Raw genomic sequence first — 53,862 nt, 5'->3', positions numbered from 1 at the left:
CTCGGGAGCGGACCGGGCGGGGGGGGGGGGGGAGGGGCCCCCGTGCCCCCCCCCCCCCACCCCCCCCCCCTTCCCACCCCCCCCCCTCCCCCCCCCCCCCCCCCCCCCCCCCCCCCGCCCCCACCCCCCCCCCCCCCCCCCCCCCCTGCTCAGTGTCCTGCCTAGCGGTCGAGGTCGCCGCGGATGAAGGCTTCGACCTTCTCGTGGGCGATGTCGTCGGCGTACTGCTCCGGCGGCGACTTCATGAAGTAGCTGGACGCGGAGAGGATCGGACCGCCGATGCCGCGGTCCAGGGCGATCTTCGCAGCGCGGATGGCGTCGATGATGACACCGGCCGAGTTCGGGGAGTCCCAGACCTCGAGCTTGTACTCGAGGGACACAGGGGCATCGCCGAAGTTACGGCCTTCGAGGCGGACGAACGCCCACTTGCGGTCGTCGAGCCAGGCGACGTAGTCGGACGGGCCGATGTGGACGTCGTCCGCGTGCAGTTCGGCCTTGACGTTGGAGGTGACGGCCTGGGTCTTGGAGATCTTCTTGGACTCGAGGCGGTCGCGTTCGAGCATGTTCTTGAAGTCCATGTTGCCGCCGACGTTCAGCTGGTACGTGCGGTCCAGGGTGACGCCGCGGTCCTCGAAGAGCTTCGCCATGACACGGTGCGTGATCGTGGCGCCGATCTGGCTCTTGATGTCGTCGCCCACGATGGGGATCCCGGCATCGGTGAACTTGTCGGCCCACTCCTTGGTGCCGGCGATGAACACGGGCAGGGCGTTGACGAACGCGACGCCGGCGTCGATGGCACACTGCGCGTAGTACTTCGCGGCGTGCTCGGAGCCCACGGGCAGGTAGCAGACCAGGACATCGGCCTTCGAGGCCTTGAGCTGGGCGACGATGTCGACGGGTTCCTCGTCGGACTCGACGATCGTCTCGCGGTAGTACTTGCCCAGGCCGTCGAGGGTGTGACCGCGCTGGACGATCACGCCGGTGGGGGGCACGTCGGCGATCTTGATGGTGTTGTTCTCGCTGGCGCCGATGGCCTCGGCGAGGTCGTGGCCGACCTTCTTGCCGTCGACGTCGAACGCCGCCACGAACTGCACGTCCCCCACGTGGTACTTGCCGAACTCGACATGCATCAGGCCGGGAATCGTTCCCGCCGGATCCGCGTCGCGGTAGTAGTGCACTCCCTGCACCAGTGACGCGGCACAGTTGCCGACTCCAATGATTGCCACGCGAATGGGGTTCTGTCCCACAGTTCTCCTCGAAAGCCAGTTGAATATGCCCCGACCGTCATCGCTCCGGGCGCGGTCGGCAGGAAATGCCAGTCTACGTTCAGTATCCAACTCCGCCGCGTGCTCCTCCATTCCTTGCCTTCCCGGACGGGGCGCGTCAAGCTGCGTCCCGTCCGCACCGGGGTGCGCCGGCCTGCCGCTAGGCTCGGTGGATGACGTCGGGGACGGGGACACGCGGACCGTACCGCATCAGCGTCCCCACCCGTTCGGACCCCGTCCTCGGGCCACTGGTCGAGGGAGTCGGCGGGCCCCTGGGACGGCACGCCGATCCGGGCCGGATCGCTCCCCGATGGTTCACGGTCGAGCGGGTCCTCATCCTCCTCACGGTCGCCGCGGCCGTACTGGCCGTGGTGGTCAAGAACCCGTGTCGGCTCCAGGGGTGGTCCTCGCCCGACTACTTCTACCGGGCGTGCTACTCGGACTGGGCGGAGCTCTACCAGAGCCGCGGCCTCGGCGAGGGGATCCTGCCCTTCATCACACCGGGGGTGCTCTTCGAGTACCCGGTGCTGCTCGGCCTGCTGGCCTCGGGCACCGCCGTCCTCGTGGACCTCCTGGCGGGCGGCGCCGCGCCCGGCACGAAGTCGCTCCTCTACTTCGACCTGAACGCGGTGCTCCTCACCGGCATATGGATCCTGACGGTGCTCGCCACGCTCCGGCTGGCGAACCGAAGGCCGTGGGATGCCGTCGTCGTCGCGACCGCACCCGTCATCATCCTGTCCGGCACCATCAACTGGGACCTGTGGGCCGTGTTGCTCGCGACGGCCGGGATGCTGGCCTTCGCCCGAGACCGCCCGGTCCTCGCGGGCGCTCTCTGGGGCCTCGGCGCTGCCGTGAAGCTGTACCCCGTGCTGCTGCTCGGTGCCGTCCTGGTCCTCGCGCTCCGGTCGGGGCGGATCCGGCCGTTCCTCTCCGCCTCCCTGGGCGCGGTGGCGTCCTGGGCCGCGGTGAACGTGCCCTTCCTGCTCCGCGACCCGGAAGGGTGGGTGTACTTCCTGACGTTCTCGGAGTCGCGCGACGCCGGCTTCTCCTCGGGCTGGTACGTCTACAACGCCCTCGCCGATCGGGCCGGCGCGGCGACGCTGTCTCCCGCAGCCATCACGGCGGGCGCGATGATCCTCTTCGCCCTCGCCTGTGCCGGGATCGCAGTGCTCGCCCTGCGAGCCGAACGGCGCCCGCGCCTGGCTCAGCTCGCCCTGCTGGTCGTTGGCGCGTTCATCCTCTGCAACAAGGTCTACTCACCCCAGTACGCGCTCTGGCTGGTGCCCCTGATCGCCCTCGCCGTACCCCGCTGGCGCGTGGTCCTCGCCTGGCAGCTCGTCGAAGTGCTCCACTGGATCGCCGTCTGGCTGTACCTCGGGGGTCGGACGAGCGGTGGCGCCCCCGAACACAACCTCGGGCTCGGTATGTACTCCTGGGCGGTCCTCGCTCATATTCTCGCTACTGCATACGTCCTGGCTGTCGTCGTCGGGGAGATCCTGGCGCCCGAGCGGGACGTCGTGCGGCGTGTCGGCATCGACGACCCCCAGGGCGGCCCCTTCGACGGGGCCGTCGACCGCTTCGTCCTGCGATCCGGCACGGTGTCGACCGGAGCCGCCGGGCGCGGGCGCGGGCGGGCGGTCCCGGCGACACCGGTCGGGACGGCACGGAGGAACTCCGTCCCCGCTGCTCCGATAGGCTGACAGGACCGCGGGGAAGTCGTTCCCGTGCCGGCGGATCTCGGTCCCGGGCCGGCGCTGGAGCGCACATCGGCCGCCCGCGCGCCATCATCAGGACCAGTGGAAGACCATCAGTGACTGCAGCACCCCTGAACTACAGCAAGCTCGACGGGACCGCCTTCGCCGCGATCGCCGACGCCCATCCGCACGTCGTCATCCCCATCGAGCAGACGCCCGACTGGGTCGAGTTCGAACGTGCACTCGGGCGCTCGCCCCTGGGGATCTGGTCCTACCGGGACGAGGCCGGGACCCTGGTGGCGACCGCCAGCTACGTGCACATCGTGCGTCGCTTCAGGGAGTCGGTGGTGGTCGTCAACGGTCCGGTGTGGTTCGCCGAGCGGACCCCGGCCGCGGAACGGGTCCTGATGGAGACGGTGCGCCGGCAGTTCCGCGACTCCGCCGACGTCCATCCCCTGTACGTCCGCATGCAAGTGGCCACCCTGCAGGCGCCGGCCACGGGTCCCATCGAGCACGGCTGGTACGAGCGCGAGATCGTCGTGGACCTGACGCCGTCGGAAGCGGACCTGCTGAGAAGTTTCCGGCCGAATGCCCGCAACAGCATCCGTCGGGCCCAGCGCAACGGCGTCGAGGTGCGTTCCATTCCCCGAAAGGAATGGAAAGGGGTCTTCGCGGCGCAGCTGTTCCCGATCATGCAGGAGACCGCGGAGCGGGACGGGTTCCAGTCCTTCGACTCGGCCTACTACGAGACGCTGCTGACGGTCCTGGGGGACCATCTGCGGCTCCTGGTCGCCTACCGGGACGGTGCACCCCTGAGCTGGCTGATCACCACCGAGTACCGCGGATACTCCGTCTACTACTTCGCCGGAAGCACGCACGAGGCGCGCAGCACCTTCGCGCCGTACCTGCTGCTGTGGGAGGCGTTCAGGGTGCTCAGGGCCGCGGGCAACACGGCGTGCGGCCTGACGGGCATCGTGAGCGAGAACTACCCGGGCCTCGCGAACGTCACCACCTTCAAGCGGAACTTCTCCAAGAACGTCGTGGTGGTTCCCACGACCTACGACATCCCGCTGGACCCCAGAAGATATGCCGTCGTCGCGTCGCTGCTCGCCGCGCGCCGGACGGGCCCGAGTACCCTGCGGGGTGCCGTCCGGCGTGCCGCGGGCCTCGTGCGGCGGTTCCGGACGGGGCAGAACGCTCCCGGTACACCCACCGCGGAGACCTAGCGCCGGGCGGGGTGGTCCCGCACGGCAGGAGAGGAAGTGCCATGCCAGATGTCGAGGTTGTCGGTGCGGGCCCGAACGGTCTCGCGGCCGCGGTCGTCATGGCACGGGCGGGACTGTCCGTCCGGGTCCACGAAGCATCTGCGACGCTGGGGGGCGGTTCGCGTTCCATCGAGCTGATGCAGGAGGGGCACCTCCACGACTTCTGCTCGGCGGTCCACCCGATGGCACTCGCCTCCCCCTTCTTCCGCGACTTCGAGCTGAGCCGTCGCATCGGCTTCGCGGTCCCCGAGGTGTCCTTCGCCCATCCGCTCGACGGCGGCCGCGCGGGTATCGCGTACCGCAGCTTGGACAGGACGGTGGAGGGCCTCGGGGAGGACGGCGAAGCCTACCGCCGGTTGATGCAGCCCCTGAGCGAGCGCGAGCGGGCCATCCTCGCCTTCACGCTGAACCACGTGGTGCGCATCCCGAAGAGCCCCCTGGCCGCGCTGCGCTTCGGGCTCGCGACCCTCGAGCAGGGCCTGCCGTCCTGGAACCGCCGCTTCCGAACGGACGAGGCCAGGGCCCTGGTCACCGGCGTGATGGCGCATCCCGTGGGAACGCTGCCGTCGCTCGCCGGTGCGGGTGCCGGCCTGACGCTGAACCTCCTCGCCCACACGGTGGGCTGGCCCATCCCGGTCGGCGGCTCGCAGTCCATCGCGGACGCCCTCGCCCTCGATCTACGCCGCCACGGGGGTGAGGTCGTCACGGACAGCAGGATCGAGACGCTCGCCGAGGTGTCGGACGCGCGCGTGGTGCTCCTCGACGTCGCGCCGAAGACCTTCCGCGCGATGTCGCGCGGCCGGCTCCCGGCCGTGTACGAAGCCGCCCTCTCCGCCTTCACCTACGGCAACGCGGCCTGCAAGGTGGATTTCATCCTGTCCGCCCCCGTGCCGTGGACGCATCCCGAACTGCACCGCGCCGGCACCGCCCACCTCGGCGGGACCCGGGAGGAGATCGCCGCCGGGGAGAAGCAGGTCAACCAGGGCAGGCATCCCGAGCGTCCGTACGTCCTGCTGTCCCAGCCGTCGTCGTTCGATCCGACCAGGGCGCCGGAGGGCCGGCACACCCTCTGGACCTACTGCCACGTTCCACGGGGGTCCACGAGGGACATGGCGGAGGCGATCACCGCGCAGATCGAGCGGTTCGCCCCCGGGTTCCGTGACGTCGTGGTGCAGAGCCATACGACGACGGCGAGCGAGCTGGAGGTGTACAACGCCAACTACGTGGGCGGGGACTTCAGCAGCGGCGCGGTGAACCTGCGCCAGATCGTCGCCCGACCGGTACCGTCCCTCCAGCCCTGGGCGACGCCGCTCAAGGGGGTCTACCTCTGCTCGCAGTCGACCCCGCCGGGCCCGGGCGTGCACGGGATGGCGGGACTGAATGCGGCGAAGCTTGCGCTCCGGCGCGAGTTCGGGTTGCCGGTCCCCGCGTTGGGGCTGTGAGCAGGTAGCAGGCGCTCGACGGACCGGAAGTTAGGCTATGCTTACCTTGCCTCGCTGACAGGGGCTTCCCCTGCAAGAAAGCCGTTCCATGTTCGCCAACTACCTGATCGGCCTGCGTGAGGGCCTCGAAGCCGCGCTGGTCGTCGTCATCCTCGTGGCGTACCTCGTGAAGATCCAGCGCAGGGACCTGCTGCCCGGCATCTGGCTCGGGGTGGCGCTCGCGGCAGTGCTCTCGCTCGGTTTCGGGGCACTGCTCACCTACGGGACGCACGGACTCACCTTCGAGGCCCAGGAGGCGATCGGCGGCTCGCTGTCCATCGTCGCGGTCGGCCTCGTCACCTGGATGGTCTTCTGGATGGCACGGACGGCGAAGAACCTGCGCGGCGAGCTGCACGGGCAGGTGGACCGCCGTCTCGCCGCCGGGGGCACAGGCCTCGTGGTCGTCGCGTTCCTCGCCGTCGGCCGCGAAGGTCTCGAGACCGCACTGTTCCTCTGGTCCGCCGTCCAGGCGACGGGCCAGACCACGCAACCCCTCCTCGGCGCCGCGCTGGGGCTCGCCTCCGCCGTCGTCCTCGGCTGGATGTTCTACCGCGGGATGCTGCGCATCGACCTCTCGAGGTTCTTCACCTGGACCGGCGGCATGCTGATCATCGTGGCGGCCGGGGTGCTCTCCTACGGCATCCACGACCTCCAGGAGGCGGGCATCCTGCCCGGCCTCAACACCCTGCTGTTCGACGTCAGCGCAGCCGTTCCGCCGTCGAGCTGGTACGGCACGCTGCTGAAGGGCACCGTGAACTTCTCGCCGGCCACCACCTGGCTCGAGGCGATCGCCTGGCTGGCGTACACCATCCCCACCATGACCCTGTTCATCCGGCGAAGCGCGCGGCGGACGCCCGCTCCCGCCGCGACGATCCCCGTTCCCCAAGGAGCCAAGTGACCACCGCCCGCCTTTCGAAGCCTGCCGCGGCCGTCGCCGCCTGCGGCGTCCTCCTCGCGACCGCCTGCACGCCGAACGCCTCCGCCGGGACAGCCGACGGCGCGTCGGGGGGACTGAGCGTCACCAGCACCGCCGAGGACTGCTCGGTCTCGGCCGCCACCGCGGAGAGCGGTCCGCTGACCTTCAGCATCACCAATGCCGGGGACCAGGTGACCGAGTTCTACCTCCTCGCCGAGGACGGACTGCGCATCGTGTCCGAGGTCGAGAACATCGGACCGGGCATCAGCCGTGACCTGGTGGTGAACGCCAGGCCGGGCTCCTACTACACCGTCTGCAAGCCGGGCATGGTGGGCGACGGCGTGGGCCGCGCTTCGTTCACCGTGACCGACTCCGGGACCGCCGTCGAGCCGACGGGCGACGAGCAAGCGCAGATCGACGCCGCCGTGGTCAACTACAAGGCCTACGTCAAGGACCAGGTGGACCAGCTCCTGACGGGCACCGAGGACTTCGCGGCCGCCTACGTCGCAGGTGACGACGACGCGGCCCGCCGCCTCTACCCGACCACCCGGATGCACTTCGAGCGGGTGGAGCCCGTGGCCGAGAGCTTCGGCGACCTCGACCCGAAGCTCGACAACCGCGAGGCGGACCTCGCCGAGGGGGAGGAGTGGACCGGCTGGCACCGCATCGAGAAGGACCTGTGGCCGCCGGCCGACGCCGCGTACACTCCGCTGACGCAGGCGGAGCGGGAGGCCGTGGCCGCGCGACTCGTCCAGGAAACCACGACGCTGCACGCCGCCGTGCAGGAGATCGACCTGTCCCTCGACCAGCTGGCCAACGGGGCGATCGCCCTTCTCGACGAGGTGGCGAACGGGAAGGTCACGGGTGAGGAGGAGATCTGGTCCGGGACGGACCTCTGGGACTTCCAGGGCAATGTCGAGGGGGCGCGGGTCCTCGTCGACGGCCTGGAGGACCTCCTCGAGGACAAGGATCCCGAACTCGTCGCGACCCTCGGGTCGGACTTCACGGACCTCTCCGCCGAACTCGACAGGCACCGTACGAGCGTGCCCGGTGCCGCGCAGCGCGACATCGCCTACGTCTCCTACGGCGACCTGTCCCAGGCGGACGTGAAGGCGCTGTCCGATCGCGTCAACGCACTCGGGGAACCGCTCTCGCGGATCACCGCGGTGCTCCTGGGCTAGCGGCCATGGCACCGGGTACGTTCCGGATCTCACGGCGGCGGGCCCTGTCCCTCGCCGGGGCAAGCGCTGCCGCGGGTGTCGGTGCCGGCGTCGTCGCGGGCCGGGCCGTACCCGACGCCTCCGCAGGTGCCACCGATCCCGGGTCGCTGGCGTACCCGTTCCACGGCGACCACCAGGCGGGTATCACGACGCCCGCCCAGGACCGGCTGCACTTCGCGGTGTTCGACGTCGGAGACGTCTCCCGCGAGGACCTCGTCGGCCTCCTGAAGGACTGGACCACCGCTGCCGCGCGCATGAGCCAGGGCGGCAGTGCCGGGGAATTCGCGCCCGACGCCGGGCCGTACGAGGCGCCCCCCGAGGACACGGGCGAGGCGATGGACCTGGGCCCCGCCGGCCTCACCATCACGTTCGGATTCGGTCCCACCCTCTTCACCACGGCAGGGGGTGTCGATCGATTCGGCATCGCGGCGCTGCGGCCCCGCGCCCTGGCACCACTGCCCGCCTTCTCCGGCGACATGCTCGAGGAGCGCATCAGCGGAGGCGACCTCTGCATCCAGGCATGCGCCGACGATCCGCAGGTGGCCGTCCACGCCATCCGCAACCTGTCCCGGATCGCCTTCGGCCGGGCGTCGCTGCGCTACTCACAGCTGGGCTTCGGTCGTACCTCGAGCACCAGCACCACCCAGGTGACGCCCCGCAACCTCTTCGGGTTCAAGGACGGCACGGCCAACGTCAAAGCCGAGGACCGTGCAGCCGTGGACGAGCACGTATGGGTCGCGGAGGGCGACGACCAGGCGTGGATGGCGGGCGGCTCGTACCTGGTGTCACGCAAGGTGCGCATGAACGTCGAGCCGTGGGACCGTACGCGCCTCTCCGAGCAGGAGCGGTCGATCGGACGGACGAAGGGCAAGGGCGCGCCACTGTCCGGTGGTGACGAGTTCACGCCCCCCGACTTCTCCGCAGGGGGCAGCGGCGGGGAACCCCTGATCGCCGCACAGTCGCACATGCGGCTGGCGCATCCCGACACCAACGGCGGCGCCCGCATGCTGCGGCGCGGCTACAACTTCGTGGACGGCAACGACGAGCTCGGCCGCCTCGACGCGGGCCTGTTCTTCCTCTGCTTCCAGCGCGACCCCGAGCGGGCCTTCATCCCGGTGCAGACACGGCTCGCGGGGTCGGATCTGCTCAACGAGTACATCCGGCACGTGGGATCCGGCATCTTCGCGGTGCCGGGCGGGGCGTCCGAGGGCGGCTACGTGGGAGCGCGGCTCTTCGAATCGTGACCCGCCGCGCGGTCATCGCACGACGGCGGCTTAATCCTGCCGCTGCAGGACGCGGCGGGCCGCTTCGACCGCCGCGGCGCGGTGCGCGGAGAGCGGTGTCCCGGGTGCGTTCTCGTGGGCGATCAGCGGGGCCTGCACCCAGGCCTGCGCGATGCCGAAGAGGATCGGCAGGAGCTCCTCCGGCACCCAGGAGGGATCGACCTCACCGCTCTCCTGCGCCTCGCCGAGGGCCAGGAGCTTGCGGTCCGGTTCCGCGCCTCCCGGGAGGTCGTAGTCGACGCCCTCGAGCCGCGCCCAGGTCAGCATCCGGAGGATGTCCGGGTGCTCATGGGCATGGTCGAAGATCCTGCCGACGAAGGCCGGTACGTCCGCGGGGTCGAGGACCACGGCACGGTGGAATTCCGCGGCGTTCACGTCGAGGACCGCCTGGAACAGGGCTGCCTTGTCCGTGAAGTGCGCGTACAGGCGCTCCTTGCTGGCGCTGGCGGCCTTCGCGATCCGGTCGATGCGCGCTCCCGCCAGCCCGTATGCGGCGAACTCGCCCCGGGCGGCCAGGAGGATGCGTGAGCGGACGTCCGTCGTCGAGGGCATCCCACGAGTATACCCAAACGAACTAGTTCGTTTGACTCGGGTGATGCGACACCCCTACCCTCGGAACGACATCATTTCTGAGGAGAACCATGACCACCCACCCTTCGGGTCCTTCCGCCGCGCCCACCGGGGACGCTCCGGCGAAGCCCCCCGCGAACCGCTGGCTCGTGCTGGCGATCGTCGCGCTCGCCCAGCTGACCGTCGTGCTCGACGGGACCATCGTGAACATCGCCCTGCCACAGGCCCAGGCGGAACTCGGCATGTCCGACAGCGACCGCAGCTGGGTCGTCACGCTCTACGCCCTGACGTTCGGCGCGCTCCTCCTGCTGGGCGGACGCATCGCCGACTTCTGGGGCCGGAAGCGTTCGTTCCTCGTCGGCATGGGCGGCTTCGCATTCGCCTCGGCCATCGGGGGGATCGCGACCTCCGGCGAGATGCTCCTGCTGGCGCGCGGGCTGCAGGGTGTCTTCGCCGCGCTGCTGGCCCCGGCCGCGCTCGCCATCCTCTCCGTGACCTTCCCCGGCGGCAAGGACCGTGTGCGCGCCTTCGCCGTCTACGGAACGATCGCGGGCGGCGGCGCCGCCGTCGGACTCCTGCTCGGCGGCATCCTGACCGAGTACTTCAGCTGGCACTGGTGCCTGCTCGTCAACGTGCCGATCGCCGTCGTCGCGATCGCCGTGGGCCTGCCCGTCCTGCGCGAGAGCCGCGCCGAGGGAAGCACGCGCTACGACGTCCCGGGTGCCGTGCTCGTGAGCCTCGGCCTCGCGTCCGTGGTCTACGGGTTCTCGCGCGCCGAGGCCGGCTGGGCCCGCGCCGATACCCTCGGGTTCCTCGCGCTCGGCGTCGTGCTGCTGGCCCTGTTCGTCCTCGTCGAGGCACGCTCGCAGCACCCCCTGCTGCCGCTGCGCATCATCACCGATCGCGCACGGGCCGGCGCCTACCTGTCGTCCATCGCCGTCGGTGCCGCCCTGCTCGGCGCCCTGCTCTTCCTGACGCTGCACTTCCAGATCGTGCTCGGGATGAGCCCCCTGATGTCGGGGCTGGCATCCCTGCCCATGACCTTCGCCATCATCGTGTGCGCCGGTGTGGTCTCACGCCTCCTGCCCACGGTGGGCCCCCGCATCCTCATGACGGTCGGCCCCCTGATCGCCGCGGCGGGACTGCTGCTGCTCAGCCGGATCACGGTGGGCGGGTCCTATCTCCTCGAGGTGCTGCCCTCGCAGATCCTGCTGGGCATGGGGCTCGCGCTGATCTTCGTCCCGCTGCAGAACGTGGCACTGCTCGGTATCGCACCCCGCGATTCCGGAGTGGCCAGCGCGGCCGTCACGGCCACGCAGCAGATCGGTGGCTCCATCGGCACCGCGGTCTTCACGGCCCTGTACACGGTCGGTGCGGGAACCGGGACCGCGGAGGGTGCGGCCGGCGGCCTGCAGTCGCTCGTGGACGGATACTCCGTGGTGTTCCTTGCCGCGGCCGTCGCGCTCGCACTGGCCGCGCCGATCTCGTGGTTCATGATCCGGGTCGCGAGGAACGAGTTCACCACCTCGGGGGAGGCCGTGCACCTCGGGTAGGCGCCCCGGCGCCGGTCCTGCCTCCCCACCCCGCGACCACCGACGATGCGGAGCAGGGGGCGGCGGTCCGGACGGCCGGTCCCGCACCCGAAGCCAAGTATTTCGGCAGGGTATGGGTGCCCTCGGCAGAAGACGGCGGTCGGCGGTGTCCCGGCGTCCTATGCTTCTGGTTCCACGACCGAAGCGAAACGAGGGACTGAATGCGGCGCGATGATGCGCGCACGGCTGATCCGGACCGCACATCGCGCCTGCACCACAGGCACGTGCTGACCGCCGGGATGGTCCTGTTGCTGGTCGCCTACACCGCCGGCCTCCTCGTCGGGGATCCGGCGACGTTCGATCCGTTCCTCGACGGCTGGCTGTGCGTGGTCACCGAACTCGCCGCCGTCGCCCTGTGCGTCAGCGCGGCGGTACGGACGCGATGCGCGGAACCGCAGATCGTCCTGGGAGCCGGGGCGGTCATCGCCTATGCCGCGGGCGATGCCTACTACGCCGCATCCCTGGACGGGGAGACGGCGCTGAGCTACGCCTCCCTGGCCGATGTCGGCTACTTCGCCTTCTATCCGCTGATGCTCGGATCGCTGGCGGTCGTGGCGGTGCGGAAGCTGAAGGGGCTGCTCTGGCCGCTGCTGCTGGACAGCATCGTCGGGGCGCTGGGTGCGGCTTCCCTCATGGCCCTGGTGCTCGCGCCCGTCCTGCGCAACGCGACGACGGGCGGCAGCACGTTCGAGGTGGTCGTCGCCGTCGCCTATCCCCTCCTCGACCTCCTGCTGATCACGGCGGTGGGCGGCGTACTCGCGTCCCGCGGGCTCGACATCGGTCCGCGCTGGCCGTTCCTCATCGCGGGGCTGATCGTCTTCTCCGCCGCCGACGTGGCCTACGCGTTCGGCATGCAGGAATACGCCGTCGGTTCGGTGATCGACTTCGGCTGGGTCGCCGGCCTCGCAGGGATCGCCACCTGGGTGGATGGCGCCGCCGACCGGACCGCGCTACGCGACGGCAGGAGCCAGGGTGTCCCCGAGTTCGCCGCGCCCGTCGTGTCCGCGGCGTCCTCGCTCGCCGTCCTCGTGATCGGCTGCCAGTTGCGGATACCCCTGCTCTCGGTGGTCTTCGCCGCCTCGACGCTCGCCCTTGCCTCCGTTCCCCTCGCGTTCCGCAACCGCATGCTCGTCACCCTGGCCAGGACGGACGAGTTGACGGGGCTGCCCAATCGCCGGGCGCTGCTGACGGACGTCCCCGACCGGTTGGGCAGGGGGCGCACAGGAGCGCTGTTCCTGCTGGACCTCGACCGCTTCAAGCACGTGAACGATGCGCTCGGGCATGATGTCGGGGACGCGCTCCTGATCCAGGTCGGTGAGCGTTTCAGCCGCCAGCTGCGGGCGGGAGACGTCCTCGCCCGCCTGGGCGGCGACGAGTTCGCCGTGTTCCTGGACGGCGTCGGTCCGGTCGAGGCCGTCGCAGCCGCGCAGCGACTGGAAGCGGCGCTGGCAGCCCCCGTGGAGGTGGGCACGGCCGACCTGCAGGTCAGCGCAAGCATCGGTATCGCCCTGATCCCGCAGCACGGGACGGACATGGGGCTGCTCATGCGCAAGGCGGACATCGCGATGTTCCGGGCGAAGTCGGAGCGCATCGGCCACCACGTGTACGACCTGACGGACGACGACGACGGCGAACTGCGGCTGCGGACCATCCAGGAACTCCGTACCGCCCTCGCCCGGGACGAGTTCGAACTGCACTACCAGCCGAAGTTCCGCCTCGCGGACCACCGCGTGACGGGTGTCGAAGCCCTCGTCCGGTGGAACCACCCCACCCGGGGCCGGCTCCAGCCGGCCGCCTTCCTGCCCCTCGCCGAGGAGGCCGGGCTGATGCCGGCACTGACCTCGCTGGTGCTCCGGCGCGCAGTACGGAGGGCGGCCCGGTGGCGGGCCGACGGACTGGACATCGCCGTCGCCGTCAACCTGTCCGCTTCCTGCATCCTGCCGTGCCTTCCGCAGGAGATCGCCGTCCTGCTCGAGCAGTACCAGGTGCCGGCCTCGTGCATCATGCTCGAGATCACCGAGGACGTGCTCATGTCGACCCCGGCGGGAAGCGCCGGGATCCTCGCCCGCCTCCGCGCGGAGGGGATCCAGGTCTCGCTCGACGATTTCGGGACCGGGTACAGTTCGCTGGCCTACCTGCGCGATCTCCCCGTGGACGAGCTCAAGCTCGATCGCTCCTTCATCATCGCCATGCGGGACGACGAGCGCGCGAGCGCCCTCGTGGGTTCGATCATCGACCTCGCCCACAGCCTGGGCCTCAGGGTCGTCGCGGAAGGCGTCGGCGACGAGGAGACGAGGGAGGCGTTGCGGGAGCGCGGGTGCGACTTCGCGCAGGGATTCCACCTGGCCGCTCCGCTGGCGGCGGTCGAGGTCTCGCCCTGGATCGCCGGTCGGACCGTGGGGGCACGGGCATGAGGCGCGCCGCGCCGACCGGTCAGGCCAGAAAAACGGGAGCACCGGTCCGATGCGCTCGGTCGGAGTGCCAACGTCTGGCAGTGTGTAATCCATGACAACCGACCCCGATGCGCGCGTCGCGCTCATCATCGAAGACGACGCCGATGTGCGGCAACTGCTGGTCATGACGCTGGGCATGAACGGGTTCGTCACCATCGAGGCCGAGAACGGGCGCCAGGGCGTCGCCCTGGTGCGCGACCGCCAGCCGGACCTCGTGACCCTCGACCTCAATCTCCCGGACATCGACGGCGTGGAGGTGTGCCGGCAGATCCGGCCCATCACCGACGCCTACGTCATCATGATCACCGCGCGCCAGGACGAGATCGACCGCCTGATCGGCCTCGAGATCGGCGCGGACGACTTCGTCGTCAAGCCGTTCAGCCCGCGCGAGGTCGGCGCCCGCGTGAACGCCATGTTCCGACGTCCCAGGACCACCGTCCGCAGCGTGTCGCAGCCGCTGCTCGCTCCCGGCGGGCACACGGCGGAGGCTTCGCAGCCTGTTGCAGCGCCGGCGGTCGCGGCCCCCGAACCCGTCGAAGGGCTCCTGACCCACGGTCCGATCAGTATCGACACCGAGGGTCGGATCGCGATGCTCGACGGCGTCGAACTCCCACTGACGCGGATCGAGTTCGACCTCCTGGCCACGCTCGTGTCCGGGCCGCGCCGGGTATGGCAGCGGGAGACGCTGCTGTCGCGGATCTGGGGCGACGGCTGGGTCAACGACCAGCACCTCGTCGAGGTGCACATCCGGAACCTGCGGAAGAAGCTGGGGGAGGACACCAAGGCGCCCCGGTTCATCCGGACGGTGCGCGGCGTCGGCTACCGGATGATGCCGGCCAGCTCGGACTGAAATTCCGTGCCGAGGCCCTGGAGCCGCGCGAGGAGTGCGGGGTGGGTCGACGGCCGGTCGACGAGTTGGAGCCCTGCCGAGGACACGTCCTCGAGCCGGCGTGCTCCCACCATCGAGGCGCTCACCGTGAGGCTGAGGAGTGCGACGACGGCGGCGTCCGCGTCCCGCGCGGCGAACGCGGCCTGGACGGCCCCGATCCGCTGGGGGAGCATCCGACCGAATATCCCGGCGAACTGCAGCGCGCCCTCCTGGTTGGAGAGCTCCACGCCCAGGTTGTCGAGGATCCGCCGGTCGAGCACGGGAAGGTGGGACACGTCGGTCCTGTCGGTCGCGGGGCGGGAAGTGCCGGGAGCGCCGGCGGAAGCAGGGTCGGCGCCGTCCGTGGCGCCGACCGTGTCGTCGGCCCGCGTGCCCGCCGGGATGGCCGGGATGGCCGGGAGGTCGATCGTCGCCACGCCTGCTCCTCTTCCTGCCGCCGGTTCCTGCGCTCCCCCGGGTCGGTGCCCCGGGGGAAGCTACCCGCCGGCTCCGGTGGACGGCCCGGAACCGGCGGGAAGATCAGGGAGTGCTGCACTCCTGGTTCCCACTCTGGCCCGCGTCACTCAATGGCGGCGTGGCGGAAGGGCGAAAGAAAACCGAAGAAAAGGCGAAGGCTAGGGTCGCGTGTCGGCTGCGGACCCTGCCGGCCGGGTGCCGAGGAGCAGATTCGCACCCCAGCCGAGTGCGGTCAGCACGACGACGGCTGCCGCCATGACTCCGAAGTGGGCCGGTGTGTGGAGGATACCGAGGCTCACGATCAGGGTGGTCGCCCCGGCCGGTGGATGAGGGAGCCCGACCCGGGTCAGGACGAGGGTCGTCAGGGCCACGGAGACCGCCCCCGCCGCCACGTGGTAGCCGGTCACGCCGCCCACGGGCGCCGGTGGAAAGGCTCCGATGTGGAAGCCGTAGAAGCAGATGACCCCTGCGGCGAGGCCGACGCCGTGGCCCACGAGGGCGTTGACGGGCCGGGACGCGGGCTGCTCGGGTGACTCGAAGAACAGCATCACAGTCGGCCCGAGGCTCGGGAACAGCCAGGGGAGGTGGGTGAGCAGGCCCAGCAGCCCGAGGACGGACAGCGTGACCAGGCTCAGGGCCGCGGCGTACAGGCCGGCTCCCAGATCACCGCGGGCCTTCCGCAGACGGGTGAGCACCGATGTCCTGCCGCTCACCGCGCCACCAGCAGGGCCTGCGGGGCTGACTGCTTCATCCGGGTCCGGAGCCAGCGGCTCTGGAGATCGGCGTCCTGTTCGCAGCGCTCCACGATGTCGAGCAGCTGCCTGTCCCGGCTGCCTGCCGCCGCCTGGCCCACCATGGTCCACATGATGTCCAGGTGGTGGACGAGGACGTACAGGTCCTGGAGGTCGAGCAGCAGTCCCAGGGGGCCGGCACGCACCTCGACGACGCCGTCGGCCGTCACCCGGTGCTCCTCCTCGCCCTCGACGTCGGAGCCGAAGCGTCCGATCACCGGTTGCAGCCGTTCGACGTGCCGGTCGCACTGCTCGGCGAGCGTCCGCACGATGAAGTGCACATCGGGTTCGTCCGAGTGGCCCTCCGCGACCACCCTGAACGAGCGGGCCAGGATCTGCTCGGCCTCCGCCAGGAGGCCGAGGTAGACGGGCAGCTTCACGGCTGCTCCTCCCGGGAGGCCACGGCCGGGGGTGCGACGTCGGGGAAGGTCTCCGTCGCCTCTCCCGACCGACCCCCCACGGTCGGCGGGACGCCGCCGCGGGCCGGCCTGGACGCACCCGTGGTCGGTGCCGGCGCCGGACCGCTCGCGTTCCGGAGCTTCTCGACCCGTACGGCGGCGTTCTTGAAGACCGGCTGCTTGGACACGGGATCCCACTCGGTCATGGTGAGCTCGTTGGCCGCATGGCGGCCTCCCGCCGACCGCCCCCCGCCGTCGTCGTCCCAGTAGCCGTAGTGGAAGGGGGCGAAGACCGTGCCCTCACGGAGGTCGCCGATCCGCACCGGGACCTCCAGGTGGCCGCGCCTCGATCGGACGGAGACGACATCACCCTCGGCCAGGCCGAGCCGGCGCGCGTCGGGGACCGACACCTCCAGCCATGCCCCGGGCGCGGCGCGGCCCAGGGCGCGGCTGCGCCCGGTCTTGGTCCGGGTGTGGAACTGGTAGACCGTCCGCCCTGTCGTGTACCGCAGCGGGTACTCGTCATCGGGTTCCTCGTGCGGCGGGCGGTAGTCCTCGCTCTTGAGCCAGGCCTTCCCCGGTTCGACGGTCGCCCGGTACAGGACCGGGCCCGTGGCCGCGCCCGTGAGGAGATCGTGCCCGTAGGACTCGCAGTGGTCCGGGTCGGTCGGGAAGTCCCCGTCCGGATAGAGCCGGACCGTCCCGTCGGGGTGCTCGTCGTTGCAGGGCCACGGGATGCCGCTGCCCCCGCGCAACCGTCCGTAGCTGATGCCCGTGTAGTCGCAGGGCCTGCCACGGCTGCACTCCTGCCACGCCCGGAACCCGTCCTCCGGGCCCGCCCAGTCCAGCAGCGGCCTGCCGCTGCGGGTGCGGAAGTCCATCCGCCGCGAATAGTCGAGGAACACGTCGAGATCGCTCTTCGCCTCGCCGGGCGGCTCCACGGCCTTGTCCGACAGGTGCACCGTGCGGTTCACGTTCGTGAAGGTGCCGGTCTTCTCCCCCCAGGCTGCGCAGGGGAGCACCACGTCGGCGTATCGTGCGGTTTCCGTGAGGTACAGGTCCTGCACCACGAGGAACAGTCCTTCGGAGCCGAGGATCCGGCGGATCCTCCCGAGCTGCGGCATGGACACGGCGGGATTGGTCGCGGAGATCCACAGGAACTCGATGGAGCCGGCCTCCGCGTAGCGGAAGATCTGCATCGCATGGGTCGGCGGGGCCCAGTGCGGGATGATGTCGGGGTCCACGTCCCACAGGCTGGCCAGCTCCTGGACGTGCTGCGGATTCTCCCAGTTCCGGAAGCCCGGGAGGTCGCCGTCGGCCCCGCACTCGCGGTTGTTCTGCGCCGTCGGTTGCCCGTTCATCTGCAGGATCCCGCTGCCCTCCTTCCCGAGCATGCCGCGCAGCAGGTGCAGGTTGTTGACCTGGCAGGACGCGGCGGTCGCCTGTGCCGACTGGTAGAACCCCTGCAGCACGGTGGAGAGCACGCGCTCGCTGGTGCCGAAGATCTCGGCCGCCCTCCGGACGTCCTCGGCGTCGACACCGCAGGTCTCGGCGACCGCCTCGGGCGTCCACCGCTCGACCGTGGAGCGCAACCGGTCGATGTTCAGGGTGTGGTCGGCGATGTACCGCTCGTCGATCCAGCCGCGGTGGAGCAGTTCCCGCACCAGGCCGTTCATCAGGGCGAGGTTGGTGCCGGGCCGGACGGCGAGATGGACCTCGGCGACCCTGGCCACCTCCGTCCCACGGGGATCCACGCAGACGACGCGCGGCGGATTGGGCCCCGCGAGCCGGTCCAGCACCCGCATCCAGAGGACGGTCTGCGTCTCGGCCATGTTGTGCCCGAAGAGGAACATGGCGTCGCACTCGTCGATGTCGACGTAGCTGCCCGGTTGGCCGTCGGAGCCGAAGCTCTCCTTCATGGCCGTGGCCGCCGTCGCCGTGCACAGGCGCGTGTTGCCGTCCATGTGGGGCGTCCCGATACCGGCCTTGCCGATGATCCCGAGGGCGTAGTACTCCTCGAGGAACAGCTGCCCGGTGGTGTAGAAACCGTGGCTCAGAGGACCCCTGGTGGACAGCAGTTCCCTGCTCCGCCCCACGATGCGGTCCATGGCCGTGTCCCAGTCGGTCTCGACCAGTTCGCCGTCCACACGGACGAGCGGGCGGGTGAGGCGGTCCCCGTTGTCGACGCCCTGCCAGCTTCCGAAGAGGCCCTTGGGGCCGAGCCGGCCGTGGTTGACGGTGTCCACGGCACGGCCACGGACACCGACCATGCGCCCGTCCTTGACTGCGATGTCGCACCCGCAGCCGTTGCTGCACAGGACGCAGGCGGACTGGACCCAGCGGTCGACGTCGTCCTCCGCAACGCCCGGCGCGAGGGACTGGTCGACGCGCACGGGCCAGCGCTCGTCCCGGGCATAGGGGGTCCGGGTACCCCAGACGTCGGCAATGCGATCGACCACGGCGGTTCCTCTCGACGGGGTGGGGCGCGCGGTGACGCGTCCGCGTCACGCTACCGCCGCCCTCCCGCCGCCGCGAGGAGAAGTTCGTCCCGGCTGGTCCTTGCCTAGGCGAGCATCTCCCGGACCATGGGGATGACCTTGGTGCCGTAGAGCTCGATGCTGTGCATGAGCTTCTCGTGGGGCAGCGGGCCGGCGCTGTACTTCATGTCGAAGCGGTCGATCCCGAGCGTCTGCGCCGTCGTGGCGATCTTCCTCGCGACGGTCTCCGGCGAGCCGACGTAGAGCGAGCCGGAGTCCGCCTCCTGGTCGAACTCGGCGCGGGTCGTGGGGCCCCAGCCGCGCTCGCGGCCGATGCGGTCCCGCATGATCCGGTTGTCCGGCCACAGTTCCTCGCGGGCCTGCTCGTCGGAGTCGGCGATGTAGCCCGGGGAGTGGACGCCGATGGGCAGCGTGGGCTGCCCGAGCTGGGTGAGTGCCCGGTGGTACAGGTCCACGTAGGGGGCGAACCGGGCCGGGTCGCCGCCGATGATCGCGAGCATGAGCGGCATGCCGTACCGGGCCGCGCGCACCACCGATTCGGGGCTGCCGCCGACGCCGATCCAGGTCTTCAGGCGTCCGCCGTGCGTCTTCGGGTAGACCTCGTGGCCGGTGAGGCCGGGGCGGGTGCTTCCCGACCAGGTGACCGGACCCTCCTTGATCAGCTCGGAGAACAGGTCGAGCTTCTCCTCGAAGAGGCGTTCGTAGTCGGAGAGCTCGTAACCGAACAGGGGGAAGGACTCCGTGAAGGACCCGCGGCCCAGGATGACCTCGGCGCGGCCGTCGGAGGCGGCGTCGAGCGTGGCGAACCGCTGGTAGACGCGCACGGGGTCGTCCGAGCTGAGGACCGTCACGGCCGAGCCGAGACGGATGCGCTTCGTCTGCCCGGCGATCGCTGCGAGCACCGTCTCGGGGGCGGAGACGGCGAAGTCGTCGCGGTGGTGCTCGCCGACGCCGATGAAGTCGACACCGACCTCGTCGGCGAGCACCGCCTCCGCGATGACGTTCCGGATGACCTGCGGGTACGGGACGGGGTTGCCGTCCTGTCCGCGCGTGACGTCCCCGAAGGTGTCGAGTCCGAGTTCCAGTTCGCGTGCCATCGTGTTGCTCCCGTGCTCTGCGTTCAGGCCCGCCCTGGGCCTGCCAGTAGAACCGGCCACCCACCCCTGTTATTCCATGCAAACGTATGGACATTGGTGCAGGCGGATGGGAGATCGGGATTCAGTCCGCTCGATGGCCGTTCTGGCGGGCCTCCGCGGCGCGGTCGGCGCGTGCGATGCTCGCGGGGTCCGCGAGGTCCACGCCCGCGTGCGCGGCGGCGGCTCGCGCGGCAGGGCTCTTCAGGTCCGGCGCGACGAATTCCTTCGGTGTGATCCCGGCGTCCTGGGCGGCATGGTGGGCCTGCTGCCCGGCCAGGGCCGGAGCCGAGAGCTCCGCGGCCTGCACGGTCGCTGCCGTGACATCGACGCGGCTCCCGGTGAGGGCTGGACCGAGCAGGGGGACGTAGCCGGCCGCGTGGCCTGCCCGGTTGGGATGGTAGGAGTCCGACACGGGATTCGACAGGCCGTTGAGCCACTCGACGTCGTCGCACACGGCATGCCCCGTGAAGGCGGCGGTCGGGTTGCGGAAGGTGAAGCCCGCCGCTGCTGCCGCTGCCGCGGTCGTGCTGTTCAGCAGGTCCGCCGTCGCGTTCAGGCGGGCCTCCTCCTCCGGCGAGAACCAGGTCGCCGCGTTGCAGTCCTCGCCGTTGAAGATGCGCGGGTAGCCGGCGATCGTAACGGACGCCTGCGGTGCGCGGGCCCGGACCTGGCCGTACAGGGAGGCGAGGCTCGCGGGCAACCGGTTCACGATGACGGCCCGGGCGCGGTCGATCGCCGCGTTGCAGTTGCTCATCCAGGCCGGCTTGGCGCACTCGGTCAGGACTGCCACGAACGAGGCGTCGTTGCCGCCGACGCTGAGCGAGACGTACGCCGTCGCCGGCGTCAGCGCGCTGAGCTGGGTGGTGACGACATCGGGGATGGTGGCGCCGGAACAGGCGCGGAAGTCCAGCGAGTAGCCCCTGGCGCTCGCGATCAGGGACGGATACGCGTAGACCGAGCGCTGGCAGGCGGAGCCGTCCGCCAGGTAGGCCCGCGTCCCCGTCCCCGAGGAGTAGGAGTCACCGAGGGCGACGTACGACGGGCCGGCGGCCATGGCCGGAGTCGCGCCGGGCACGACGGCGGCCAGCAGGACCAGGGCCATTGCCAGCGACCGCAAGCGGGGGATCGACATCGATGCTCCAGGTGCTCAGGGGTTCTCCGCCCACGCTAACCCCGCACGGCGACAGCCGGGGAGCCAGGACGACCGGATTCCGCCCGGGACTTCCGGTCCTCCTGGCGAGGGGGTAGGGTTCGGCCTCCGCCCCGGTCGTCTTTGCCTCCGGTCCGTGCAGCGCGGTAAGCTGTGGGACGGCTCACACGCCGAGAACCCCAACTGAATACGCCCTCGATCTGCAGCGGGAGAGTTCTGCCGTTGACTCAACACCGGCAGGCGCCGTAGGAGCAAATCCTCCCCAGGAATCTCTCAGGCCCAGTACCGCTGCGGGTAGGCAACTCTGGAAAGCAGCATCGGGCCGGCCCCGGCGCTCACCGACGGTGCAAGCAGGCACGGAGCCCTGCGGAAACTCTCAGGTCCCCTACAGAGCGGGGAGGAACCCGACCAGGCACGCGCGCGCCCGCGCCCCCTTTCTGACGTACGGAGTTCCCATGACCGCCTCACCCGACCAGGCTTCCGGCACAGCATCCACCTTCGCCGACCGGCACATCGGCCCTCGTTCCTCCGACGCCGGGCACATGCTGGAGGTCCTCGGCTACCCGAGCCTCGAGAAGCTCGTGGACATGGCCGTCCCCGCGAGCATCCGCCTGGACCGTGGGCTGAACCTGCCCGCGGCCCTCAGCGAGACCGAGGTGCTGGCACAGCTGCGACGAATCGCCGGCCGTAACCGGACCGCCGTCCAGATGATCGGCCAGGGGTACTTCGATACCGTGACGCCGCCGGTGATCCGCCGCAACGTCCTCGAGTCGCCCGCCTGGTACACGGCCTACACGCCCTACCAGCCGGAGATCTCCCAGGGTCGCCTCGAGGCCCTCCTGAACTTCCAGACGATGGTCCAGGACCTCACGGCCCTCGACATCGCCAATGCCTCGCTGCTCGACGAGGCCTCCGCCGTCGCCGAGGCCGTCCTCCTGATGCGCCGCTCGGGCAAGAACAAGGGCCGCACGGTCATCGACGCCGACGCCCTGCCGCAGACCGTCGCCGTCGTGCGTGGTCGTGCCGAGGCGCTCGGCTTCGACGTCGAGGTCGCCGATCTCTCCGCGGGCCTGCCCGACGGCGACATCAACGGAGTGGTCCTCCAGCAGCCCGGCGCCTCCGGCGCACTGCGCGACCACGCGGCCGTCGTCGCCGCGGCGAAGGAACGCGGCGCACTCGTCACGGTCGCCGCCGACCTCCTGGCCCTGACGCTCATCACCGCTCCGGGTGAGCAGGGCGCGGACATCGCCGTCGGCTCCGCCCAGCGCTTCGGTGTCCCGCTCTTCTTCGGCGGCCCCCACGCCGCCTACATGGCCGTCCGCAAGGGCCTCGAGCGCATGCTGCCCGGACGCCTGGTCGGCGTCTCCAAGGACGCCGACGGCGCACCCGCCTACCGTCTCGCCCTGCAGACGCGTGAGCAGCACATCCGTCGCGAGAAGGCCACGAGCAACATCTGCACCGCCCAGGCGCTGCTGGCGATCGTGGCATCGATGTACGCCGTCTACCACGGCCCCGAGGGGCTCACGGCGATCGCGCGGACCACGCACCAGCGCGCCGCCGAGCTCGCCGATGCCCTCGCGGGGTCCGACGCCGCCGTCGTCCACGATGCCTTCTTCGACACGCTCCTGGTCCACGTGCCCGGAAAGGCCGCGGAGTACGCGGACAAGGCGGAGGCGCAGGGCTACAACCTCCGCCGCGTCGACGCCGACCACCTGGGCATCTCCTGCGACGAGACGACGACCCCCGAGCACGTCGCCGCCGTCGCCGCCGTCTTCGGCGGCTCCCACACGGGGTCGGCGTCCGCAGCGCGGATCCCCGCCGACCTGCACCGGACGTCGGACTTCATGACGCACCCCGTCTTCTCGCTGCACCGCTCCGAGACCGCGATGCTCCGGTACCTCCGCCGGCTCTCCGACAAGGACCTCGCGCTGGACCGCACCATGATCCCGCTGGGCTCCTGCACCATGAAGCTCAACGCGACGGTCGAGATGGAATCGATCTCCTGGCCGGAGTTCGCCTCGATCCACCCCTTCGCGCCCGAGAGCCAGACCGAGGGCTGGCGCGAGCTGATCACCGACCTCGAGGAGCGCCTCGCGGAGATCACCGGGTACGACCGCGTCTCGCTGCAGCCCAACGCCGGGTCGCAGGGCGAGCTCGCCGGCCTCCTCGCCATCCGTGGCTACCACCGCTCGCGCGGCGACGAGAACCGCACCGTCTGCCTCATCCCGTCCTCCGCGCACGGCACCAACGCGGCCTCCGCCGTCCTGGCGGGCATGAAGGTCGTGGTGGTCGGCACCGCGGCCAACGGCAACATCGACCACGACGACCTCCTCGCCAAGATCGAGCAGCACGCCGAGAACCTCTCGGCCATCATGATCACCTACCCCTCCACGCACGGCGTGTTCGAGGAGGACGTGCGGTGGGTCTGCGAGAAGGTGCACGGCGCGGGCGGCCAGGTGTACATCGACGGCGCCAACCTCAACGCGCTGGTGGGCCTCGCCCAGCCGGGGGAGTTCGGCGGCGACGTCTCCCACCTGAACCTGCACAAGACCTTCTGCATCCCGCACGGCGGTGGCGGACCGGGCGTCGGGCCCGTCGCCGTGGCATCGCACCTCGCGCCGTTCCTGCCCGGGGACGCGAACCGCGACATCGCGACCGACGGCGGCCCGGCGGCCGAGGGCGGCACCCCGGTGTCGGGTTCGATGTACGGCTCGGCCGGCGTCCTGCCCATCTCCTGGGCCTACGTGGCCCTGATGGGTTCCGAGGGACTGACCAGCGCGACGGCGCATGCCCTGCTCGCGGCCAACTACGTCGCCGCCCGCCTGACGGAGCACTTCCCCGTGCTCTACACGGGCGTGCAGGGCCTCGTGGCGCACGAGTGCATCCTGGACCTCCGCCCGCTGACCGCCGCGACCGGCGTCACCGCGGAGGACGTCGCCAAGCGGCTCATCGACTACGGGTTCCACGCGCCGACGCTGTCGTTCCCCGTCGCGGGGACGCTCATGGTGGAGCCGACGGAGTCCGAGGACCTCGCCGAACTGGACCGCTTCATCTCCGCCATGATCGCCATCAAGGGCGAGATCGACCGTGTGGCGGCCGGCGAGTTCAGCATCGAGGAGAGCCCCCTGCGGCAGGCCCCGCACACCGCCCAGGTGCTCATCGGTGACGAGTGGACGCAGGCCTACCCGCGCGAGCTCGCGGCCTATCCGCTCCGCTCCCTGCGGCACGACAAGTACTTCCCGCCGGTGCGCAGGATCGACGGCGCCCACGGCGACCGCAACCTCGTCTGCTCCTGCCCGCCCATCGAATCCTTCGAAGACTAGGAACCGCTGTCCATGAGCGAGCAGAGCAAGCACACAGCCCTGTACACCCAGCACGAGGCGCACGGAGCCTCGTTCACCGACTTCGGCGGGTGGCAGATGCCCCTGAAGTACCGGAGCGAACTGGAGGAGCACCACACGGTCCGCAAGGCCGCGGGCCTCTTCGACCTGTCCCACATGGGGGAGGTGCTCGTCAGCGGGCCGCAGGCCGCGGAGTTCCTCAACTACGCCCTGGTCAGCAACCTCGCGGTCCTCGCCGTGGGCAAGGCGAAGTACTCGCTGATCTGCAACGAGGCGGGCGGGGTGATCGACGACCTCATCACCTACCGGCTGACCGGGGACTCCTTCCTCGTGGTGCCGAACGCCTCCAACGCGCCCGTGGTGGCCGAGGAGCTGCGGCTGCGCGCCAAGGGGTTCGACGTCGCTGTGGAGGACCAGTCGGACACCACGGCCCTCGTCGCGGTACAGGGCCCCACGGCAGAAGCGGTCCTCCTCGATCTCGCGCGCCCCGAGGACGCCGCCGCCATCCGGGACCTGAAGTACTACGCCGTGGTGGAGCTCGAGCTGGCTGGACTCCCCGTGCTCCTGGCCCGCACGGGCTACACGGGAGAGGACGGCTTCGAGATCTTCCTCGGCGGCAACGTCGCGGTGCGGCTCTGGAACGCAGCGCTGGAGGCGGGCGGGAAGCACGGCCTGCTGCCCTGTGGCCTCGCGGCCCGTGACTCGCTGCGGCTGGAGGCCGGCATGCCGCTCTACGGTCACGAACTCGGGCTCGACACCACTCCGTTCGAGGCGGGCCTCGGACCCGTGGTCAGCACGAAGAAGCCCGACGACTTCGTGGGCCGTTCGGTGCTCGAACCGCTGAAGGCGGTCGAGCCGGCACGCCGTCTCGTCGGACTCCGGGCGGTCGGCCGCCGGTCGGCACGGGCCGGGTACGACGTCGTCGTGGACGGCGCGGCCGTCGGCACGGTGACATCGGGGCTGCCGAGTCCCACGCTCGGCTACCCCGTGGCGCTCGCCTACGTGGATGCGGCGTACGCCGCCGTCGGCACCGAGGTGCAGGTGGACCTCCGGGGGCGGCCCGAACCCTTCACCGTGATCCCCACGCCGTTCTACAAGCGGCGACCCGCCGGATTGCCGCAGTGACGATCAGCGCGTTCGACCTCTTCAAGATCGGTATCGGGCCGTCGAGTTCCCACACGGGCGGACCGATGACCGCGGCCTACCTCTTCACCGAGGTGCTGCGTGCCGACGGCCTCCTGGCCGGCGTGCAGCGTGTGCGTGTGGAACTCTTCGGGTCGCTGGGCGTCACCGGCCATGGCCACGGGACGGTCAAGGCCGTGCTGCTGGGACTCGAGGGGGACCAGCCCCATCTCGTGGACCCGACCTCGGCCGATGCCCGCGTGGCCTACATCGGCGAGTGCCGGTCGCTGAACCTCGCAGCCGAACAGCGCATCGAGTTCGATCCGGAGACGGACGTGGTGCTGCACCGCCGCCAGCGTCTCGATTACCACACCAACGGTATGCGGTTTACGGCATATACAGCGGCGGACGAAGTGATACGTACAAGGGAATACTTCTCGGTGGGCGGCGGTTTCGTGCTCGACGAGGACGAGATCGGCTCCGAGACCGTTGCCCTCAAGCCGATTCCGGTGGCCCATCCCTTCGGTACCGCCGACCAGCTGCTGGGCATCTGCCGGGCGACCGGCTGGTCCTTCTCCGACGTGGTGCTCGCCAATGAGCTGTCCTGGCGCCCGGAGCACGAGGTGCGGGCCGGGCTGCTGGAGATCTGGTCGGTCATGCAGGACACCATCCGGCGGGGGACCACCACGGGCGGCATCCTGCCCGGCGGGTTGAGCGTGCGACGCCGCGCCGAGCGTCAGCGCCAACTGCTCGAGAAGGCGGACGACCCGAACGACCGCCTCGGGACGATGGAGTGGGTGACGCTCTTCGCCCTGGCCGTCAACGAGGAGAACGCCGCAGGCGGGCGGGTGGTGACGGCGCCGACCAACGGTGCCGCCGGCATCATCCCCGCCGTCCTGAAGTACTACGTCGACTTCGTGCCGGGAGCCGACGACGACGGCGTCGTCCGCTTCCTGCTGGCAGCAACGGCGATCGGCTCGCTGTTCAAGAAGAATGCCTCGATCTCCGGCGCCGAGGTGGGGTGCCAGGGCGAGGTCGGTTCCGCCTGCGCCATGGCGGCAGGTGCGTTGGCGGAAGTGCTCGGCGGCACGCCCGAGCAGGTCGAGAACGCGGCCGAGATCGGCATCGAGCACAACCTCGGGCTGACGTGCGACCCCGTGGGCGGCCTGGTCCAGATCCCGTGCATCGAGCGGAACGCGGTCGGAGCCATGAAGGCCATCACGGCCGCTCGGATGGCTGTGCGGGGAGACGGCCGACACCACGTCTCGCTCGACGTCGCCATCAAGACCATGCGCGACACCGGCGCGGACATGATGGACAAGTACAAGGAGACCGCGCGCGGCGGACTCGCCCTCAACGTGGTGGAGTGCTGACCGTCGATGACTGACCTGCCGGTCCGCGTGGAGGTCATCCCGTCGGAAGGCATGGCCGACCGTCTCCGCGAGCACCTGCCCGCCCCCGCCGCCCTGACCGTCACGTGCCTGCCGCACCACGGCCCGCGGGAGGCCGTGGGCCTGGCGGTGGACCTCGCGCGGGCCGGCTACACCGCCATCCCGCACCTGGCCGCGCGGTCCGTGACCGGCCGGACCGAGCTGGCCGGGTACGTCGAGCGGTGCGCCGACGCGGGCATCGGTGACGTCTTCGTGATCGGCGGGGATGCCACCGCGGCCGCCGGGCCCTACGCCTGGAGCGGGGCGCTCATGGAGGACATCGCGGATCTCTCGGGCGGGGTGCTCCGGATGGGGATGGCCGTGTATCCCGAGGGACACCCGGGCGCCACGGACGAGGAACTGGTCAGGACGATGCTCGCCAAACAGCCGTTCGCGTCCTGGTGCGTCACCCAGCTCTGCTTCTCACCGGACACGCTGCGGGGTTACCCGTCGCGGTTGCGGCTCCAACAAGTGGGCCTGCCGGTGTGGGCGGGAGTGCCGGGCCCGGTGCGCATGGCACGGCTGGTGCGGCTTGCAGGCAGGATCGGGGTGGGGCAGTCCCTCGGCTTCCTCAAACGCTCCGCGGGCGCCTCGAACTCCGGGGCCGCCGTCAGGCAGTTGCTCTCGTCGGCGTCCTACGACCCGGGTCCGCTGGTGGGGGCGGTGCGTGCCTCCGGGTACGCAGGCCTGCACCTGTACAGCTTCAACGACCTCGCCGGACTCGCGCAGTCGGGGCTGGCTTCCGCCGCCGGGTGAACTCCCCGACGGCGAACTCCCCGACGGCGACCGCCTCGCCGGAGGACTCCTCCCGGTCGGTACGGAGCCGGTGGAAGCCTTCCGGACCGTGCTCGCCCCGGACTCCTGCCCGCGGGTGATCGCGGAGAGCGACCGCCCTGTCAGTCCGAGAAGTGCGTACGCGCCGGCTCGGCGGACACTCCGCCGACGATCTTGTGCGCGATCTCGCGGATCTTCAGGTTCTGGGCATTCGAGGCGCGTGTCAGGACCGCGTAGGCCTCCGTCTGGGTGCAGCGGTTCTGGCCCATGATGATCCCGATGGCGATGTCGATGGTGGTCCTCGACTCCATCGCCGCCCTGAGGCCCGAGGACGTATCGGCCTGCCGGGAGACCCGGAGTACCATCTGCAGCGCCTTCGCGGCCTGGAGGGCGAATCCCTCCGCCAGCGCCTGGGTGGTGCTGGTGAAGGTCCCCGGCTCGGCCGCGTAGAAATTCAGCGCCGCCCCGCCCTGGCCGTCGAGGACCAGGGGAACGCCCATCATGGCGAAGTACCGGTGATCGGCCACCGCCGCGAAGTAGTCGGGCCAGCGTCCGTCCGTACGGGCGTCGTCGACGATCACGGTCCTGCCCGTGCTGATGGCGTGCAGGCAGGGACCGGCGCCGAAACCGTACTGGATCTCGTCGAGCGTCCGTGCCTCCTCGCTGCTGGAGGCCACCGTCGTGGCCAGGTCCTGGTGCCGGTACGTCACTCCGCACTGCACCTCGACGGAGCGGCCGAGGATCCTCGAGGAGAGACCGGCGAGATCCTCCAGGAACTGGTCGACGGTCTCGTTGGTCAGCATGAGGTCCTGGAGTTCGGCTGCGGCCGCCTGTCGATGCTCGTCGTTCACCCGCTCATCGTACGACGGATGCTTAGATTGTCTAGGAAACCCTCCCGGAGCCCTTCTCCGGCGACCTGACGCCCCTGCCGGACGCGGCGGCGACCGCCTCCGGGTGCTACTCCTTCACCACGCGGATGGTCCCGAGGGACGCGTCCCCGGGATCGGGGAGGACCATGCCGGCGTCGACACCGCTGCGCAGGTATTTGACGGACGCCTCGTTGATGCGCTCCCCCGGCAGGAAGACGGGGACCCCCGGAGGGTAGGGCGTGGCGAGCTCGGCGACGATCCGACCCACGGATTCCTCGATCGGGATGTCCTCCACGGGGCCGAAGAAGCATCGCGCGGCAGCATGACGGTCTCCAGGTCCAGTTCGCCCTCGTCCGGGATCAGCACGGGAGGCGATGGCGGGAAGTCCGGGGCCGCGTCGATCAGCAGGCGCAGTCCGTCCATCAGCCGCTGGACGGTCGATTCGTCGTCCGCGATGGACATGGTGATCTCGAGGCGACGGTGGTCGGTGGTCCCGAAGTCGAGCCTGCAGTTCTCGCGCAGCCAGTCGTGGGCCTGGTACCCGGTGATGCCCAGACCCGAGACGTCGACGAGCACATGCTGGATGTCGAGGTCGTGGGAAGCCTCGTGGGAGGTGAGTTCCTCCTCCAGCACGTGCAGGCCGGGCAGTTCCTCGATCTGCTCGCGGACCCGCCGCGTGAGGGCCAGCGCGCGGTCGATCAGGTCATGTCCGCTCTGGACCATCTGGCGCCGCCACCCGTCCATCGTTGCGTACAGCATCACGTTCGCGCTGGTGGTGGAGAGGATGTCCGCACAGTGCTCGAGCCGGACGGGGTCCGCGAGGTCCCCCTGGAGGTGGAACACGGAGCCCTGCTCGAAGCCGATGCCCATCTTGTGCACGCTGACCACGCAGAGGTCCGCCCCGGCGGACATGGCCCAGGTGGGGGTGTCGGGATGGAACGGCAGCTGCGCACCCCACGCCTCGTCGACGATCAGGGGCTTTCCGCGGTCGTGGCAGATCCTCGCGATGGCTCCGAGGTCGGCGCAGCTCCCGTAGGGCGTGGGGCTGACGACGAGGGCGGCGGCGGCGTCGGGGTACTTCTCCCACGTCGCCTCCACCTCCTGCGGCGTGGGCGGGTGCGAGAGCTTGAGGTCGTTGTCCCAGCTCGGGCGGATCCACCGCGGCTGCAGTCCGCCCAGGACCAGGGCGGACACCACGGACTTGTGTGCGTCACGGCTCAGCAGGATCTCGCCCTCGCCGTGCGTGACGGCGAGGATAGCGGCCTTCACCGACAGGGAACTGCCGCAGGTGGAGAAGAACGTCCGGTCCGCCCCGACCGCTTCCGCCATCAGGTCCTGCGCCTGCTGCAGGTAGCCGTTGGAGGTCTTCCGGTCGTCGAGTCCGGAGCTGGCCAGCACATCGGACCGGAAGCTCTGCTCGCCGAGGACCTCCAGGACCCGGGGGTCGACGCCGCGGCCCTGGCGGTGCGCGGGCGGCGTGAAGCCGTAGCGGTCGAGCTGCTGGTGATCGGCCAGCGCTGTGAGCACGGGGGTCTGGTTCTGGTCCATCGGTTCTCCCTCCGGTACGTACTCAGCATGCTTACCGATCCAGCCTTCCAAGCGCGGCCGATGCGGGTCAAGGGCCGATCCGCCGCACCGATTCCTCCGGTCTGTGCCCTGGTGCACCCGGAGACGACAGAACGGCCGCCCCGAGGGACGACCGTTCTGTCGGACGATGCTGCGGCGCAGGCCTCAGACGACGGCGGCTGCCGGCTTCTGCCGCTGGGGAGCGAGTTCCCCGACGATGCCGCGCAGCAGGCTGCGCAGCTCGAAGGACTCCAGTCCTTCGCCGACCATCAGTGTGCGCTCGATGTCCTCGGCCTTGGCGAGGGCCTCGACGCCCTCCGGCGTGATCGTGATGCGCTGGCTGCGGCGGTCGATGCTGTCGCGGATACGGGAGATGAACCCCTGGCGCTCGAGCTTCTCGATCGTCTTGCCGATCGTCTGGGCCTGGACGTGCACCGCGAGGGCGAGCTTCGCCCCCGTCATGGTGCCCTCGCGGGCCAGGACGCCGAGGGTGGTGTAGCCGGCATGGGTGATCCCGATGTCCAGCAGCCTCTCGTTCCACGCGTGGTCGACGAGACGTGCGGCGGTCGTGAGCAGGCGGCTGGTCGACCACTCTTGCAGATCAGGCATGCGATCTTCCTTCCGGTGCTTGGAACACCCGGCCGACGCTGTCGATCAGCGCAGGCCGGGTGCCGTGTCTTTGCAGCTGATCGATGGAACGACGGACGGAACCAGCTGCAATACGTCTACTATGCGCTTCGATCTTCAAGTTTTCCCGATGGCCGGTCCGAAGCTTGGAACAAGAAAGCCGGATCGGCGGCGGCCGGCACGCTCCGGAAGGCGATGATCTCCGCTGCGACGGCCGGTGCCGCCGAATGCTGGACGACATGCGGCTGGCCGTCGATCTCCACGAGGAGACCATACCGGGCGCGTGCCGCGAGTTCCCTGCACCAGCGCCGCCGGGCGACGGGATCACGCCCGCCCCGGAGTACCAGGACCGGACACCGGACCCGCTCGACCGCGCGCTCCAGCGGGTACTCCATCATGGGCTGCAGTTGGCGCAGGTACCAGCGCACGCCCGTGCGGAGGTAATCCGTGTACACCGTCCAGTTCGCGGACGGGCTCTCCCGGAACGTGTCCCGTCCGAGCGAGACGGCCTGCTGGATCACCGTGCGGCGGTCGCGGTCGACCACCGGCCCGATCAGGACGATCCGTTCCGCGAGGTCGGGCGCCTGGAGGGCTACCTCTGTGACGAACTGCACTCCCATGGAATGCCCGATCAGGATGCACGACCGGACGTCGATGGCCGCCAGCGCCTCGATGATCAGGGCGGCGTGGTCCTCCACCCCGAGCCGGCCGCCCGGCTGCGGATCCGGTCCGTAGCCGGGGAGATCCACGGAGTGCACGACGGCGTCGGACGCCAGTTCGGCGCGGAGCCGGTCGAGGTACCGGTGGGTCATGCCCAGTCCATGGACGAGGACGTACGGCGAGTGGGACGTGGCGGACGCGTCGGTCCCCGGCGTCGTCCGAATCCGGAGGGTGAGGCCGTTCACCTGCACGGTGCGGAGGGTGGTCGGCTGCATCCCGGCAGTCTACGGGGGCGGACCGGCCGATCTTCAAGATCAGTTCAAGCCAAGTGTCCGTTCCGTGCCCTCCGGGCTCCCGATGTATGGAACTCTTGTTCCATGTCCGTTTCTCCGCCGCAGCGCACTGCGCTGGTCGTCGAGGACGATCCGGATATCCGCGAACTGCTCTCCACGACCCTGCGCATGAACGGGTTCGCGATCGTGGAGGCCGCGTCCGGGCTGGACGCCGTGGCGGCAGTGAAGGAGCACCGGCCCGACCTGATCACCCTCGACCTCAATCTGCCGGACCTCGACGGGGTGGAGGTGTGCCGCCAGTGCCGTGCCGTCAGTGACGCCTACATCGTGATGGTCACGGCCCGCCAGGACGAGATCGACCGCCTGATCGGCCTCGAGATCGGCGCCGACGACTTCATCGGCAAGCCCTTCAGCCCCCGCGAACTCTCGGCGCGGGTGTCCGCGATGTTCCGTCGTCCCCGCACGGGTACCGGGGCCGTCCCGGAACCGCCGGTGGAGGGCAACGAACTGCTCCGACACGGCGACCTGACGATGGATGCCGAGGGGCGCGTCGTCACCCTCGCCGGCCGGGAACTCGCGCTCACACGGATCGAGTTCGACCTGCTCGAGACGCTCCTCACCGGATCCCAGCGGGTCTGGACACGCGAAGCGCTGCTGAACCGGGTGTGGGGTGACGGCTGGAGCCAGGATCACCACCTCGTCGAGGTCCACATCCGCAACCTCCGGAAGAAGCTCGGCGAGGACACGAGCAATCCCCGGTTCATCCGGACCGTGCGGGGCGTGGGATACCGGATGATCCCGGGCGACCAGCGGGGCTGAGCCGACGGGTGCCCGCCCGGTCCGTGAAACACTGGAGACGTGGCTCATCTCGACGTTTCCGGCATCGACTACTTCCTCTCCGACGGCAGGCAACTGCTCAACGGAGTGGCCTTCAAGGTCGGTGACGGCCACAAGACGGCCCTGATCGGACCGAACGGGACCGGGAAGACCACCCTGCTGCGCATCATCTCCGGTGATCTCGCACCCGACGAGGGATCGGTGAGCCGCTCGGGGGCCATGGGGATCATGCGGCAGTTCGTCGGGCAGGTACGTGACGACACGACGGTCCGTGATCTGCTCGTCTCGGCCGCGCCGCCGGTGCTGGCCGCGGCAGCCGCGAGGATCGACGTGGCGGAACTCGCCATGATGGAAGCCGACGACGAGCCCACGCAGATGAAGTACGCGCAGGCCATCGCGGACTGGGGCGACGCCGGTGGATACGAGCTGGAGACCACGTGGGACGAGGTCACCATGGCCGCCCTCGGCGTCCCCTTCGACCGTGCGCAGTACCGCGCGGCGTCGTCGCTCTCCGGTGGCGAGCAGAAACGGCTGGTCCTCGAGGCGCTCTTCTCGGGCCCCGACGACCTCCTGCTCCTCGACGAGCCCGACAACTACCTCGACGTGCCGGGCAAGCGCTGGCTCGAGGCGAAGCTGCGCGAGTCGAAGAAATCCGTGCTGTTCGTCAGCCACGACCGTGAGCTGCTGGCCAACGCCGCGACACGGATCGTGACGCTCGAGCCCGGGGCCCTGGGCGCGTCGTCCTGGACCCATGGCGGTGGTTTCGAGACCTACCTGAAGGCGCGGGAGGACCGGAACGCGCGGTTCGAGGAGCTGCGCAAGCGCTGGGACGAGGAGCACCTCAAGCTCAAGGAACTCGTCAACATGTACAAGAACAAGGCGGCATTCCGCTCCGACATGGCCAACCGCTACCACGCGGCGCAGACCCGCCTCGCGAAGTTCCTCGAGGCCGGGCCGCCGGAGGCCATCCCCCTCGAGCAGAACGTCTCCATGCGCCTGCAGGGCGGCCGCACGGCCAAGCGGGCCGTCGTGGCCCAGAAGCTCGAGCTGACGGGACTGATGAAGCCCTTCAGCACGGAGATCTGGTTCGGGGACCGGGTGGGTGTGCTGGGCTCCAACGGTTCCGGCAAGTCACACTTCCTGAGGCTGCTCGCCGCCGGCGGCACCGACCCGGACAAGGAGCACCTGCCGGTGTCCGACGTCGACATCGCTTCGGTCCCCCACGAGGGCTCCGTGAAGCTCGGCGCGCGCATCCGGCCCGGCTTCTTCGCACAGACGCACTCGCGCCCCGACCTCCTCGGACGCACGCTCATCGACATCCTGCACCGCGGCGACGAGCACCGGTCCGGCCTGGGCCGCGAGGCGGCGTCCGCCGTGCTCGACCGCTACGGTCTGGCGGCCCAGGCGGAACAACCCTACGATTCCCTGTCCGGCGGTCAGCAGGCGCGCCTGCAGATCCTGCTGCTGGAGCTGTCCGGCGCCACGCTGCTGCTGCTCGACGAGCCGACGGACAACCTCGACCTCCATTCGGCGGAGGCCCTCGAGCGGGCCATCGACGCGTTCGAGGGGACCGTGATGGCCGTGACGCACGACCGCTGGTTCGCCCGCAGCTTCGACCGGTTCCTCGTCTTCGGCTCGGACGGCAAGGTGTACGAGACCAAGGAACCTGTCTGGGACGAGAGCAGGGTCGTCCGGGCGCGCTGATCCCACCTCTCCTCCACAGCTGTTCCACAGGTTTGTCCACAGGCGGTGGATGAGTCCGGACAGTTCTGCCCACGCGCTGTCCTTCGCGGGCGGCGGGTGCCATCCTCGGTAGGGTGGACGACGGCGGAGGGACGCCGGACGGTCCATACACGGGGAGAGCATGGCGAACGGGACAGGCACGGATACCGAGGCGGAGTCGATGGATCCGGTCGGGACGCAGGACGACGGCGGGGTGCCGCCTCCGCAGGACTCCCGGCAGCGCCCTGCGGGCCGGCACACCCGTGCCGATCCGCCGGACCCGGGCACCAGGAGGATCGGCACGCCGCGGCACGCCGCCGGCATCCCCTCCGGGAGCACTGCCACCGCCGCGGAGGACACTCCACGTCCTCGCCCGAACAGCCGTCGGGCCACGAGGACCGTCGTGGCAGGCGCCGCCGTCGCGACCGCACTCGTCGCGGGGGTGGTCACGGTCCACCTGGTCAACCAGTCGGTCTTCGGACCCGACAAACCGGTCGAGGCCTACCTCGACACCCTCGTCGCAGGGGATGCGGGGGCCTCCCGCGGGCTCCTCGGGACCGGCGTCCCCGGTGGACAGGACGCCCTGCTGTCCGACGCCGTCTACGGAGCGGCAGCCGGTCGACCCGACGCCTACGAGGTGCTCGACGTCGCGATCACCGACGGCAGTGCGACGGTGACCACCGAGGTGATGCAGGAGGGAACCAGCAGCACCATCGACTTCACCCTGACCCGGACCGGATCCACGGGTGTCCTCTTCGACCTGTGGCGGCTCGACGGTCCGGTGCCGGTCACGGAGGTCGGCATCGTGGTCCCGGAGGACCTGCAGTCGGTCACCGTCAACGGCGCCGAGGTGACCCTGCCGGCCGGGGACGCCGACAGGTATGCGGGCCTGCGGTCGGTCTCCCTCCCGGCACTGCCCGGGCAGTACGTCGTCTCCCCGCCGTCGCCCACCACCTACCTGTCCTACGGCGCGGAGCAGACCGTCACGGTCACGGCGGATCCTGCAGCGGCGCCCGGCGGGGTGCTCTTCGAGCCGGAGCCCACCCCCGCGGTGCAGGCCGAAGCCGCCGCCGCGGCCACGGCCGCACTGGACCGATGCATCGCCTCCACCGAGGCCTCGCCGAGCAACTGCCCGAACGCGTCCTTCCTGTTCGGTGATCCGCAGGACGTCCGTGATCCGCGCTGGACGCTGGACAAGGAGCCCACCTTCACCCTCCAGGAGTCCTATGAACCGGGCGTGTACCGGCTCCTGTCCGACGACGCCCAGGCGACGTTCTCCTACGAGCGCAACGCCGAGTTCGACCCCCGGAAGCCGGCACGCTGGGAACGCGAGGAGGACCCGCAGCCGCTCCACATCAGCGCGGCCGTGACCGTGACGGGCGAGACCCTCGCGGTGGACCTGGACTAGTGCAGCGGGGTCGCGGGAGCCGCGATTGTGGCTTCCGCCGCCGCCCGCCTACGGTTGCAGGGTGAACCCCGTCGTCCGCTCAGCCATGTTCGCCTCCTATGCCATCTTCGGACTCAACGGTCTCGTCTTCGCCAGCTGGGCCGCCCGCATCCCCTCGGCATCGGGCACGCTCGGCCTCGGTTCGGGCCAGATGGGAACCCTCCTCCTCGTGGGCGCCATCGGGTCGGTGCTGTCGCTTCCCCTGGCAGGAATCGTCGCCGCCCGCTTCGGCACGGCCAACACCGTCCGCCTGGGCGGGACCGCCGCGGCACTGGGCGCCGTCGCCGTCGCCCTCGGCCTCGCCGCGGTGTCCGTGCCCGTCGTCGCCGTCGGGCTGTTCCTCTTCGGCAGCGGAGTGGCCCTGTGGGACGTGGGGCAGAACATCGAGGGAGCCGACGTCGAGCGCCGGGTCGGGCGGACCATCATGCCGCGCTTCCATGCCGCCTTCAGCGGAGGAGCGTTCGTGGGGGCACTGGTCGGGGCAGGGCTCTCGGCGCTGGACGTGGACCTGTCGGTGCACCTCGTCGCCGTCGCCGTCCTCAGCCTCGCCGTCTCGCTGTGGATGCCGCGCCGCTTCCTGCCGGAGACCCCCGCGCAGCCGGTCGATGGGGCGGACGAGGCGACGGATGGTCGGGGCAAGGGCCTCGGAGCGTGGGGCGAGGCACGCACCCTGCTGATCGGACTCGTCGTGCTGGGTGCCGCCCTGACCGAGGGAGCTGCGAACGACTGGGTGGCGAAGGCCAGTGTCGACGGGCTGGGAACCACGGAGAGCACCGGCGCCATCATGTTCGCGGTCTTCGTCGCCGCGATGACGGCGCTGCGTTTCGTGGGCGGCGGCCTCATCGACCGCTTCGGCCGGGTACGGGTGCTGCAGGCCAGCCTCGGTTCCTCCCTCGTCGGGCTCGTGCTCTTCGTCGTCGCGCCGAACGTGCCGCTCGCCGCCGTCGGAGCGGTCCTCTGGGGCGCGGGAGCCGCGCTCGGATTCCCGATGGGCATGTCCGCGGCAGCGGACGAACCCGAGCGCGCGGCCGCCCGTGTCGCGGTCGTGTCGACCATCGGGTACACGGCCTTCCTCGCCGGTCCGCCCCTTCTCGGTTTCCTCGGCGACGTCGTGGGCATCCGCACCGCGCTCCTGGCCGTCGGGATCGCGGTCCTCGCCTCCTTCATCGTCGCGCCCACCGCCCGGGAACGTCCGGTGGAGACGAAGGAACCCTTGCGGACAGGTTCTGACCGAAGCCCCTAGGAGAGTCACGCCGCCGGCTCTACCCTTTCCTGCATGGCGATCATCGAAGCAGAAGGTCTGAAGAAGACCTATTCGTCGAAGAGCGGGCCCGTCCACGCGCTCGACGGCATGAATCTCTCCGTTCCCCAGGGAACAGTCAAGGCCCTGCTGGGCCCCAACGGTGCAGGTAAGACGACGGTGGTCAAGATCCTGACCACTCTCATCCAACCCACGGCCGGCACGGCCCACATCGACGGCATCGACGTCATGCAGGATCCGAAGGCGGCCCGCCGCATCATCGGCGTCTCCGGCCAGTACTCGGCCGTCGACGAGAACCTGACCGGCTTCGAGAACCTCGAGATGGTGGGCAGGCTCTACCACCTCGGCGCGGTGACGGCCAGGCGCCGGGCGCAGGAACTCATCGACCAGTTCGAATTGACGGAGGCCGGCAACCGCCCGGTCAAGGGGTTCTCCGGCGGCATGAGGCGCCGGATCGATCTCGCCGGGGCGCTGGTCATCAATCCGAAGATTCTGTTCCTGGACGAGCCCACCACCGGGCTGGACCCGAGGAGCCGCCTGTCGCTCTGGGGCATCATCAAGGACCTCGTGAAGGACGGCACCACGCTGCTGCTCACCACGCAGTACCTCGAAGAGGCGGACCAGCTGTCGGACGACATCGCGGTGATCGACGGCGGCAAGGCCATCGCCGAGGGCACGGCGGACCAGTTGAAGGCACAGATCGGAGGACACCGCGTGGTCGTCTCGCTGGTCGACGCCGCCCACGCGGCTGCGGCGAGGGAGATCCTCGGGCGCCACGGCTCCGGCCACCCCGCCATCGGTGATGACGGCCGCAGCATCGAGGTGGCCGTCGACGAGGGACCCCGTGCCCTCCAGTACATCCTGTCCGAGCTCGGCGAGGCCGGGATCGAACTGCACGACGCCGGCATGCGGCGTCCCAGCCTCGACGACGTCTTCCTGAAGCTCACGGGCCGACGGGCCGAGGACAACGACGAAGCAGCAGCACAGAAGGAGCCGGCAGCATGAGTGTCCTAGCACCCGAGGGCCGCCAGCCCGAGAACCAGCGCTCGCGCGTCCCGGGAGGGTCCGTTCCGGACCAGCCCTCCGAACTGGCGATGTGGTTCTCCGACGGGTGGACCGTGACCAAGCGCAACCTGACCAAACTGAAGCGCTCGCCGGACATGCTGATCTTCGCCGTCCTGCAGCCCATCATGTTCGTGCTGCTGTTCAGCCAGATCTACGGCGGGTCCATCCAGGTGGAGGGCAGCGACTACACGCAGTACCTCATGGCGGGGATCTTCGCGCAGACGGTCATCTTCGGTTCCACCTTCTCCGGCTCGGCCATGGCACAGGACCTCAAGGACGGGATCATCGACCGTTTCCGGACCCTTCCCATGAGCACCTCGGCCGTCCTCATCGGGCGGACCAACAGCGACCTCGTGCTCAACACGCTCTCCGTGGTGATCATGATGGGCACGGGCTTCCTGGTGGGGTGGCGGGTCAACACGTCCCCGTCCGAGGCGCTGGCCGGCGTGGGCCTGCTCCTGCTGTTCTCCTATGCCTTCAGCTGGGTCATGGCGCTCCTCGGGATGTCGGTGAAATCCCCGGAGGTGATCAACAATGCCTCGTTCATGATCCTGTTCCCGCTCACGTTCATCTCGAACGCGTTCGTCCAGTCGCAGACCCTGCCCAGCGCGCTCGAGACCTTCGCGAACTGGAATCCCGTGTCCGCGCTCGTGCAGGCGGTGCGTGAACTGTTCGGCAACACCGGGACCGTCCCCGTCCCGGATGCCTGGCCCATGCAGAACGCCGTGCTGACCGTGCTGATCGGCACCATCGTGATGCTGGTGGTCTTCGTGCCGCTGTGCATCCGCAAGTTCGCGTCGATCAGTAGCCGGTAGGCGGCGGGGTCGTCCGAAAGGGGTACGGCGCCCCGCTCCGTGATCATCCCTGGGGCCGGTGAATCCGCACCGGTCCCAGGCCTACTGTTGGTGGTACCGGCCCGGAGTAGCGGGACGGCCCCGAACCACCTCCAGCCAAAGGACGCCCCATGATCGAGGCCCAGGCCCTCTCGAAGCGGTACGGCGCGAAGACCGCCGTCGACGCCGTCTCCTTCACCGTGCAGCCCGGCAAGGTGACGGGCTTCCTCGGCCCGAACGGCGCCGGCAAGTCGACCACCATGCGCATGATCGTGGGCCTCGACAACCCGAGCGCCGGCCGCGTGACCGTCAACGGGCAGCCCTACGCGCAGCACCGCGCCCCGCTCCGCGAAGTGGGTGCGCTGCTCGACGCGAAGGCCGTCCACACCAAGCGCTCCGCCTACAACCACCTCCGCGCCATGGCCGCGACGCACGGCATCCCGAACAGCCGGGTCAAGGAGGTCATCGAGCTCACGGGACTCGGTCCCGTGGCCAGGAAGCGGGTGGGCGGCTTCTCCCTCGGTATGGGGCAGCGCCTCGGGATCGCGGCGGCGCTCCTCGGCGACCCCCACACGGTGATCCTCGACGAGCCCGTCAACGGACTCGACCCCGAGGGGGTCCAGTGGGTGCGCCACCTCGCGCGGGGACTAGCCTCCGAAGGCCGCACCGTCTTCCTCTCCTCACATCTCATGTCGGAGATGGCACTGACCGCCGACCACCTCATCGTCATCGGCCGTGGCCGCATCATCGCCGACGCCCCCATCCAGTCGATCATCGACGGCCAGGGCAAGGTGCGCGTGCGGGTCCGGGCCGACCGGCCGCAGGACCTGCTCGGGAGCCTCGCCGGCGAGGGAGTGTCCTCGCAGGTCCTCGAGCCGGAACTGGTCGAGATCACCGGCGTCGAACCGCGCCGCATCGCCGAGATCGCCCTCCGGGAGCGTGTCCTGGTCTACGAACTCACCCCGCTCCAGGTGTCCCTCGAGGACGCCTACATGGAGCTCACCCAGACCGAGGTCGAGTACCACTCGCACGACCTCCCGACCGCCGCCCAGGCTGCCGCACCAGTGGAAGGACGCTGACCATGGCAACGTCGACCTCACCCGCCCCCACCCAGCAGCGGCCGCGGCCGACGCGTGATGCCGGTTCGGGCGTGAACTTCGGCCGGGTCCTGAAGTCCGAATGGATCAAGGTCACCACCGTCCCCTCGACCGTCATCCTCATCGTCTCGACCGTCGTCGTGATGGTGGGGCTCGCCGCGCTCTTCGCCTGGTCCCTGTCGGTCATGGCTCAGTCCGTCGGCGATCCGAGCGTGCCGGCGGAGTTCCAGGCACCCACGGAAGGCCCGGGAAGTGCGGCGTTCGAAGCCCTGACGACACCGTCGTCGGGTCTGGTGTTCGGGCAACTGCTCATCGCGTCGCTCGCGGTGGTCCTCATCGCCTCGGAATGGACCACGGGCATGATCCGCTCGACGATGGTCGCCGTACCGAAACGCACCCCTGCCCTCCTGGCGAAGACCGCCATCGTCGCAGCCGTCGCCTTCGTCGTAGGTTTCGGCAGCGCGCTGATGTCCTACCTCGTCGCCCAGCCCATCCTCGGGGGAGAGGACCTCGACTTCGCCCTCACGGAGGACGGCGTCTTCGCCAGCGTCATCAACACCGGGACCTTCCTCGCTCTCGTGGCCGTGATCTCGATGTCGATCGGCATCCTGCTGCGCAACACGGCCGGAGGCGTGGTGACGGCGGTCGGCATCTTCTTCGTCCTGCCGATCATCGTGCAGCTCATCTCAGGGCTCGCCGACTGGATCCCGGATGCAGCGCGGTTCCTCCCCGGAGACGCGGGCACGCAGATGGTCGCCGTGACGACGGCGGAGGATGCGCTGACCCAGTGGGAGGGTGGCCTCGTCATGGGCGCCTGGGCCCTGGTGCTGCTTGTCCTGGCCCTCGTCGTCGCCAAGAAGCGGGATGTCTAGCACCCCTCATGAGCCGGCGCCATGAATGACAGGCTCTCGGTGAAGGAGACCGCGGAACGAACGGCCGCTGTCTCCTTCACCGAGCTCAACGCCCGTCGGCTCGGCCCCCTCCGGCGGTTCTTCCGCAAGCATCCGCGGGCCATGGACGCCGTCGTCGTCGTGGTGTTCCTCTTCCTCTCGTTCCCCACGGCACTGTTGCTGATCTTCGGCGACGGCAACTGGCTCGCCCTCCCCGGCGTGGTCCTCGCCGCGGGCGCGCTCGCTTTCCGCCGCGACCGTCCGATCCTCGTCCTCGCGTTCGTCTCGGTACTCGATGTGCCCGTCAGCATGCTCACCGAAGGCCAGGGCAGCAGCGGGATCGCGACGATGTTCGCGCTCTACACCGTCGCGGCGACGTATCCGCTCCGGAAGGCGCTGGTGGCGGCGTGCTCCGCGACGGTCTTCTCGGTCGGTGCCCTGTTCCTCATCCCCGTGTCGACCTTCGCCGAGGCTCCCGGCATCATCTGGCTGCTCAGCGGATTCGTGGTGATGTTCCTGGCGATCGCCGTCGGGGTGGGCATCACGGTCCGGCGCGACCGCGAGCACGAGAGCGAATTGCGCGAGTGGGCCACCCGCAACGCCGAACTGGCCTCCGCGGGCGAGCGGAACAGGATCGCGCGGGAGATGCACGACGTCGTCGCCCACTCCCTCACCGTGATGGTGGCGCTGTCGGACGGCGCCGCCGTCGTCATGAAGCGCGACCCGGACCGCGCCGTCTCCGTGCTCCGTGAACTGTCGGGCACCGGACGGACCGCCATCGCCGACATGCGGCGCGTCCTCGGGGTGCTCCGTGCCGAGGCCGCGAGCGGATCGCTCGAGCCGCTTCCCGCGTCGAGCTCCCTGGCGCAGCTGCTCGACGGGTTCCGTGCGGCGGGGCTGCCCCTCCGGGTGACCACCAGCGGTCCCCGGCTGCCCGATGATCCCGCGTTCCAGCTGACGGTGTACCGGATCCTGCAGGAGTCCCTGACCAACGTCCTGCGCTACGGCAAGGGCGTTACGCTGGTGGACATCTCGATCGCGAGGACGGGAGATGCGGTCCACCTGCGCGTAGCCGACGACGGCCGCGGTGCCATGGGGCCGGTCGTCTCCCTCGGGTCCGGGCAGGGCATCGCCGGCATGCGGGAGCGTGCCGCGATCTATGCCGGCTCGGTCGAATACGGCAGCCGCCCGTCGGGTGGCTGGATCGTCGAAGCACGACTGACAGTCCCCCACGCCGACGGCGGAGCGGGGAACCACCGGGGGAAAGAGAAAGATGACCACGCAGCACAGCACGCCGGGCACGCCCATCAGGGTTCTGCTCGCTGACGACCAGCCACTGCTGAGGATGGGTTTCCGACTGATCCTCGAAGGCGAGCCGGACCTCGAGATCGTGGGGGAGGCGTCCACGGGCACGGAGGCGGTCCGCCTCGCCGCGGAGCTGATGCCGGACGTCGTGCTGATGGATGTGCGGATGCCCCAGGGTGACGGCATCGAGGCCACCCGGCAGATCACGGCGTCGGGGTCCCGTTCGCGCATCATCATCCTGACCACGTTCGACCTGGACGAGTACGCATTCGCGGGCCTGCAGGCCGGAGCCTCGGCGTTCCTGCTGAAGGACGTGGCCCCCGAGGACCTGGTGCACGCCGTGCGGGTGGTCGCCAGCGGTGACGCCGTCGTCGCCCCCCGCGTCACGCAACGGCTGCTGGAGACCTACGTCCGGTCACTGCCGCCGGCACAGACGGCCACCAGGGTGCCGGACCGGCGGTTGACCGAGCTGACGCCACGGGAGCGCGAGGTGCTCGAGGCGATTGCAGGGGGGCTGTCCAACGCCGAGCTCGCGGCCCGGTTCTTCCTGTCCGAGGCCACCATCAAGACGCATGTGCGGCGGATCCTGACCAAGCTGGACCTGCGGGACCGCGTCCAGGCCGTGGTGTACGCGTACGAGAACGGGATCGTGGTGCCGGGACCGGCGCACTGACACCCACCGGGCCCTGCGGCCGGGCCAGGGAAGGGGTCGGGGTTCCTCGGCCAATATCGTGCAGGAGGTCGTGGGTGCCTGGTCCGAGCTGAGCATCGCAGGCAGAGAGCGAAGCGCCCCAGGAGAATCGTCTCCTGGGGCGCTTCGGTGTAGCGGTCGATCAGGCGAGGCACCCGCCCAGAGTGATCGTCCTGTCGATGCCGGCGATCCGGTCGAGGACCGCGGCGTACTGGGCCTGCAGGCCGGCCACGACGACCTTCTGGGCGGCGACCGCCTCGCGGTTGACCTTCTTGGCGCTCTCGAGCGTCCGCAGGGTCGCGGACTGGGCGACGATCTGCGCGTCGACCTTCGACAGGTCCGCCTTGGCGGTGGTGAGAGCGGCCTCCTTCTCGCTGATCTGCCGAGTGAGCGTGTTCAGCGAGGTCTGCAGTGGGGTGAGCTGGTTCTGCAGCGAGAGGATCGCGTTCTCCGCGGCCGTGATCGAGGAGTTGAGGCCGGCGAGGGTCGTTCCGAGCCTGGCGACCTCTCCGTCGAGGCGGGTGACCTCGGCGGTCTCCTTGGTCACCGCGGAGTCGGCTGCGGTGAGGGTTGCCTGCAGGCCGGCGAGAGCGTCCTCGAGGGCCTCGAGCTCAGCCTGCTTCTGCACGATCTCTGCCTTCGCCGTGGTCACGTCCCCGGTCAGGCCCGGAAGCGCGGCCTCCAGAGCCGCGAGCTCCGTCTTCTTCGCGGTGACGGCAGCGTCGGCGTCGGTCAGGGCGGTGTTCGCCGCGGCCCGGGCGGCGTTGGCGTCGGCCAGCGAGTCGGCGGCCGAGGTGACCTGCCCGTTGGCCCCGGCCAGGCTGGTCTGCAGGCCGGGCAGCTGCTGCTGGAGATTGCTGCTCTCCTGCTGCTTCGCCGACAGCGACGAGTTCAGCGTCGCGACCTGACCCTGCAGCGTGGTCAGGTCACCGTTCAGGGCGGTGATCAGCGCGGTCTTGTTCGCGGCGGCCAGCTCCGCGGCGGCGATCTCCGTCTTCTTGGCGGTGATCGCGGCGTTCAGCTCCTGCTTCTTCTTGTCCGCGTTGCCCTTGATCGCTGCGAGCTCGGCCTCGAGGGTGGCGAGCTGCGTCCGCAGCGCGGCGGCGTCGGCGACGGGCGTCGCGGAGGCGGCGGCAATCTCCTTCTGCTTCGCGGAGATCTCCGCGGTCCTGGTGGTGATGTCACCCTGCAGACCCGCGATCTCCGCCTGCAGCACCGGGAGGCCAGCCTCGATGGTGCCGATCTGCTGGGTGAGCGTCGTGACGCTCTGCTCGGCCAGGCGCAGGTTCTCCTCGGACCTGACCACCGTGGCGGTCGCCCCGGCGGCATCGGTGTCAGCAGTCCTGGCCGCGGTCTCCAGCACCGGCAGTGCGAGCCGCGCATCCGCCAGCTTCTTCTCCGCCGCATCCACCAGCGCCTGCGCCGCGTCGCCCCGGGCGACCAGAACGGCCAGCTCCTCGGTGCCCTTCTCGATCGCGGCGACCTGGCCGTCGACCGTGGTCTGCGCCGTCGTCGCCGCGGCGGTCGCGCTGTCCAGGCGGGCCCTGGCAGCGGTCAGGTCGGCCTCCTGGGCCGCCTTGTCGGCGAGAGCCCGGGTCCTGCTCGTGTCGAGGCCGGCGAGCTCGGTCCGTGCAGCGGTGAGCTGCGCCTGCAGCGGCGTGACCTGGTCCACCAGCGCCGTCTTCTGCCCCTGCAGCGCCGTCAGCTCGGTGTTCGCTGCCGCGATCGCCGCCGTCATCGTCGTCTTGTCCGCCTCCAGCCTGGTCAGCGACATCGTCACCGAGTCGATCTGCCCGACCAGTGTGGCGTACCGCGCGTCCAGTGCGGCGATCTCGGTCTCGGCTGTCGTCACCTGCGCGGTCAGGGAGTTCTGCGTGGTGACCAGCGCGGTCCGCTCGGCGGTCAGCGTCGCGATCCGCTCCGCGTTCTGCTTCACCGCGGCCTTGAGCAGATTCGGCTGCGCGTTCCCGCGGTGTGCGAGCTGGTTGGTCACACCGTTGCAGATGCCCGCTACAGGGGCGGACTCGGCCGACGCCTGCGGGGCGAGGACCAGCATGCTGGTCAGGACTCCCGGCAGGATGACGGCGCTCGCAACGCGGCGGATGAGGACTGATGTCGCGTTGATATCGCGCAAGGCTACTCCTGGAGACCTGAAGGGAACGTGGGGGTGACGTCCAGAATCTACGGAGATCGGTTGCGCGGAGACACGGTATCCAGTACCCGACCTTCCCCTCTGATACTCGTTCCCGGTCCCGTTTCCTACGTGGTACCGCGCGATCACTGCAGGAACAAGCGGTGGCCGACAGGCCACGGGCATCGCCCGGCGCAGCGATCCGCCGGGGTGCTGCGACCAGGGTCTGATTGAATCGGAGGATGAGCACTCCAGAGCACATCCAGGACCTCGGCGCCTATGTGGCGGCGTCCCCGTCGAGCTTCCACGCCGTGGCAGAGGCCGGGCGACGGCTCGCCGCCGCAGGATTCCGCCGGCAGACGGAGCAGGACGCCTGGGAGGGCGGTGCAGGTCGCTTCTACGTCATCCGGGACGGCGCGCTGATCGCATGGTCCGTCCCCGACGACGCCGGCCCCACGACGCCGTTCTCCATCCTCGGCGCCCACACCGATTCGCCGTCGTTCAAACTCAAGCCGAAGCCCACCACGGGAAGACACGGTTGGCTGCAGGCCGGGGTCGAGGTCTACGGAGGCCCGCTGCTGAACTCGTGGCTCGATCGGGAACTCGCGCTCGCGGGCCGCCTGACGCTGCACGACGGCAGCGAGCACCTGGTGTCCACCGGGCCGTTGCTGCGGTTCCCGCAACTCGCGATCCATCTGGATCGAGCCGTCAATGACGGGTTGGCGCTCGACAAGCAGCGGCACATGAACCCCGTGTGGGGCCTCGGCGACCCGGCGGAGGCCGACCTCCTCGGACTGCTCGCCGCCCGGGCGGGCATCGATCCGCACGACATCGGCGGCTTCGACGTCGTCGTCGCCGACACCCAGGAACCGCGTGTCTTCGGCGCGCAGGGGGAATTCCTCGCGTCCGGGCGACTCGACAACCTCTCGTCCGTGCATGCCGGGCTCGCGGCGCTGATCGACGCTGCCGGTGGTCCTTCCGACGGGCCCATCGCGGTCCTGGCGGCCTTCGACCACGAGGAGGTGGGCAGCGGCTCCCGCTCGGGCGCCAGCGGTCCTTTCCTCGAGGACGTCCTCCTGCGCATCTCACTCGGACTCGGGGCCGGTACGGAGGAGCGCCTGCGTGCCCTCGCGTCGTCGTTCTGTGTGTCGGCGGACGCCGGCCATGCGGTCCACCCCAACTACGCGGAGCGGCACGATCCCGCGAACCTGCCCGTGCTCAACCGGGGACCACTGCTCAAGATCAACGCCAACCAGCGGTACACCACGGATGCACCGGGCGCCGCCTACTGGGCCGCACTGTGCCGGGCGAGCGGTGTGCCCTACCAGGAGTACGTCTCCAACAACGTCATGCCGTGCGGCTCCACCATCGGTCCCCTCACAGCGACACGCCTCGGTATCCGTACGGTCGACGTCGGGACGCCACTGCTGTCCATGCACTCGGCGCGTGAACTGTGCGGCGTCGAGGATCCCGGTCACCTCGCGAAGGCCACCACGGCCTTCTTCCGCGGCGGCCTGTAGGGCTCGTGTTCGTCCGCGGAGGATCGTCCGGTAACATTGATACGTCCGTGCCACAGCCGGTCGGTGGTAAATACCGCTGACGGCGGCCGGATCAACGCTAAAGAACCTCCTGTTGCGGAAAGACCGCGACCGTTCAGCCCAGAGGAGGTGGGTTCACACATGCGTGCATATGAATTGATGGTAATCATCGACCCCGACGTCGAGGAACGCTCCATCGACCCAACACTCGAGAAGTTCCTGAATGTCGTCCGCAACGGCGGCGGCACCGTGGACAAGGTGGATATCTGGGGACGTCGGCGCCTTGCGTACGAGATCCAGAAGAAGACCGAGGGCATCTACGCCGTCGTCAACTTCACCGCGACCCCGGCCGTGGCTTCCGAGCTCGACCGCCAGCTGAGCCTCAACGAGACGATCATGCGCACCAAGATCATCCGCCCCGAGGAGCAGAAGGTTTCCGCCGAGTAGTCTCGGCAGATCCCTCATCCATCCATCCCGCTCCGGCGGGTAGGAACTCAAGGAGGCACCATGGCAGGCGAAACAGTCATCACGGTGATCGGCAACCTCACCAACGATCCCGAGCTCCGGTTCACGCCGTCGGGATCGGCGGTTGCCAACTTCACCATCGCGTCCACTCCTCGTACGTTCGATCGCCAGACCAATGACTGGAAGGACGGCGAAACGCTGTTCCTCCGAGCATCGGTATGGCGTGAAGCCGCGGAGAACGTCGCCGAGACCCTGACCAAGGGAACCCGCGTGGTTGCCCAGGGCCGACTCAAGTCACGTTCGTACGACACCAAAGAAGGCGAAAAGCGCACGGTCATGGAGCTCGAGGTGGACGAGATCGGTCCGTCCCTGCGCTATGCGTCCGCGAAGGTCACCCGTACCCAGCGCTCCGGCGGCGGGAACGGCGGCAACTCCGGTGGCGGCTTCGGCGGTAACTCCGGCGGCTCGAACTCCGGTTCGGGCTGGGGCGGAGGCCAGCAGGCCCAACAGCCTGCGGAAGACCCCTGGGGTGCACCCTCGGGCGGGAATTCGCAGGGCTGGGGCAACGGCCCCGACTCCGAGCCTCCCTTCTAGGCAGCAGGGTCCCGTTCCCGGGACCCCTGCCGCAGTCACTCCTGTGACTGGCAGTTCCCATCCCGCAGAATCGTTCTGCGGGCTCCAACAGAAAAAGGAGCACCACGATGGCTAAGGCTGAACTCCGTAAGCCCAAACCAAAGTCCAACCCCTTGAAGGCCGCTGACGTCACCGTCATCGACTACAAGGACGTAGCCCTGCTGCGTAAGTTCATTTCCGATCGCGGAAAGATCCGTGCCCGTCGCGTCACCGGTGTGACCGTGCAGGAGCAGCGCAAGATCGCCCAGGCAATCAAGAACGCCCGCGAAGTCGCTCTCCTGCCGTACTCCGGCGCCGGCCGCGGCTAGGGAAAGGGACACACTATGTCGAAGCTCATTCTGACCCAGGAAGTCACCGGTCTCGGTGCTGCAGGCGACGTCGTCGAGGTGAAGAACGGTTACGCACGTAACTACCTTCTGCCCCGCGGCTTCGCCCTGATGTGGAGCAAGGGTGGCGAGAAGCAGGTCGAGTCGATCAAGGCTGCCCGTTCCGCCCGCGAGCACGCATCGCTCGAGGACGCCCAGCGCCAGGCCGCCGCACTGTCGGCCAAGCCCGTCACCCTGACCGTGAAGGCTGGTGGCTCCGGCCGCCTGTTCGGCACGATCAAGGCCGACGACGTCGCCAAGGCCGTCGAGGCCGCCGGTCTCGGCAAGATCGACAAGCGCAAGGTCGAACTCCCGGCTCACATCAAGTCGGTCGGTTCGTACCAGGCCAACGTCCGTCTGCACGAGGACGTGGCAGCTGTGATCGACCTGGACGTCGTCGCAAGCTAGCGCTAGCGAAACGGATCCACCAGGAAGCCCCCGCGGAAGCGGGGGCTTCCTGTCGTTGGAGGCAGTGACGCCCTGCCCGAGCATCCCGCGCCTGCCTCGCGAGTGCGACCGTCCGGGGCGCTCCGCGCCGTCCTCCGCTGCCCTGGAAGGACTGTCCGAGCACCTACGCAAGACATGGCGGCAGCGGCATGAAGGGCTCATGGACGGCGAGGCGGCTACTCCCCGGGGACCAGCAGCGGACTATTGGGTACGGCTACCGGCATGGACGCCCGGTCCGGCGCGCGCTGGTGCGGATTCCTGCCGACGCCTCCGTGACCGGCTGGGGATATGTCCCTTGGAGGGACATCCGGAAGTGCTTTCGGGCACCTTGTCAACAGCGACCCTGTGGACGGAGCACCTCCTGATATTCCCTCCGATCCACAGGCCGGGGATAACATTTCCGCAGGTCAGAGGCCCTATTGCTGACGAGAGTTATTGTTGTCCACAGGGTTCTCCCCATCCTGTGCACAAGATGCGCCGCGTAATCCACAGCTTAAGTCCACTTACCCACAGCCCCTGTTGGGATAGCGCTTTGCTCCCTCCGCAGAGAGGGCTACCGTAGCGGGTGATTCCCAATAGTGAGGGTGACGGGTGATAGGCCTGACCTGTCAGACCCACCCCGGGCATCCGGTGACCGCTGCGGCGACCACCGCTTTGACAGCAGGAGAAAGGCCCTTCAGTGTCCCTGGCACATGCAGATACTTCATCGGACACTCGTACGCCGGACTTCTCGCGTACCCCTCCCCAGGATCTCGTCGCCGAGCAGTCCGTCCTGGGCGGGATGATGCTCTCCAAGGACGCCATCGCCGACTGCGTCGAGGTGCTCCGGGGGCTGGACTTCTACCGTCCCGCCCACGAGAGCATCTACGAGGCGATCATCGATCTCTACGGGCGCGGGGAGCCCGCGGACGCCGTGACGGTGTCCGACGAGCTCACGAAGCGCGGGGAGATCTCGCGCATTGGTGGCCCGGCCTATCTCCACACGCTGATCCAGTCCGTCCCGACGGCGGCCAATGCCGGGTTCTACGCGGAGATCGTCCGGGAGCGCGCCGTCCTGCGGCGTCTCGTCGATGCCGGCACGAAGATCGTCCAGCTCGGGTACTCCAACGACGGCGAGGTGGACGACCTCGTGAATGCCGCGCAGGCCGAGGTCTACGCGGTCGCCGAGCGGCGCACCGCGGAGGACTACGTCGCGCTGAAGGACATCATCGAGGGGACGGTGGACGAGATCGAGTCCGCGGGTCATCGCGGAGAGGGCATGACCGGCGTCCCCACCGGGTTCTACGAACTCGACGAGCTGACCCAGGGTCTCCATGGCGGCCAGATGATCGTCGTCGCCGCGCGCCCCGCCATGGGTAAGTCCACCTTCGCACTGGACTGGGCCCGCTCGGCCGCCATCAAGCACAACATGACCACGGTGTTCTTCTCGCTCGAGATGGGGCGCAACGAGATCGCGATGCGCCTCCTCTCCGCCGAGGCCACAATCGGGCTCCAGGACCTCCGCAAGGGAACGATCAAGGACGAGCAGTGGGGCAAGATCGCGACCACGATGGGCCGGATGAACGATGCCCCGTTGTTCATCGACGACAGCCCGAACATGTCGCTGATGGAGATCCGTGCGAAATGCCGCCGCCTGAAGCAGCGGCACGATCTCAAGCTCGTGGTGCTGGACTACCTGCAGCTGATGTCGTCGGGCAAGCGTGTCGAGTCCCGTCAGCAGGAGGTGTCGGAGTTCTCGCGTGCCCTCAAGCTGCTGGCCAAGGAGCTGAATGTTCCGGTGGTGGCACTGTCACAGCTGAACCGAGGCTCCGAGCAGCGCACGGACAAGCGTCCCCAGGTATCCGACCTCCGCGAGTCCGGTTCGATCGAGCAGGATGCCGACATGGTGATCCTGCTGCACAGGGACGATGTGTACGACAAGGAGTCAGCGCGTGCCGGCGAGGCCGATGTCATCGTCGCCAAGCATCGTAATGGCCCCACCAAGACCCTTGTGGTCGGGTTCCAGGGCCACTACTCGCGCTTCAACAACATGGCGGCGGACGGCGGGGGCTACTAGTCCTTCTTGGGCCCGAGTTCGTTGATGACGGTCTTCAGGCGGTCGCGCAGGTCTTCCGACGCGAGTCCGTCCTCGGCCATCAGCTCGTGCTCGATGTTCTTGGCACGCTCGAGCGCCTTCATGCCTGCTGATGTGATGGTGATGCGCTGACTGCGGCGGTCAGCGGTGTTGCGGAGCCTCGTCACGAGGCCGCGCTTCTCCAGGCGGTCGAGGGTGCGCCCGACCGTCTGCGCCTGCACGTGGACGAGCTGGGCCAGACGCACGCCCGTGAGCGTGCCTTCCCGCTCGAGGACTCCGAGCGTGGTCAGCCCGGCGTGCGTGATGCCGATGCTCAGGAGCTTCTCGTTCCACGAGTGCTCGACGATGCGGGCCGCGGTCGTTAGCAGGCGGCTGGTCGACCAATCGTTCAACTCCGGCACGATTGCGTGTCCTTCCCCTCGGTTGTACGCGGTGGATGCGCTTGTTCCTACTACTTACTGTAGACAACTTCACCCCAAATAGACAGCAGGCTTATCATCGGGTGGTCCAGGGGATTCCCTTCGCTCCTGGTTGTTCGGGGCGAGGGGCGTGCCGGGGACGACGAAGGGCCCGGAGACACGCCCCGGGCCCTTCGTGGATCACGAGGCTCGCTTAGAGGTTGTCGCCCCGACGGGTGTCGCCTCGGCGCGTGTCGTCTGCGCCGTCGACCTCGATCTCTTCCTTGCGGACGTCACTGCTGACCGTCTCGTTGGTGGTGACGGTCTCCTTGTCGAGGCGGACGCGCTCCACGGGGACCGCTTCCTTCTCGACGACGGGGCGCTCGGCGTGGAGCGTCACTTCGTGCTCCTCCTCGCTGATCGCCGGGCCACTGTAGGCGTCGTCGCGATTGGCGTCCGTGATGGGCTCGCGCTCCAGGCGGACTTCTTCGTGGCTGACGGGAACGGTCTGGGTGACGTTCTCGGTGACCACGTACTTGCGCAGACGGGCGCGGCCGGCTTCACGGGTCTCCGTGCCGACGTGCAGCTGCTCCTCGGAGAGGGTCATCGCGTCGTCCGTGGTGGGTCCGGAGGTGTCATGTCCCACGGTGTCCCGGCCGGTGCCGCGATCGGTGCCCGCGTAGGTGTCCGTGCCCGTATCGGTCACGCCGGAGTGGCGTCCGGACGTGGTGTCGATGTCGACATCGCGATCGCGCTGCCCGACACCGCTGGTGGTGTCGGTGGTGTTCGTCGTATCGGTGTAGCCACCGGTGCCGCCGCCGATCTCGTAGTGGCGGTAGAGGCGGTCCTCTTCCTCGGGGCTCAGGTTGCCGTCGGACTCGATGCGCGGGGCATCCTTCACCTGGTGCTTGCTGTAGGGGACGCGCACGTCGTGGCCTTCGACGTCGGCTCCCTGAAGGGGCACGAAGGACTCGGAGGTGCCGAACAGGCCCGTCTTCGCCGTGACCCAACTGGGCTCTCCGGTCTGATCGTCGAGGTAGACCTGGCCGATCGAGCCGATCTTCTCTCCGTCCGAGCCGAGGACGTTGCCGCCGTTGCCGAGCAGGGTATCGATGTTTGACTGGGTGATCATTTCCTTCTCCTTCTGAGATATCTCACTGTGAGGGTATGGAACTATCGGCTGTAGGTTCCGCCGGGGCCGAAGCCCTCGGGAACCACCGGCCTCTAGAGTAAGCACACTTAGTACTTAATTGGAAGCATGCTTAGCGTCGGGATTCGGATGCCGACGCCGCGGCGGCCGTCGGCGGAGGGTGCCGGGCCGGCCCGACGACGGCCCCCGGGCGGTTTTCCAGCGGGCGCACACTGTCCGTAGAATGGCCGGAAGGTCCAGCCACCGGCCGAACAACATCCGATACGATCCGATGCATGGCCTCCCATGCGGGGATCCCGCGTGTATCTGGACCGCGCCCGCCTGTCGGCGGTGCTGCGGGCTGGCGCTTCCTGGCGTGCACGGGATCCGGCACGGTGTGCAGCCGGTCGTTCGCCGAGCCCCCGGGAAGGGCGCCATGTCAGCTGTACGACCCCCTCACATCAACGACGTCCTGATCGCAGCCGCCGATCTGGAAGATGCAGAATTCGAGCGTGATCGGCTCGCCATGGCCTGCGGAGAAGCAATCCGCCAGGCGCTCGCCGACGGATTCACCGCCGCGCAGATCGCGTACGCCGCCAACATGGCGGAAGTCGAGGTGCATCGCCTGGCGGAGGCGCCGTCCGCCGGTCCCGACGTCCTGACCGATGCCCTGGCGCTACGCGGGATCGCCGGCCGACAGGAAGCAGGATTCGTCGTCCTGGAATCGCCGGCGCAGGACCCGCGGCCTCGCGAGGACCGGGTCCTCCGCCATCTCGGGGAAGCAGTGCCGGAAGCGCACCGGGAACCCGATGCCGCCCACTGATCCCGCGGCCGGATCGGATGTGCCCGGGGCCGGAGATAGGACGCCCGGTGGTCGGACCGCACTCCTCATCATCGACATGCAGAACGCCTTCTTCGAGGACGAGGTCCTCGCGAAGGCCCAGGGCCCACTCGTGGCAGCCTGCAACGGTCTGATCGACGCTGCGCAGCGGGGCGGGAGCCCAGTGCTCGTGGCGCGCACCGAACACCTCGCGGATCGGTCCACGTGGACCACCTCGATGCTCGACGACGATCAGGGCTTCATCTTCCACGGCACGCACCAGGCCGCCGTCGTCGACGGCCTGAGGGTCTCGGGCCTCGAGACCGTCACCAAGACCCGTGACAGTGCCTTCTTCGGCACGGACCTCGCGGCGCGCCTCCGTGGCCATGCGGTGGAGCGCCTCGTCCTCGCGGGGGTATCGACACACAACTGCGTGGCACACACGGGGGCCGATGCGTTCGCGCACGATTTCCGGGTCAGCTATGCACTCGACGCCATCGGCAGTACCAATGCCGACTATGCCGCAGCAATGCTCGAGATCCTCTCGGTGGAGTACCGGCAGCCCATCGTCGGCCTGGTGGAGGCGGGAGCGCTCCTCGGGTAGGTCCGCCGGGCACTGGGTGATCGGTAGCGCGGTGCGGACGGCCACCCGGACGCGGGGGAGTCCGCCACGAGGAAAGGCCACCGGACGGGATCCAGTGGCCTTTCCTCATCCTGCGTCGCGTATCAGCTCTGCTGGACGTTCGACTTCGCGTCCTGAGCGCTGCCCTTGACGTCGCTGGCGGCGTGCTGGCCTTCGTCCTTCACCGTCTGCACCGAATCGGCGGCCGAGTCCTTGACGGACTGCACGGCCTCCTGTGCGGGCTCCCGGACCTCCTCGACGACCTGCTTGGCCGCCTCGGTCACCTTCTCCTTGAGGGGAGCGGCCTGCTCCTTCAGCTGCGAGGCGGCCTCCTGCTCCTTCTCGCTGGAGGG

At 69.5% G+C, this 53,862-nt stretch carries 47 protein-coding genes, 1 pseudogene and 2 riboswitches (1 of these 50 only partly in view); of the genes and pseudogenes, 31 read left to right on the top strand and 17 right to left on the bottom strand.

What is annotated here, in order from left to right; translation table 11 throughout:
- Positions 1–161: 161 nt before the first annotated feature.
- On the bottom strand, positions 162–1,247 hold the full coding sequence (locus ACX80L_RS04960; RefSeq protein ID WP_133079995.1) for an inositol-3-phosphate synthase: 1,086 nt from the start codon (positions 1,245–1,247) through the stop codon (positions 162–164).
- A gap of 191 nt (positions 1,248–1,438) precedes the next feature.
- Here ACX80L_RS04960 and ACX80L_RS04955 point away from each other — a divergent pair, with 191 nt between their 5' ends.
- The 6 genes from ACX80L_RS04955 (at position 1,439) to efeB (ending at position 9,085) form a co-directional block, all read left to right on the top strand.
- On the top strand, positions 1,439–2,965 hold the full coding sequence (locus tag ACX80L_RS04955) for a glycosyltransferase family 87 protein (RefSeq protein WP_459288055.1): 1,527 nt from the start codon (positions 1,439–1,441) through the stop codon (positions 2,963–2,965).
- Between the two features lie 110 nt (positions 2,966–3,075).
- Positions 3,076–4,185, top strand: coding sequence for a lipid II:glycine glycyltransferase FemX (locus ACX80L_RS04950; RefSeq protein ID WP_459288053.1), 1,110 nt, complete (start codon positions 3,076–3,078; stop codon positions 4,183–4,185).
- A 41-nt stretch (positions 4,186–4,226) separates the two neighbouring features.
- Positions 4,227–5,666, top strand: a complete 1,440-nt coding sequence (locus tag ACX80L_RS04945; RefSeq protein WP_133079992.1) for an NAD(P)-binding protein — start codon at positions 4,227–4,229, stop codon at positions 5,664–5,666.
- Positions 5,667–5,754: 88 nt separating this feature from the next.
- Positions 5,755–6,603 (top strand): iron uptake transporter permease EfeU, encoded by an 849-nt coding sequence (gene efeU, locus ACX80L_RS04940; RefSeq protein WP_133079991.1) that lies wholly within the window; start codon positions 5,755–5,757, stop codon positions 6,601–6,603.
- On the top strand, positions 6,600–7,802 hold the full coding sequence (gene efeO, locus ACX80L_RS04935) for an iron uptake system protein EfeO (protein WP_459288050.1): 1,203 nt from the start codon (positions 6,600–6,602) through the stop codon (positions 7,800–7,802). Before efeU ends, efeO begins: the two co-directional genes overlap by 4 nt.
- Before the next feature lie 5 nt (positions 7,803–7,807).
- Entirely contained in the window at positions 7,808–9,085 is a 1,278-nt protein-coding gene (efeB, locus tag ACX80L_RS04930) for an iron uptake transporter deferrochelatase/peroxidase subunit (protein WP_459288048.1), read from the top strand.
- A 30-nt stretch (positions 9,086–9,115) separates the two neighbouring features.
- Here the strand turns inward: efeB and ACX80L_RS04925 are convergent, their stop codons facing one another.
- Entirely contained in the window at positions 9,116–9,676 is a 561-nt protein-coding gene (locus ACX80L_RS04925; RefSeq protein WP_459288046.1) for a TetR family transcriptional regulator, read from the bottom strand.
- Positions 9,677–9,765: 89 nt separating this feature from the next.
- Between ACX80L_RS04925 and ACX80L_RS04920 the strand changes: the two genes are divergently transcribed.
- From ACX80L_RS04920 to ACX80L_RS04910, 3 genes are all read left to right on the top strand, one after another.
- Entirely contained in the window at positions 9,766–11,247 is a 1,482-nt protein-coding gene (locus ACX80L_RS04920; protein WP_459288044.1) for an MFS transporter, read from the top strand.
- Between the two features lie 200 nt (positions 11,248–11,447).
- A complete protein-coding gene (locus ACX80L_RS04915) occupies positions 11,448–13,700 on the top strand; it encodes a putative bifunctional diguanylate cyclase/phosphodiesterase (protein WP_459288042.1) in 2,253 nt (750 codons plus the stop codon).
- A 91-nt stretch (positions 13,701–13,791) separates the two neighbouring features.
- Positions 13,792–14,589, top strand: coding sequence for a response regulator transcription factor (locus ACX80L_RS04910; protein WP_459288040.1), 798 nt, complete (start codon positions 13,792–13,794; stop codon positions 14,587–14,589).
- Here ACX80L_RS04910 and ACX80L_RS04905 read toward each other — a convergent pair.
- The 6 genes from ACX80L_RS04905 to ACX80L_RS04880 all read right to left on the bottom strand — a co-directional run bounded on the left by ACX80L_RS04905 (position 14,559) and on the right by ACX80L_RS04880 (position 21,039).
- The gene (locus ACX80L_RS04905; protein ID WP_459288038.1) at positions 14,559–15,044 is read right to left on the bottom strand and encodes a hypothetical protein; all 486 of its coding nucleotides are present in this window, start codon (positions 15,042–15,044) and stop codon (positions 14,559–14,561) included. The genes ACX80L_RS04910 and ACX80L_RS04905 overlap by 31 nt on opposite strands.
- Before the next feature lie 198 nt (positions 15,045–15,242).
- Positions 15,243–15,779 (bottom strand): HPP family protein, encoded by a 537-nt coding sequence (locus ACX80L_RS04900; protein ID WP_459288036.1) that lies wholly within the window; start codon positions 15,777–15,779, stop codon positions 15,243–15,245.
- A 14-nt stretch (positions 15,780–15,793) separates the two neighbouring features.
- Positions 15,794–16,255, bottom strand: coding sequence for a hypothetical protein (locus ACX80L_RS04895; RefSeq protein WP_133079982.1), 462 nt, complete (start codon positions 16,253–16,255; stop codon positions 15,794–15,796).
- Positions 16,252–18,732, bottom strand: coding sequence for a molybdopterin oxidoreductase family protein (locus ACX80L_RS04890; RefSeq protein WP_459288034.1), 2,481 nt, complete (start codon positions 18,730–18,732; stop codon positions 16,252–16,254). The genes ACX80L_RS04895 and ACX80L_RS04890 overlap by 4 nt, the downstream gene beginning before the upstream one ends.
- 104 nt (positions 18,733–18,836) lie before the next feature.
- Positions 18,837–19,868 carry an LLM class flavin-dependent oxidoreductase gene (locus tag ACX80L_RS04885; RefSeq protein WP_208740445.1) on the bottom strand — a complete coding sequence of 344 codons (1,032 nt, stop codon included), beginning with the start codon at positions 19,866–19,868 and terminating at the stop codon, positions 18,837–18,839.
- A gap of 121 nt (positions 19,869–19,989) precedes the next feature.
- Positions 19,990–21,039 carry an SGNH/GDSL hydrolase family protein gene (locus tag ACX80L_RS04880; RefSeq protein ID WP_459288032.1) on the bottom strand — a complete coding sequence of 350 codons (1,050 nt, stop codon included), beginning with the start codon at positions 21,037–21,039 and terminating at the stop codon, positions 19,990–19,992.
- A 214-nt stretch (positions 21,040–21,253) separates the two neighbouring features.
- Positions 21,254–21,355, top strand: a riboswitch (glycine riboswitch).
- Positions 21,356–21,458, top strand: a riboswitch (glycine riboswitch). It begins immediately after the preceding riboswitch.
- 54 nt (positions 21,459–21,512) lie between these two features.
- On the opposite strand from ACX80L_RS04880, the gene gcvP reads away from it, so the two are divergent.
- The 4 genes from gcvP to ACX80L_RS04860 are packed head-to-tail and all read left to right on the top strand — an operon-like array spanning position 21,513 to position 27,706.
- Positions 21,513–24,380 (top strand): aminomethyl-transferring glycine dehydrogenase, encoded by a 2,868-nt coding sequence (gene gcvP, locus ACX80L_RS04875; RefSeq protein ID WP_133079978.1) that lies wholly within the window; start codon positions 21,513–21,515, stop codon positions 24,378–24,380.
- 12 nt (positions 24,381–24,392) lie between these two features.
- Positions 24,393–25,523, top strand: coding sequence for a glycine cleavage system aminomethyltransferase GcvT (gene gcvT / locus ACX80L_RS04870; protein ID WP_459288030.1), 1,131 nt, complete (start codon positions 24,393–24,395; stop codon positions 25,521–25,523).
- Positions 25,520–26,893, top strand: coding sequence for an L-serine ammonia-lyase (locus ACX80L_RS04865; RefSeq protein ID WP_133079976.1), 1,374 nt, complete (start codon positions 25,520–25,522; stop codon positions 26,891–26,893). Before gcvT ends, ACX80L_RS04865 begins: the two co-directional genes overlap by 4 nt.
- A 6-nt stretch (positions 26,894–26,899) precedes the next feature.
- A complete protein-coding gene (locus ACX80L_RS04860; RefSeq protein ID WP_459288027.1) occupies positions 26,900–27,706 on the top strand; it encodes a methylenetetrahydrofolate reductase in 807 nt (268 codons plus the stop codon).
- 140 nt (positions 27,707–27,846) lie between these two features.
- On the opposite strand, the gene ACX80L_RS04855 is transcribed toward ACX80L_RS04860, so the two are convergent.
- From ACX80L_RS04855 to ACX80L_RS04835, 5 genes and pseudogenes are all read right to left on the bottom strand, one after another.
- The gene (locus ACX80L_RS04855; RefSeq protein WP_459288025.1) at positions 27,847–28,575 is read right to left on the bottom strand and encodes a GAF and ANTAR domain-containing protein; all 729 of its coding nucleotides are present in this window, start codon (positions 28,573–28,575) and stop codon (positions 27,847–27,849) included.
- A 106-nt stretch (positions 28,576–28,681) separates the two neighbouring features.
- Complete coding sequence (locus ACX80L_RS04850; RefSeq protein ID WP_459288023.1) at positions 28,682–28,861, bottom strand: Orn/Lys/Arg family decarboxylase; 180 nt, start codon at positions 28,859–28,861, stop codon at positions 28,682–28,684.
- 437 nt (positions 28,862–29,298) lie between these two features.
- A pseudogene (locus ACX80L_RS04845) lies at positions 29,299–30,141 on the bottom strand (aminotransferase class I/II-fold pyridoxal phosphate-dependent enzyme); the annotation flags it as partial.
- Between the two features lie 183 nt (positions 30,142–30,324).
- Positions 30,325–30,768, bottom strand: a complete 444-nt coding sequence (locus ACX80L_RS04840; RefSeq protein ID WP_133079972.1) for a MarR family winged helix-turn-helix transcriptional regulator — start codon at positions 30,766–30,768, stop codon at positions 30,325–30,327.
- Positions 30,769–30,887: 119 nt separating this feature from the next.
- Entirely contained in the window at positions 30,888–31,721 is an 834-nt protein-coding gene (locus tag ACX80L_RS04835) for an alpha/beta fold hydrolase (protein WP_459288021.1), read from the bottom strand.
- Between the two features lie 102 nt (positions 31,722–31,823).
- On the opposite strand from ACX80L_RS04835, the gene ACX80L_RS04830 reads away from it, so the two are divergent.
- From ACX80L_RS04830 to ACX80L_RS04785, 10 genes are all read left to right on the top strand, one after another.
- The gene (locus ACX80L_RS04830) at positions 31,824–32,558 is read left to right on the top strand and encodes a response regulator (RefSeq protein ID WP_459288019.1); all 735 of its coding nucleotides are present in this window, start codon (positions 31,824–31,826) and stop codon (positions 32,556–32,558) included.
- 39 nt (positions 32,559–32,597) lie between these two features.
- The gene (locus tag ACX80L_RS04825; protein ID WP_459288017.1) at positions 32,598–34,280 is read left to right on the top strand and encodes an ABC-F family ATP-binding cassette domain-containing protein; all 1,683 of its coding nucleotides are present in this window, start codon (positions 32,598–32,600) and stop codon (positions 34,278–34,280) included.
- Positions 34,281–34,440: 160 nt separating this feature from the next.
- Entirely contained in the window at positions 34,441–35,706 is a 1,266-nt protein-coding gene (locus tag ACX80L_RS04820) for a hypothetical protein (protein ID WP_459288015.1), read from the top strand.
- A gap of 85 nt (positions 35,707–35,791) precedes the next feature.
- The gene (locus tag ACX80L_RS04815; protein WP_133080448.1) at positions 35,792–36,988 is read left to right on the top strand and encodes an MFS transporter; all 1,197 of its coding nucleotides are present in this window, start codon (positions 35,792–35,794) and stop codon (positions 36,986–36,988) included.
- 33 nt (positions 36,989–37,021) lie between these two features.
- Entirely contained in the window at positions 37,022–38,011 is a 990-nt protein-coding gene (locus ACX80L_RS04810) for an ATP-binding cassette domain-containing protein (RefSeq protein ID WP_133079967.1), read from the top strand.
- Between the two features lie 89 nt (positions 38,012–38,100).
- Positions 38,101–38,886 carry an ABC transporter permease gene (locus tag ACX80L_RS04805; RefSeq protein ID WP_133080447.1) on the top strand — a complete coding sequence of 262 codons (786 nt, stop codon included), beginning with the start codon at positions 38,101–38,103 and terminating at the stop codon, positions 38,884–38,886.
- Positions 38,887–39,035: 149 nt separating this feature from the next.
- Positions 39,036–39,983: an ABC transporter ATP-binding protein gene (locus tag ACX80L_RS04800; protein WP_133079966.1), complete on the top strand. Its 948-nt coding sequence runs from the start codon at positions 39,036–39,038 to the stop codon at positions 39,981–39,983.
- Positions 39,984–39,985: 2 nt separating this feature from the next.
- On the top strand, positions 39,986–40,873 hold the full coding sequence (locus ACX80L_RS04795) for an ABC transporter permease (RefSeq protein ID WP_133079965.1): 888 nt from the start codon (positions 39,986–39,988) through the stop codon (positions 40,871–40,873).
- 21 nt (positions 40,874–40,894) lie between these two features.
- Positions 40,895–42,217: a histidine kinase gene (locus ACX80L_RS04790; RefSeq protein ID WP_133079964.1), complete on the top strand. Its 1,323-nt coding sequence runs from the start codon at positions 40,895–40,897 to the stop codon at positions 42,215–42,217.
- Positions 42,165–42,869, top strand: coding sequence for a response regulator (locus ACX80L_RS04785; protein WP_133079963.1), 705 nt, complete (start codon positions 42,165–42,167; stop codon positions 42,867–42,869). Before ACX80L_RS04790 ends, ACX80L_RS04785 begins: the two co-directional genes overlap by 53 nt.
- 160 nt (positions 42,870–43,029) lie before the next feature.
- Here ACX80L_RS04785 and ACX80L_RS04780 read toward each other — a convergent pair whose 3' ends face one another.
- Complete coding sequence (locus ACX80L_RS04780; RefSeq protein ID WP_459288012.1) at positions 43,030–45,021, bottom strand: coiled-coil domain-containing protein; 1,992 nt, start codon at positions 45,019–45,021, stop codon at positions 43,030–43,032.
- A 239-nt stretch (positions 45,022–45,260) separates the two neighbouring features.
- Here ACX80L_RS04780 and ACX80L_RS04775 point away from each other — a divergent pair, with 239 nt between their 5' ends.
- The 6 genes from ACX80L_RS04775 to dnaB all read left to right on the top strand — a co-directional run bounded on the left by ACX80L_RS04775 (position 45,261) and on the right by dnaB (position 50,522).
- Complete coding sequence (locus ACX80L_RS04775; protein ID WP_459288010.1) at positions 45,261–46,538, top strand: M18 family aminopeptidase; 1,278 nt, start codon at positions 45,261–45,263, stop codon at positions 46,536–46,538.
- A gap of 159 nt (positions 46,539–46,697) precedes the next feature.
- Entirely contained in the window at positions 46,698–47,003 is a 306-nt protein-coding gene (gene rpsF, locus ACX80L_RS04770) for a 30S ribosomal protein S6 (RefSeq protein ID WP_043442549.1), read from the top strand.
- A 60-nt stretch (positions 47,004–47,063) separates the two neighbouring features.
- Complete coding sequence (locus tag ACX80L_RS04765; RefSeq protein ID WP_459288008.1) at positions 47,064–47,615, top strand: single-stranded DNA-binding protein; 552 nt, start codon at positions 47,064–47,066, stop codon at positions 47,613–47,615.
- Positions 47,616–47,722: 107 nt separating this feature from the next.
- Complete coding sequence (rpsR, locus tag ACX80L_RS04760; protein ID WP_005273147.1) at positions 47,723–47,962, top strand: 30S ribosomal protein S18; 240 nt, start codon at positions 47,723–47,725, stop codon at positions 47,960–47,962.
- 15 nt (positions 47,963–47,977) lie between these two features.
- Positions 47,978–48,427, top strand: coding sequence for a 50S ribosomal protein L9 (gene rplI / locus ACX80L_RS04755; RefSeq protein ID WP_133079959.1), 450 nt, complete (start codon positions 47,978–47,980; stop codon positions 48,425–48,427).
- Positions 48,428–49,145: 718 nt separating this feature from the next.
- The gene (gene dnaB / locus ACX80L_RS04750) at positions 49,146–50,522 is read left to right on the top strand and encodes a replicative DNA helicase (RefSeq protein ID WP_133079958.1); all 1,377 of its coding nucleotides are present in this window, start codon (positions 49,146–49,148) and stop codon (positions 50,520–50,522) included.
- Here the strand turns inward: dnaB and ACX80L_RS04745 are convergent.
- Positions 50,519–50,932: a MarR family winged helix-turn-helix transcriptional regulator gene (locus ACX80L_RS04745; RefSeq protein ID WP_133079957.1), complete on the bottom strand. Its 414-nt coding sequence runs from the start codon at positions 50,930–50,932 to the stop codon at positions 50,519–50,521. The two genes, dnaB and ACX80L_RS04745, sit on opposite strands and share 4 nt — an antisense overlap.
- 220 nt (positions 50,933–51,152) lie before the next feature.
- Positions 51,153–52,070, bottom strand: coding sequence for a DUF2382 domain-containing protein (locus tag ACX80L_RS04740; RefSeq protein WP_459288006.1), 918 nt, complete (start codon positions 52,068–52,070; stop codon positions 51,153–51,155).
- A 433-nt stretch (positions 52,071–52,503) separates the two neighbouring features.
- On the opposite strand from ACX80L_RS04740, the gene ACX80L_RS04735 reads away from it, so the two are divergent.
- Together ACX80L_RS04735 and ACX80L_RS04730 are read left to right on the top strand one after the other, a co-directional pair.
- Entirely contained in the window at positions 52,504–52,890 is a 387-nt protein-coding gene (locus tag ACX80L_RS04735; RefSeq protein ID WP_459288004.1) for a hypothetical protein, read from the top strand.
- Positions 52,877–53,491 carry a cysteine hydrolase family protein gene (locus tag ACX80L_RS04730; protein ID WP_459288002.1) on the top strand — a complete coding sequence of 205 codons (615 nt, stop codon included), beginning with the start codon at positions 52,877–52,879 and terminating at the stop codon, positions 53,489–53,491. Before ACX80L_RS04735 ends, ACX80L_RS04730 begins: the two co-directional genes overlap by 14 nt.
- A 122-nt stretch (positions 53,492–53,613) precedes the next feature.
- Here ACX80L_RS04730 and ACX80L_RS04725 read toward each other — a convergent pair whose 3' ends face one another.
- Positions 53,614–53,862, bottom strand: partial view of a DUF3618 domain-containing protein gene (locus ACX80L_RS04725; protein ID WP_133079953.1) — the 3' portion only. 447 nt of this gene lie beyond the right edge of the window; the window shows 249 of its 696 coding nt (coding positions 448–696); its start codon lies off the right edge, out of view; the stop codon is at positions 53,614–53,616.

The sequence above is a fragment of the Arthrobacter sp. MDT1-48-3 genome (assembly GCF_054511015.1).
This window is presented reverse-complemented; position numbering and strand designations above follow the sequence as displayed.

What these genes read in the sequence shown, in the direction of transcription:
- ACX80L_RS04945 (WP_133079992.1), top strand. Translation starts at nt 4,227, where the DNA reads ATGCCAGATGTCGAGGTTGTCGGTGCGGGCCCGAACGGTCTCGCGGCC.
- rplI (WP_133079959.1), top strand. Translation starts at nt 47,978, where the DNA reads ATGTCGAAGCTCATTCTGACCCAGGAAGTCACCGGTCTCGGTGCTGCA.
- efeB (WP_459288048.1), top strand. Translation starts at nt 7,808, where the DNA reads ATGGCACCGGGTACGTTCCGGATCTCACGGCGGCGGGCCCTGTCCCTC.
- gcvT (WP_459288030.1), top strand. Translation starts at nt 24,393, where the DNA reads ATGAGCGAGCAGAGCAAGCACACAGCCCTGTACACCCAGCACGAGGCG.
- efeU (WP_133079991.1), top strand. Translation starts at nt 5,755, where the DNA reads ATGTTCGCCAACTACCTGATCGGCCTGCGTGAGGGCCTCGAAGCCGCG.
- ACX80L_RS04795 (WP_133079965.1), top strand. Translation starts at nt 39,986, where the DNA reads ATGGCAACGTCGACCTCACCCGCCCCCACCCAGCAGCGGCCGCGGCCG.
- ACX80L_RS04765 (WP_459288008.1), top strand. Translation starts at nt 47,064, where the DNA reads ATGGCAGGCGAAACAGTCATCACGGTGATCGGCAACCTCACCAACGAT.
- ACX80L_RS04785 (WP_133079963.1), top strand. Translation starts at nt 42,165, where the DNA reads ATGACCACGCAGCACAGCACGCCGGGCACGCCCATCAGGGTTCTGCTC.
- ACX80L_RS04740 (WP_459288006.1), bottom strand. Translation starts at nt 52,070, where the DNA reads ATGATCACCCAGTCAAACATCGATACCCTGCTCGGCAACGGCGGCAAC.
- rpsF (WP_043442549.1), top strand. Translation starts at nt 46,698, where the DNA reads ATGCGTGCATATGAATTGATGGTAATCATCGACCCCGACGTCGAGGAA.
- ACX80L_RS04885 (WP_208740445.1), bottom strand. Translation starts at nt 19,868, where the DNA reads ATGGCACGCGAACTGGAACTCGGACTCGACACCTTCGGGGACGTCACG.
- ACX80L_RS04805 (WP_133080447.1), top strand. Translation starts at nt 38,101, where the DNA reads ATGTGGTTCTCCGACGGGTGGACCGTGACCAAGCGCAACCTGACCAAA.
- ACX80L_RS04880 (WP_459288032.1), bottom strand. Translation starts at nt 21,039, where the DNA reads ATGTCGATCCCCCGCTTGCGGTCGCTGGCAATGGCCCTGGTCCTGCTG.
- ACX80L_RS04775 (WP_459288010.1), top strand. Translation starts at nt 45,261, where the DNA reads ATGAGCACTCCAGAGCACATCCAGGACCTCGGCGCCTATGTGGCGGCG.
- ACX80L_RS04915 (WP_459288042.1), top strand. Translation starts at nt 11,448, where the DNA reads ATGCGGCGCGATGATGCGCGCACGGCTGATCCGGACCGCACATCGCGC.
- ACX80L_RS04735 (WP_459288004.1), top strand. Translation starts at nt 52,504, where the DNA reads ATGTCAGCTGTACGACCCCCTCACATCAACGACGTCCTGATCGCAGCC.
- ACX80L_RS04830 (WP_459288019.1), top strand. Translation starts at nt 31,824, where the DNA reads ATGTCCGTTTCTCCGCCGCAGCGCACTGCGCTGGTCGTCGAGGACGAT.
- ACX80L_RS04835 (WP_459288021.1), bottom strand. Translation starts at nt 31,721, where the DNA reads ATGCAGCCGACCACCCTCCGCACCGTGCAGGTGAACGGCCTCACCCTC.
- ACX80L_RS04815 (WP_133080448.1), top strand. Translation starts at nt 35,792, where the DNA reads ATGTTCGCCTCCTATGCCATCTTCGGACTCAACGGTCTCGTCTTCGCC.
- ACX80L_RS04860 (WP_459288027.1), top strand. Translation starts at nt 26,900, where the DNA reads ATGACTGACCTGCCGGTCCGCGTGGAGGTCATCCCGTCGGAAGGCATG.
- gcvP (WP_133079978.1), top strand. Translation starts at nt 21,513, where the DNA reads ATGACCGCCTCACCCGACCAGGCTTCCGGCACAGCATCCACCTTCGCC.
- ACX80L_RS04800 (WP_133079966.1), top strand. Translation starts at nt 39,036, where the DNA reads ATGATCGAGGCCCAGGCCCTCTCGAAGCGGTACGGCGCGAAGACCGCC.
- ACX80L_RS04810 (WP_133079967.1), top strand. Translation starts at nt 37,022, where the DNA reads ATGGCGATCATCGAAGCAGAAGGTCTGAAGAAGACCTATTCGTCGAAG.
- ACX80L_RS04730 (WP_459288002.1), top strand. Translation starts at nt 52,877, where the DNA reads ATGCCGCCCACTGATCCCGCGGCCGGATCGGATGTGCCCGGGGCCGGA.
- ACX80L_RS04840 (WP_133079972.1), bottom strand. Translation starts at nt 30,768, where the DNA reads ATGCCTGATCTGCAAGAGTGGTCGACCAGCCGCCTGCTCACGACCGCC.
- ACX80L_RS04955 (WP_459288055.1), top strand. Translation starts at nt 1,439, where the DNA reads ATGACGTCGGGGACGGGGACACGCGGACCGTACCGCATCAGCGTCCCC.
- ACX80L_RS04920 (WP_459288044.1), top strand. Translation starts at nt 9,766, where the DNA reads ATGACCACCCACCCTTCGGGTCCTTCCGCCGCGCCCACCGGGGACGCT.
- ACX80L_RS04820 (WP_459288015.1), top strand. Translation starts at nt 34,441, where the DNA reads ATGGCGAACGGGACAGGCACGGATACCGAGGCGGAGTCGATGGATCCG.
- rpsR (WP_005273147.1), top strand. Translation starts at nt 47,723, where the DNA reads ATGGCTAAGGCTGAACTCCGTAAGCCCAAACCAAAGTCCAACCCCTTG.
- ACX80L_RS04925 (WP_459288046.1), bottom strand. Translation starts at nt 9,676, where the DNA reads ATGCCCTCGACGACGGACGTCCGCTCACGCATCCTCCTGGCCGCCCGG.
- ACX80L_RS04910 (WP_459288040.1), top strand. Translation starts at nt 13,792, where the DNA reads ATGACAACCGACCCCGATGCGCGCGTCGCGCTCATCATCGAAGACGAC.
- ACX80L_RS04790 (WP_133079964.1), top strand. Translation starts at nt 40,895, where the DNA reads ATGAATGACAGGCTCTCGGTGAAGGAGACCGCGGAACGAACGGCCGCT.